The organism is Thiopseudomonas sp. SA1F2-1K (genome assembly GCF_057443035.1).
On sequence record NZ_CM172014.1, the window covers coordinates 409,296 to 466,966 of the forward strand.

The following is a 57,671-nucleotide window of genomic DNA, read 5'->3' on the forward strand; positions in this document are numbered from 1 at the left end:
TTTTATGATTGGACTTCAATAAGCCCATGCTTAATCGCCAGATGAGTTAGCTTAACATCACTGTCGATAGCGAGTTTTTCAAAGGCGCGATAGCGATAGGTATTAATCGTTTTCGGCGAGACACAAAATAAGTCAGACAGCTCTTGGGGCTTATGGCCTTGGGCAATCATCAAACAGACCTCTAGCTCGCGACCAGACAGGGTTGAAAATGGGCACTCCGGCGCATTGGTTAAATGGCTTAACGCTAGGCGCTCTGCATGCTCTGGGCTCAGGTAGTGCTCATTTTTAATCACTTTATTAATCGCAGAGATTAGCTCTTCTGGCGACGCGCCTTTAGTTAGAAAACCTTTGGCGCCAATCTCAAATAAGCGTTCGAGATAAGTTTGATCATCGCAGGCAGTGACCGCGATAATCTTGGTATCAGGTAAGCGCTCCATGATTTTACGGGTCGCTTCTAAACCGCCCATACCAGGCATACGAATATCCATCAAGATAACATGGGGCTGCAATTGACTGGCCAACGCGTAAGCCTGCTCGCCGCTGTTGGCTGTGCCAACTACGTTAAATGTTGGAATACCTTCTAGCATACTGGTAATTCCAAGACACACCAGATCATGGTCATCAACGACTAAAAATTTTATCACTAACCACCTCGCAAATAGGATAGAGATTGCTAGAAAGTGAGCGAGTTACTTAGAAAACATAACGACCTGAACGGGCTAAACTAAGATGCGCTTTTCATTACTTGGCAAGACTAACCAAATCCTTCAAAGGCAGCTCTTCAACTAAATACTAAGTCTGGAGCGACTACTATGAAGTTGGCCGTGCAGTGTAACAAAATCCTAGCTGAACGTCAGTTAGACGCGTGCGAAATCTATTGGGGCACTTTTCCGCGGGAAGAACTACGTATTTAGTTTGAGGCAGGTATAATCGGCGGCCTATTAGAGGAGTGAAATCAGTGTCTATAGATATTCAATGGGTGACTAGCGATCAAGAGCTAAGTAAGAAGTGTGCGCAATGGGCAAAATTAAGCTACTTAGCCGTCGACACTGAGTTTATTCGAGTGAGTACCTTTTATCCTATTGCTGGCTTAATTCAACTCAGTGATGGGCAGAGTGTTTTTCTGATTGACCCTTTGTTAATTACAAACTGGCAGCCTTTTAAAGAGCTATTAGAAAGCAAGCAGGTGATCAAGGTGTTACATGCTTGCGGTGAAGATTTGGAAGTCTTTGCTAGGTTAATGGAGGCAAGGCCACAGCGTCTTTTTGATACTCAGATTGCGGCTGGGTTATTAAATATTGGCTTTTCTATGGGCTACTCACGGCTGGTGCAGGCATTGTTACATATTGAGCTGCCCAAGGGAGAAACCCGTTCTGACTGGCTCCAGCGTCCACTGAGTGAGACCCAAGTGCTGTATGCAGCTCAAGATACGTTGTACTTAGCCCAGGTGTATTTGCAGTTAGCTGAGCGCTTATCAGCAGAAAAGCTACAGTGGCTATTTGAAGATGGTGATACCTTGGTGCAGCTACATACAGCCAAGCCAGAGCCCGAGCTGCGCTGGCAACTGATTAAGCAGGCTTGGAAGCTAAATCGTCAGCAGCTAGGAGTGCTGCAGCATTTAACGGCGTGGCGTGAAGAGCAGGCGATGAGCCGTGACGTGCCGCGCAGTCGCGTACTGAAAGATAGCTCGTTATATGCTTTAGCTGAACAGCAGCCGACTAGCCTCTATCAGCTAGCAGACATTGTAGATATGCATCCTAATACCATACGCCGTGAAGGGGCTAAGGTTTTAAGCTTGATTCAGCAAGCGCTAGAAAAGCCCGCCGAGCAGTGGCCAGAGTCACTGCCACAGCCGTTAACAGTGACCGAGGCTAAGCAACTGAAGAAGCTTCATCGTTGGGCAAAACTACAGGCGCAGCAGTTAGACATTGCGCCAGAAATGATGGTGAAAAAGAAATGCCTAGAGGCATTGTTAAGAAGTGGCTTGGAAACAGGACACTATCAGTTACCCGAAAGTTTATCGGGTTGGAGAAGACAGCAGCTAGGTGATTTACTCCTAGACCGTTTGCAGGAAAACCTCTGATGAAAATTATTTGTTCGATTTATCAAAGCACTAAAAAACCAGGGATGTATTTATATGTGCCCAAAGCGGATGAACTTAATAAAGTGCCGGAGGCTTTATTAAGCTTATTTGGTCGGCCAAAATTCTGCTTTAGTTTACTGCTTACGCCAGAGAAACAGTTAGCACGAGAAGACATCTCCCAAGTATTAGAAAATTTACAGCAGCAAGGTTTTCATTTACAGATGCCTCCCCCGGAAGAAGAATACATTGAGCATCTACCGGAGGAGTTATTGCGTCGCAATGACCCTATTTAGTTGAAGGAGAGTTAGAGCGATAATTTATCGCGATTTTTTTCCAGTGTGGCGTTACCGATACCTTTGACTTCTAGTAACTCATCAATGTGCTCAAAGGGCCCGTTAGCTTCTCGATAAGCAATAATGGCTTGGGCTTTGGCCATACCAATGCCAGATAAGTGTTTGGCTAAGGTTTCTGCATCAGCTTGATTTAGGTTAATAGTTTGAGTTTGTTGTTGAGTGTTAGCTACAGCAGGAGCTGGCTCATCGGCAAGTACTAATGCAGGGGTTAAACCTAGTAGAGTGCTGCAGAGCAGAGCTTGGATTAATCGTTTCATAGTTTACCGTCCTTAGATTAAATTCGAGTTGCAACAGAAGTGTAGGTGGGGAATGATCGGCCGCAAGTTTTTTGATAAAAGAGGTGCGTATGGATCAGGAGTTTTGGCTAGAGCGCTGGGAGAACAACCAAATCGGTTTTCATTTACGGGATCGAGCAAATCCTTGTCTAGATAAGTATTGGCACCTCACCAAACTAACGCCAGGGGCTACGGTATTTGTGCCGTTGTGCGGTAAGAGCTTAGATTTGCTGTGGTTCGCTGAACAAGGCTATAAAGTAATAGGGGTAGAGCTGGCGGAAAAAGCCGTGCAAGATTTTTTTAAAGAGCACCAGCTCACGCCTAGCCTAGTTGAAACGGCAGAGTTTAAGTGCTACCAAGCGGCGAATATCACGCTGTATAGCGGAGATTTTTTTGCTTTAACTAAAGCTCACTTAGCACAGTGCAGTGCAGTTTATGATCGGGCGGCTTTAGTGGCTTGGCCACCTGAGTTGCAAGCACGCTACGCTGCGCATTTGTTCAGTATTTTGCCCCAAGCATCCACTGGTTTAGTGGTGGTGATGGATTACTTGCAAAGTGAAATGGCTGGGCCCCCCTTTGCTGTAAGTGAGGCGCAATTAAATAGTTTTTTAACGAATGACTATCAGGTAGAGCGAGTCGGGCAACGCGATATTTTACGCTACGAGCCTAAATTTGTTGAACGTGGGCTTACCAGTTTAACGGAGAATGTATTTTTACTTAGTGCTCAAACACAAACTGCAGGTGCAAACTAAGCCTTGTGTTTATAACGAATAAAGGTACAATAAGCGCCGCATCAAGGTCTTTGAGGCGCGCGTTATGGTGGCCCTACCGGTCCCCTCGCAACGATTACCTGTTAACCTGGTCAGGCCCGGAAGGGAGCAGCCATAGCAGGGACATTGTGTGCCGGGGTGTGGCTGGTAGTGGTCACCTCCATTCTCTGCAGCTCTCCTTATTAGTTTATTGTGGCTTAATCTCTGGCTCAGGCAGTGCATTTTTGTCTCTGCTCCGTTAGCATACCTACGTATTTTTAATCCCTTGAAACAGTAGGTGACGATGAGTTATCAAGTGCTGGCGCGTAAATGGCGTCCTAAAAATTTTGCAGAAATGGTCGGGCAGGCCCATGTGCTCAAGGCCTTAATTAATGCACTTGATAGTCAGCGCTTACACCATGCCTATTTATTTACCGGCACCCGTGGCGTAGGAAAAACTACCATTGCGCGGATTATGGCCAAGTGCTTGAACTGTGAGCAAGGCGTCAGTTCAACGCCCTGTGGTCAGTGTTCAATTTGCCGCGAGGTCGATGAGGGGCGCTTTGTTGATTTAATCGAGGTGGATGCGGCCAGTAAAACCAAGGTCGAGGATACCCGTGAGCTACTCGATAATGTGCAGTATATGCCCAGCCGTGGGCGTTATAAGGTATACCTAATTGACGAGGTGCACATGCTATCGACCAGCTCATTTAATGCGTTGCTCAAAACCTTAGAAGAGCCACCGAGTTACGTTAAGTTTCTATTGGCTACCACTGATCCGCAGAAGCTACCCCCTACGATTTTATCGCGCTGCTTGCAGTTTTCTCTAAAAAATATGCAGCCTGAGCCTATTGTTGGGCATTTGTCTGATGTGTTAAGCGCCGAGCAAATCCCCTTTGATACCGACGCTTTATGGTTGCTTGGGCGCGCGGCTAACGGCTCTATGCGTGATGCAATGAGCCTAACTGATCAGGCGGTAGCTTTTGGTCAGGGACAGGTACGTGCTGAAGATGTGCGAGCAATGCTTGGTTCGATTGATCAGGGCCATACTTACCGCATTTTACAGGCGTTATTACAAAGTGATGGCGCGCAATTATTGCAGGCGATTGGCCAGCTGGCTGACCAAGGTCCAGATTGGGCAATGGCGCTCAGCGAGTTATTAAGTATTTTGCACCGTGCCGCGGTAGCGCAATTGGTCCCTGATGCGATTGATAATGGCCAAGGTGATCGTGAGCAAATTTTAGCGATTGCGCAAACGGTACCGGCTGAAGATTTACAGTTCTACTATCAAGTTGGGTTAATTGGGCAGCGAGATTTACCGTTAGCTCCTGATGGGCGCAGTGGTTTTGAGATGGTTTTGCTGCGTATGTTAGCGTTTCGTCCGGCTGCTCTAGCGCATCAGCCAAGTGTGACTTTAGTCACTGCTGCAGATAGGGTTGATCCCAGCGCAGAAAAAAAAACTGAAAAAAACACCCTAGGCGTTAGCCTTTCTTCGCAATCGCAATCGCAATCGCAATCGCAATCGCAATCGCAATCGCAATCGCAATCGCAATCGCAATCGCAATCGCAATCGCAATCGCAATCGCAATCGCAACCGCAACCGCAACCGCAAGCAGAAATCAGTGGGGAACCGGCGCCTTGGGAAGATGTACCTCAGCCTTCTGCAGCGCCAGCGGCTGAACCTGTAGCGGCCACTTGGGTAGCGCCTGAGCCACTCGCTCAGTTAGCGTCAGAGGACACAGAGGCTGACTCAGAAACTGATGAGATCGATGACGGCGCTCTCGATTCCTATGCCTATTTAATGGATATCCACCAGCATTATGCTGACTTACAGCAGTCTGAGGCCCAGCAAGCACCGATGGGAGCAGTGGCTGATGAAGTCTTAGCTGAAGATTTGCGGTTACAGATTCCAAGTGCCAGTGGGGTGGCTGCGGAGTGGCTCGAGATTTATCCACAACTCGAGTTAGCAGGAATGACTGCTAGCATTGCCGCTAACTGTGCGTTGATCGAAAAAACGGCAGAGCATTGGTTAATGCATATTGAACAAGGACGTAGCTCATTACTGAATGCTAATCAGCAGCAGAGAATTGAGCAGGCAATCAGCGACTGGCTAGGGCAAAAAATTCAATTGGTAATCGAAAAACAGCCAGAGCAAGAGGTGGAGACCCCGGCTTTAGCCGAGTTACGGCGTAAAGCTCAAGCTCAGCATCAAGCGCATCAAGAAATTTTAAAAGATCCTATTGTAGTGCAGCTAATGGAGCAGTTTGGCGCTACAATTGTCCCCCAAACAGTTGAGCCAATTTAACAAGCAACTCAGAGGAAAAAGTTATGTTTAAAGGTGGAATGGCGGGCTTGATGAAGCAAGCTCAAGAAATGCAGGAAAAAATGCAAAAAGCTCAAGAAGAGCTAGCCAATGCAGAAGTTACTGGTGAGTCAGGTGCTGGTTTAGTCAGTATTGTGATGACCGGTCGACATGATGTACGTCGGGTTAATATTGATGCCAGCTTACTGGAAGAAGACAAAGAGATTTTAGAAGACTTAATCGCTGCTGCAGTTAATGATGCGGTGCGTAAAGTAGAGCAAAATACCCAAGAAAGCATGGCCGGCATGACCGCAGGTATGCAATTACCGCCAGGCTTTAAAATGCCTTTCTAAGCGTTAGTTAAGGTTCACGCCTGCACCTTGCTGCAGGCTTTTTTTTGTAGATTGATTATGTCTTTTAGTCCTTTAGTTCGACAGTTGTTGGATGCATTACGTGTATTGCCCGGCGTGGGGCAAAAAACTGCCCAACGCATGGCTTTACAGCTATTAGAGCGGGATCGAGGCGGAGCCTTACGCTTGGCAGAAGCTTTGCAAGCGGCGATGCAGGGCGTCGGCTACTGCCAACAATGCCGTGCGCTCAGTGAGGCAGATATTTGTGCTATTTGTGCCGATCCGAAACGTGAACAGCAGTTGCTGTGTGTAGTGCAAAGCCCAGTGGATGTGCATTTGGTAGAGCAAACCGGTTATCGCGGCTTGTATTTTGTCCTTAAGGGGCATTTATCGCCGTTAGACGGACTGGGGCCAGATTCCGTAGGTATTCCTGATTTGCTCGAGCGTATTGAGCAAGGCCAGTTTAGTGAAGTGATTCTCGCCACCAACCCCACTGTAGAAGGGGAGGCCACCGCCCATTACATTGCTCAACTGCTGCTTGGCGAGCCGCTTGTGGTGTCGCGCTTAGCCCATGGCGTACCCCTCGGTGGCGAGTTAGAGCTGGTCGACGGCAGCACCTTAGCCCACGCCCTAGCGGGTAGAAAACCCTTACTTGGCTAGTGCTAGGGTAAGAATTTATTGCCTAGACGGCGCGTGTACAACCCAGCGCTGAGAGGTGAACTAAGGTGTTGCTAGATTTATCGCTCAAACAAGTGTTTTAATGCCAGCCTCACACTTCACATTGTTAGCAGGTTGGGTTGGGTATGCCGTATCGTTTTTCTCTTCTACTTGGGCTTATCAGTAGCATTTGGCTGGTAGGATGTCAGCAAGAGCCAGAACCAGCGGCGGTAGTGCGGCCGGTACTGGTCGCGCAACCCCAGGTAGGAGTTAGTCATAACGAAAGCTTTCCCGGTGAAGTCAGAGCCCGCTTTGAGCCTGAGCTGGCATTTCGTATCGGTGGTAAAGTCACCGAGCGCTTAGTCGATGTGGGGGCACGCGTTAAACAAGGCCAGCCGCTAGCCAAACTAGATGCGCAAGACGTTAATTTACAGTTGCAGTCAGCGCAAGCACAGGTCAGTGCCGCCCAGTCAAATCTTGCCTTAGTGAAAGCCGAGCGCGATCGTTATTTAAAGCTTAAGCAGCGTCAACTCGCTAGCCAGTCGCATTTTGACAATGCCGATACCCAGTATAAAACTGCGCTAGCCTCATTAAAGCAGGCGCAGGCACAATACGATGTGGCGAAAAACCAAAGCAGTTATAGCACCTTGTATGCACCGGCAGACGGGGTCATTAGCATGGCCCGCCTAGAGGTTGGGCAAGTGGTCGCCGCAGGGCAAACCGTCTTTGTGCTAGCAGCGGATGGTGAGCGAGAGGTGGTGATTGGTTTGCCCGAGCAGACTGCGACTCAGTTTAAAGTCGGTAATGCGGTCAAGGTTGAGCTGTGGAGTCATCCCGAGCAAAAGTATGAAGGCAGTATTCGTGAAATTTCACCGGCTGCTGATCCCCGCTCGCGCACTTTTGCAGCCCGAGTGAGTTTCGCCGCTGATAATAGCATGGCGGAAATCGGGCAAAGTGCCAGAGTCTATGCCTATAAAACTACGCGGCCGATGCTCAAACTTCCGCTCAGTGCAGTTACCGCAGAAAATAATCAGCCCTATGTGTGGCGTGTGGTGGCTCATTCAGAAGCAAATGGGCAACTGATAACCGAGCGAGTTGATATTGAAACCGGTGCTTTTAGTGAGACCGAGGTGACGGTACTTTCAGGTTTGCAGAGCAGTGACTGGGTGGTGACAGGTGGCGTGCAGCTGCTGCAAGCTGGGCAAGTGGTGACTGCGGTTGATCGAGATAACCGCCCAGTGCACCTAGGAGAGCAGGAGTCAGCAGATGCGCTTTAATCTCTCCGAGTGGTCGCTCAATAATCGCCCATTAATTTTATTTTTAATGATTATGCTGGGGTTGGCCGGTTTTTTTTCCTATAGCCAGCTTGGGCAAAGTGAAGATCCGCCGTTTACGTTTAAAGCCATGGTGATTCAAACTCTGTGGCCAGGGGCGACGGCGGAAGAAGTCTCGCAACAGGTAACCGAGCGGATTGAAAAAAAACTGATGGAAACCGGTGAGTTTGATCGAATTGTTTCGTTCTCACGCCCCGGTGAGTCGCAGATCACGTTTTTGGCCAGTGATGACTTTAAGTCCAAAGATATTCCTGAGTTGTGGTATCAGTTGCGCAAGAAAGTGGGAGATATTCAATACAGCTTACCGCAGGGCACCATAGGGCCGTTTTTTAATGATGAATTTGGCACCACCTTTGGCAATATCTACACCTTAACCGGCGCGGGCTTTGATTACGCGACCTTGAAAGACTATGCCGATCGTTTACAGCTGCAATTACAGCGGGTAAAAAATGTGGGTAAGGTCGAGATCTTGGGCTTACAAGAAGAGCGGATTTGGGTCGAAATCTCCAATACACGCTTAGCCACCATGGGTGTGCCTTGGCAAACGGTCCAGCAAGCGCTAGAAGAGCAAAACAGCGTTACTGCGACAGGTTTTTTTGAAACCGCTAGTGATCGGGTGCAAATTCGGGTCAGCGGTCAGTTTGAAAATTTTGAACAAATTCGCGCCTTTCCAATTCGTGCGGGAGATCAAACATTTCGTTTAGGCGATATCGCCACGGTGTACCGTGGCTTTCAAGATCCGGCCGCGCCTAAGGTGCGCTATCAAGGGCAAGAGGCCTTAGCGATTGCCGTGGCGATGCGTGAGGGCGGCGACATTTTAGTCTTAGGTAAAGCCTTAGAGCAGGAGTTTGCACGGCTTGAGCAAACCTTGCCGATTGGCATGACCTTAACGAAGGTCTCCGATCAACCCGCTGCGGTTAAAACCAGTGTTGGTGAATTTGTTCAGGTACTGATTGAAGCCCTAGCGATTGTTTTGCTGGTGAGTTTTTTCTCACTGGGTTTTCGTACTGGCTTAGTCGTGGCGATTTCGATTCCGATTGTATTAGCCATGACCTTTACGGTGATGCATTACCTTAACATTGGGCTGCACAAAATCTCTTTAGGCTCTTTGGTATTGGCATTGGGCTTAATGGTTGATGATGCCATTATTGCCGTGGAAATGATGGCGATTAAAATGGAGCAAGGTTATAACCGGATCAAAGCGGCGAGCTTTGCTTGGACCAGTACCGCCTTTCCGATGCTGACCGGTACCTTAATTACTGCCGCCGGATTTTTACCGATTGCCACGGCTGCTTCTAGCGTGGGGGAATATACCCGCTCGATTTTCCAGGTAGTGGGTATTTCCTTGGTGGTGTCTTGGATTGCTGCGGTTATGTTTGTGCCGTATTTAGGGTATTACCTGTTACCAGATAATAAGCATCAGCAAGCCGCAGAAACTCATGATCCCTATGACACACGCTTTTATCGTGGTGTTCGAGCGCTGGTTAATTGGTGTGTTGGCCATCGCTGGTTAGTGATTGGCGTGACCTTATTAGTTTTTAGCGGGGCAGTGGCTTTATTTAAGTTTGTACCGAAGCAGTTTTTCCCAGAATCGACTCGTTTAGAGATGATGGTTGATTTAAAACTGACTGAAGGGGCGTCACTGAGCGCCACCGAGCAACAGGTGCAACGTCTAGAAAAGCTCTTAGCCGAGCGTCAGGATATTGATAATTATGTGGCTTATGTTGGCACCGGTGCGCCACGCTTCTATTTGCCATTGGATCAACAATTACCGGCTACCAGCTTTGCCCAGTTTGTGATTGTCAGTCAAAGTTTAGCCGCACGGGCTGAACTGAGAACTTGGCTGATTGAGCGTTTACATCAGGATTTTCCTGAAGTACGGGCTAGGGTTACGTTATTAGAAAATGGGCCGCCGGTGGGCTATCCCGTGCAGTTTCGCGTCTCGGGTGAACATATCGAAGAAGTACGCGCCCAAGCACGTAAGGTGGCTGAGGTGGTGCGGAGTAATAGTCATGTATCCAATGTGCATCTCGATTGGGAAGAGCCCAGTAAGGTGGTTAAGTTAACCATTGATCAAGACCGTGCGCGGGCCTTGGGGGTGAGCACGGCTGGTGTGTCACGCTTTTTGCAAAGTGCCCTATCTGGGATTGCCGTGGCCCAGTACCGTGAAGGCGATGAGTTAATTCAAATTCAGCAGCGTGGAGTGTTGAGCGATCGCACCGATCTTGCTGGGCTGGGTAACTTGGCGATTCCGACGGAAAATGGCACCAGCATCAGTTTATCCCAGGTCGCCACCCTGAGTTACGGTTTTGAAGAGGGAGTCATCTGGCGCCGCAACCGTTTACCAACGGTAACAGTGCGCGGTGATATTTATGGCAGTGCGCAGGCAGTAGATGTGGTGCAACAAATTTTGCCGCAATTAGCCGCTGTCCGTGAGCAGCTACCTGCCGGCTATCTATTAGAAACAGGTGGCACAGTAGAAGATTCTAGTCGTGGTCAGAGCTCGGTGGTGGCAGGTTTACCATTGTTTTTAGTGGTGGTGCTGAGTTTACTGATGATCCAGTTACGCAGTTTTTCGCGCTCAGTGTTAGTGTTTTTAACGGCACCCTTAGGCATGATTGGGGTTACTACATTCTTGCTGCTCTTTGCCCAGCCCTTTGGCTTTGTCGCGATGCTGGGCACTATCGCCTTATCGGGCATGATTATGCGTAACTCGGTCATTTTGGTCGATCAAATAGAGCATGATATTGCTGCAGGGCATGGGCGCTGGCAGGCCATTGTCGATGCTACGGTGCGTCGCTTCCGACCCATAGTGCTGACTGCGATGGCTGCGGTGCTGGCGATGATTCCTTTGTCGCGCAGCGTATTTTTTGGTCCGATGGCTGTGGCTATCATGGGCGGCTTGGTATTTGCCACCGCGCTGACGTTATTATTCTTGCCGGCCCTTTACGCCGCTTGGTTTAAAGTCACAGCCGATGAGGATAAACCCAGTCCAGAGGCTACTGCTTAGCCCGCCAGTGCACTAGACAGTGTGCTTGAGTAAGGATTACTGAGGATACAGTGGCGGTAAATTATGTTGGCTAGCGTCGCTGCTTTGTTGTTGGTTTTTCAGGGCCAACAACACCTTAAGTAAGCCTGTGCCCTGCCATTCGCCGGCCTCTGGGCTATATAAACAACGATTGAGATCATCAAGGGCGCTGGCCAACTCCGGAAAGCGCTGGCTGAGCTCATGCAAGGTTTCTGGATGAAAGGTAATCCACTGATCTAATGCTTGGCGGGCCTGCTGTGGCTGATGGTTTTCACAGGCGCGCAGTACAGCTTTAAAGGCGCTTTCACTTTCGGTAGGAGTGGTTTGCACTAGCACTGCCGGTTGCCTGCGGGCCCGGCGCCAAAGGTAAAAGTTTAACGCAGCTAGCGCTAAGCTAAAGCCGCTAAGGAGTTGCCAAAACAACAACGGATTGAGCTGAGGCTGGGTGATAGCAGCGGCCTTAGTACTGGGCAAGGGCGCATGCAGCGGGCGCTCACTGACATTAACGGCTAATGCAGGTAGCTGGGTGCGCATCACCTGCTGGGTTTCGGTGTTCCACCAGGTAATGGCCGGCGTGGGAATGCTAAATTGTCCCAGCGGATTAATCACCAGCGCCGCGCGTAAACGTTTTTCACTGATTAAGCCTTGGGGCTGTTTATGTTCTAGGGTTTGTGGTGGCTCTGGATAGAGGTGAAAGCCTTCAGGGAGATTCATCGACAAATTGGGCAGTAAGCTACTGGGTAGTCCTTCTGCGGTAAATTTAACTTGATAGGTAAGTGGGCTGCCTTGCAGCACATTACCGTTAGCGGGCAGGACTTGATGCTCAACCTCTAGCTTGCGCGCTGGAATCCAAGGCGCGTCGCTGGGGTACTCGGCAGGAATAGGCAGCACTTGCAAGAGCAGCGGCTGTGAACTGGCTGCAACCCGTGTTGGTTGCTCACCGGCAGCTGTGGCAGAAAAAGCAAGTGCCGGAATTTCCAGTAAACCTGGTTGCTGAGGAAAAATGGCGTAATTTAGTTCAATCACACCAAAGCGTTGCTGATCTTGATTGACTTGGTACACTTTGGGCGGCCCAAGAGCCTCTACTCGTGCGCTACTGAGCTGTAAGGGGCTAAGTGTGGCATCTGGAAACAAGGGCATACGATGTAACAGGCGTACAGTTAAGCGGGCTTGGGCTTGTAGATACACGGTAGAACGTTCGAGCTGTGCTTGTAGCAGGAGCGGACGGTCTAACTGGGGCAGTGGTTGGTTGTTAACAACCTCAAGGGTGAGTGGCGTTGAGCTATAAGCACCGAGGGTTAATGCTGGGATAACCAAGCGGCCTAAGCGTTTAGGCCGCAGCTGTAAACGCCAGTGTTGCTGTTTAGCGCGTGTTTGTTGCTGAGTTGAAAGTAGTTCAAAGTCCTGCTGTAGGCTGGAAAAATCTGGCTGAAAAACCTGCTCAGGGCCTTGATAGCTGAGCGTTAACTCAACTTGTTCACCCAGAATCAGTCGTTGTTTATCTAGATTGACTTCAAGCTCGGCGGCGCTAACTAACTGACTGAAAAATATAGACAAGGTGATCAGTAAAGCAGATAAACGAGACATTTAGCGAGCTTCCTCAGATTGCAGTTCTAGCCGAAATTTCTTTTTTAATAGGGCGCTGGGATTATCTGGAATTTGTTCCAGCCATAGCTCTAAGGCAAAGGCTGACAGTTCAGTGGTGAGCGGTGTCTGCAGGCCCTTAACTGACGCGTTTTCGGCAGTCTGCTGGCTAAAAGGTAGTTGCTCTACAGCAATGTTTTCCACAGCAGTAGGTGCTTCTACAGCAGGTTTTGGCTTCGCTGGGGAGGGGTTTAGTTGGGCAATGGCTTGCTCGGTGAGTTGTAAGTTATGGCGTGCGGCGCTTAAGTCGGGTTGACGTTCTAAGGCCTTAGCAAAGGCTGCAGCAGCGGCTTCAAGTTCTCCGGCCATAAATAGCGCCAATCCTTGGTTATACATATCTTCAGCCAAACTGCCTGCAGCAAACAACTCTGCGGCCAGTAGATATTGGCCGGCCTGAAAGTGCGCCACCGCTTGCCAACGGCGGTCAACAAATAACTCGGCCGCTTGTGCTGGGTCTGACTCAAGCAAGCGATAGGCCTGCTGATCGGCTCGTAGCCAGAGTTGTTCTGGGTAACTGGCTTCACTATGAGGAAGGTCAATCCATAGTAACAGCACCAGCAGCCAGCCTTGGCGAGCACCCAGAGCGATTAATAAGACAATACAGAGCAATAGCCAATTAATCACTGGCAGTGGTTGTGGCTGTAGTTTCTGTTGACTGGCTTGCTTAGCTAATTGCTCAAATAGTAAGGGTAGTTGTTGTAAGTGTATCAGTTGTACGGACGGCTGCTTGGCTAGTGTTTGTAGGGAGGCAAGTTGTAACTTAGCCAGTAATATTTGATCTTCGGCATCGCGTGCCAGTTGCCCGTCTTTTAGGTAGGGAGAGCCTTGTTCGGTGCCAATCGGCACTAGATACAGTGGATTGGCTTGAATGTCTAGCCGTTGGATAATGGCTTGCTGCTCGGCAGCAGTGAGTCGGTCGGTAAAGAGAATAATGGGATTGTGTGGCGTCTTGCTCAGTAGTTGTTGAGCTGCGGCAACGCCTAAATCAGCCTGTTGTCCGGCTTTGGGCATAATGCTTGGGCTAAGGCTGCGTAGCAGGTGGCGGCTGAGGGTGAGGTCTTGCGTGGGGGGCAATAGAACATGGGCGCTGCCGGCATACACCACCCAGCCCAAACTGACTGCTGATTGGGGCAGCTGTTGGATCAGCTGTTCGCGCAGATACTGTAATCGATTGGGGCTCCAGTCGGTGGCCAGCATCGCCTCGGACAGCGGCAAGACCATGACCGCTGGAAATTCTTCGGCGGCCTCACTGGCTACCACCCGATAGGGACCGGCCAACGCGATACAGGTCAGACTTAAGGTGAGACTAATCAGCAGCCATTTGATTTTTTCATTGGCGTGCTTGGGTTGGGTCAATAATGCTTTATGTAAAGCGCTAGGCAGTTTCTTTTGCCAGTGATTGGGGGTATGTGGTTGGCGAGCAATCCAGATGATCACTGCTAATAAGAACGGCAAGAGTATCAGCCAGAGCGGTCTAACCCAGATAATCCCAACTGTTTCTAAATTCATGTTGCTGACCTCTTACGGCTGATAGGCCAGCTGTGCCGCCAATAACGACGGGAATAAAATCCAATAAATAACACCAAACCCAGGCTCAGCGGCCAGTGATATAAGGGTTGTGCCTGATACCACGAGCGATTTAGGCTCGTAGGGATAAGTTGTTCAAGGACATCTAGTAGCTGATCAAGGGAGGTTTGATCCTGCAAGTGAAAAAACTGTCCTTGGGTGCTTTGCGCCAATTGCTCTAGGACAGCAAGGTGCGCATTGGCAGCAGGCTGTTCTGCATTATTGCCAACCGCAATGGCATAAATTTTAATACCGGCTAAAGCTGCTAGCTGCGCTGCAGCTTGGGGAGCCATGACGCCAGTGGTGTTTTCTCCATCACTGATCAATAACAGCGTTTTTTCCGAGTCAAATCTGCGTAAGGTTTTAATTGATAAACCAATGGCATCGCCAATCGCGGTTTGCTCGCCTGCTAAGCCAATCTGCGCCTCGCGCAACCAGCGTTGCACAGCATGATGTTCTAAGGTGAGTGGAGCATATAAAAAGGCTTGATCGGCAAAAAATACCAAGCCAAAGCGATCGCGCGGCCGCTGAGCAATTAGTTGCTCAATCAGTTGCTGCACCAAAGCTAAGCGTGTGCTGGCTGTTTGCTCTAGCTCTACATCAACGATCTCCATGGAGCTAGATAAATCAATGGCGAGTAATAAGTCGCGCCCGGAAAAAGGCAGGGTTTGCGGTTGTTGTTTCAGTTGCGGCTGAGCGGCAGCAGTCAAAAAACAGAGCCACAGTAGGCTATAAAACAACCCACGTTTAAGGGTGGCGGGGCTAAATTTGTTGGGTTTCTGAGCTAAGGCTTGTAAGTTAGCCAGCCAAGGAACCTGTAGATAGTGAGTCGCCCTAGGGGCACTGGGTAAGAGCCAGTAGCAGAGTAAGGGCAGAGGTAATAATAGCCATACCCATGGCCAAGCAAACTCAAACATGCTTATTAATCCAGTGAGTCACTGACTGATACAAAGCCTGCTGCGCGGTGAGTGACAGCTGACAATTGGCTTTATAGGGCCCCTCTACCAGAATCATCCAGCGCGTCAGCCCTGCTGAAGGGCAGCGACTATCTAAGAAAGCCAGCCATTCACGACCAGTTAACGTGTGCGGCTGTTGTTCTGCATAGCGGGTCATGGCCACTCGCTTCAGTAATTGATTCAGTTGTTGTAACCATTGGGCGGTGGATAAGTTAGCCACCGGCGGGGCCAGTAATTGCAGTTGCTGCAAGGTGCTTAGCTTAAGGCTGTGTTGGGCATCGATGACTGTTGCTGTAGTAGGTTTTCTTTGTTGTTGACGCTGATAGAACGTATAACTAGCAACCAGCAGGCTAGCGAATAATAAACCTAATAACCACCAGCCAATGGCTAACGGCCAATAGCTGATGGGTTCTGGCAGTATTAAGGGGGCTAGGCCTTGGGGCAAAGTAACGTTGGTCATAAGCGAGCAGGTACGGTGTGGGCTAAAAAACGGGTCAATTGCGCAAGTACATCTTCAGCCGTATTAATTGGCAATAGCGGCGCGGCAGTCAAGACCGCTAGTTGCTGCCAGCGGGCTTGTTGTTGCAAATAATTGTCTTGCCAAGCCGCTTGCAGTGCACGTTGTTGCTCCAGGTCTAGCTGTAATGAGGTGGAACCTTGGCTGAGCGCTAGCAGTTCGACTTCAGGTAATTTCGCCTCAAGGGGATCGCTGAGAGGCAATAAAATTAGCTCATGCTTTTCGGCAAGGCGCAGCAATTGATAGTGGGCGGCTTGGCTGAGCGCTTGCTGATCACAGATTAAAACCAGCGTACAGCTACCGAGCAATTGTGCCTGTAAGGCGAGTAATACCTGCTCTAAACTCAATTCGGCCGTTTGGGTTGCGGGTTTGAGTGCTTGATTAAAGCTGACAATTTGCTGCAGTAAATGCAATAAACCCGAGCGTTCACGGGTTGGCTTAGTCATTTGCCAGTGCTGATCATTAAATACTATGCCGCCGACCCGATCCTGATGTTGCATCGCTGACCAGCCAAATAAACTGGCTAAAATAGCGGCCTGGCTAGATTTTAAAAAGCAGGTAGAAGAAAAAAATAATTGTGGGCTTTGCTCTACTAGCAGAAATACGGGGCGCTCACGTTCTTCTTGAAACACGCGACTATGGGTTTCACCACTGCGTGCGGTTACGCGCCAATCAATACTGCGCACATCATCGCCAGCTTGATAACGACGCACTTGATCAAAGTCCATGCCGCGACCGCGTAAGCGCGTTTGATATTTACCGGAGGTATGGTTTTTGGGCCAATGTACGTTCAGTACATCCAGCTGGGTAACGGCATGTCGTGTAGCCAGTAAATCACTTAAGCTGATGTGGGCAGTGGCTTGGCTTAACATGTTAAATAATCGGTACGATATCAATCAGGTGCTGTAATACGGCATCATGTTCAATACCCGCCGCCTCAGCTTCAAAGGACAGTAAGATACGATGCCTTAAGCAGTCGAACAGCACGGCCTGAATATCATCAGGACTGACAAAATCACGGCCGGCTAACCAGGCATGGGCCCGTGCGCAACGATCTAGGGCAATGGAGCCGCGGGGGCTGGCACCATAACGAATCCAACTGGCCAATTGCGCATCAAATTTAGCCGGAGTACGGGTCGCAACCACTAGCTGCACTAAATACTCTTCCACCGCATCGGCCATATGCAATTGCAAAATTTCCTGGCGTGCAGCAAACACGGCCGCTTCATCGACTCGCTGTAAACTCGTTAGATTGGGCTCTAAAATTTCTTGGCGGGCTTGCTGTAAGATTTTTCGCTCGACACTGGCATCGGGAAAATCCAGCTGCACATGCATTAAAAAACGGTCTAGCTGAGCTTCGGGTAAAGGGTAAGTGCCTTCTTGCTCTAAGGGGTTTTGGGTGGCCATAACCAAAAATAATTCAGGCAAGGGATAGGTTTGGTTACCAATACTGACTTGACGTTCAGCCATCGCCTCTAAGAGTGCGGACTGTACTTTAGCCGGTGCACGGTTAATTTCATCGGCCAAAATCAGGTTATGAAATACCGGCCCTGGTTGAAACTCAAAGGCTTGGTTTTCTGGGCGATAAATATCACTGCCGGTGATATCGGCAGGTAATAAATCAGGGGTGAACTGAATTCTTTGAAACTGGGTAGCTAAGCCTTTAGCTAATTCTTTAATTGAGCGAGTTTTTGCCAGGCCCGGTGCGCCTTCGACCAGTAAATGGCCATCGGCTAACAAGGCAATCAGCAGTCGATCAATTAACTGTTCTTGACCTAAAATTTGCTGCTGCAGGTGTTGGCGTAAACGAGTTAAGTCAGTGCGGTGGCCCATAGCATGTCATCACAGAATAAAAAGAGTATTTACTCTACTTGAGTTAGCGAAAAAAAGCTTTGAATTTGCACACAGCGGTAGGTACGTAAACTGCTGTGGTTTAAAAGGGTGCAGGGCAGTGAAAGTTTAGCTGTTCGCCGCTACTAGGATGGGTGAAGCCAAGATCGGTTGCATGTAAGCACAGCCGTTGATGGGCCGCGATCGCAGCGGGATTGGCATAAAGCTTGTCACCTAAAATCGGGTGGCCGAGTGCTTGCATATGCAGGCGTAATTGATGTGAGCGCCCAGTGTAAGGAATCAGTTCCATGCGACAGAAGGTTGGCTGTTGTTCTAAGCAGCGCCAGAACGTCAGCGCCCGCTTGCCTAATGTTAGATCAAGAATTTGCCGTGGTTTATTCGGTGGATCATAACGCATGGCCAGATCAATACTGCCAGCATGCGCTGTTGGTTGGCCCCAGCATAAAGCCTCGTAGCGTTTTTGTGTCTGCCGGTTTTGAAACTGCAGTGACAGTGCTCGGTGTGCTTCGGGGGTGCGCGCTAGCACCATTAAGCCAGTGGTTTCCCAGTCTAAACGGTGCACAATTAAGGCCTCGGGATAACCATTTTGTTGTAGACGTAAAATGACGCTGTCTTTATTGTCTTCGGCTCGGCCAGGAACAGATAGCAGTAAGGTCGGTTTATTAACCACCATCAGCTGGGCGTCGAGATATAAAATCGGTAGATTAGAGAGCGGCATAAGGCATAACCAGTGCCGCTAAGCAGCACTGGAAGGTTATCTTAACGATCGGGTAGGGTAACGTTTAGCTCAAGTACGGAATAGTTTTCTTGAGTATCTAAAATCACGTTCATTTGATCATCATCGATGTGCACGTATTTGCGAATCACAGTCAGCAGCTCATCGCGAAGGGCCGGTAAATAATCCGGCTGCTCACGTTGGCCCCGTTCATGGGCGACAATAATCTGCAAACGTTCTTTAGCAATACTAGCTGTAGCAGGCTTTTTTTTGGAGCGAAAGAAATTTAGAATGCTCACTCTTTACCTCCAAATAGACGCTGGAGGAAGCCTTTCTTTTCAACTTCCAAAAACCGATGGGGGACTTCTTTGCCGAGCAAACGCTCAACTGCGTCGCTATAGGCTTGGCCCGCATCGCTGTCTTCATCAAGAATAACCGGCACCCCTTGGTTAGAGGCTTTAAGTACTGCCTGAGACTCAGGGATAACACCAATCATGCGGATTGAGAGAATTTCTTCAACGTCTTCTACGCTCAGCATCTCGCCTTTAGCAACCCGCTCAGGGCTGTAGCGAGTGAGTAGTAAGTGCTCGGCAATTGGCTCTAGACCTTCTTTAGCGCGACGTGATTTGCTTGAGAGCAAACCGAGCATACGATCGGAGTCACGCACCGAAGAAACTTCAGGGTTAGTGACCACAATCGCCTCATCAGCGAGGTACATTGCCATTTCTGCGCCTTTTTCAATCCCGGCTGGCGAGTCGCAGATGACGTAATCAAACTGTTCAGCGAGTTCCGTAATAACTTTCTCTACGCCTTCAGCAGTTAACGCATCTTTATCACGGGTTTGGCTGGCTGCTAGCACAAAAAGATTTTCTAAGCGTTTATCTTTGATTAAGGCTTGGTTTAGCGTCGCGTCGCCATTAATCACGTTAATAAAGTCGTAAACTACTCGACGCTCACAGCCCATGATTAAGTCGAGGTTACGTAAACCCACATCAAAGTCGACAATAACGGTTTTGTGTCCGCGAAGCGCCAAGCCTGTGCCGATCGCTGCGCTAGTAGTAGTTTTACCTACACCGCCTTTACCAGAGGTCACAACGAGAATTTTGCCCAAGCGAGTCACCTTTTAAAAAATAAATAAAAACAAAAATAAGGACTTAAGAATAATAAATCTGTAATAGGTTCCCAGCTTTACTCTTTAGCCACCTACACCAAATCCTGCTAGTTATAGAACAGAAAACAACAAATAAGTCAAACTAGCCGCGCAAGTATGCGTTAAAGAGCCTGTATTTTCAACAAATTCTCAGCTAAAGCAATACTGCAAGACTCACCCCACAAGGGCTCATTCTTCAGGTCTTCCGCGACTTTATAGTGCCCCGCAATTGACAGCAGTTCAGCGGCCATTTGCTGACAAAAAATCATGCTACGAGTATCGCCTTTAACCCCAGCCAACGCCCGCCCGCGTAAGGGACCATAGACATGAATATGGCCATCGGCCAAAATTTCGGCTCCCGCACTGACTGCCGCCAGCACAATAAGATCCGCACCTTCAGCATAAATTTGCTGGCCGCTACGGATTGGCTGGGTAATTAGCTTGGTTGGACGACAGTTGTCACTGGTTTCTGTAGGCTCTGATTCAGCTATCGGCGCAGGGGATTCGGCTTTGGTTTCTGTCGTGTGTTCAGCGCCCGGTTGATTTATGATAGCCACGCCCAATTGTTTGGCTTGCTGTTGAACTAGTGGTTGTTGTGCTTTCACTCCGATAACTTGCAGGCCATGGCTGTGGCACAGGGTTATTAGGCTTTGCAGCCTAAAGTCGGGAGCGAGGTTTTTCAGCAGGCTTAGATTGAGCACAATGGGGGCATCAACAAAAAACTGCGGTGCTTGGCTGATATGTGCAGCCAGTTGTGTTTCCAGCTTAGTGAGATCGTACTCTGTTAGTTCAAGTACCGTAAGGGAAAGCATGCTGCCTTTCAGTTGGAATAGGGCAGGCTCTGAATGACTAGAAGACGGGCTCATGGGATGTATATCGATCCAAACAGATAGAGAGAAAACTAGGGCATCTAGTAGATAGTGGGCACATGCTACTGTATTTTCGTGACAAATTGCAGTCACCCACGGGATAAATATCGAGTCAACTATTGAGGCTAAAATGCAGCATTGGTTGCAAGTAACAGTCAGATTTAGCGTCGATAGAGATTAAAGAGAGAGTGAAAAATATGGAAACCTTAAGGTTTCAGCGGGCATTTTTGCACCCCAAGTATTGGTTGCTGTGGTTAGGCTTAGGTTTGCTCTGGCTGACGGTGCAGTTGCCTTATGCGTTGCTGCGACACTTGGCTAAAGTGGTTGGCTGGGTATTGTATTTAATAGCAGGTAAGCGGCGGCGAATTATTCAGCGCAATCTTGCGTTGTGCTTTCCGGAGTTGAGCTTTGCCGAGCGGCAGCGCTTAGTGCGGCAAAACTTTAGCGAAATGGGTATGGCCTTATTTGAAATGGCTATGAGTTGGTGGTGGCCAAAACCCCGTTTGGCTAAGTTATTGACGGTGCAAGGGCTAGAACATTTACAGCAAGCGGCAGCTAATCAGCAAGGGGTAATTTTAATGGCTGCGCATCGCACCAGTTTAGAAATAGGTGCCGCGTTATTGGGGCAGTTGCATACCATTGATGGCATGTATCGCCAGCATAAAAATCCGCTGTTTGATTATGTGCAGCGCCGAGGGCGCGAGCGGCATAATGCTGATGCCAGCGCAATTGAGCGTGATGATGTGCGCGGTATGCTCAAAGTGTTACGTAAAGGTCGTGCGATCTGGTATGCGCCGGATCAAGATTATGGCCGTAAACAAAGTCTTTTTGTGCCGTTATTTGGTATTCCCGCAGCGACTGTGACGGCTACCAGCAAGTTTGCTAAGTTAGGAAAAGCCATCGTCATTCCTATGCGTCAGGCACGTACTGAGCATGGCTACAGGATTACGATAGAACCACCGCTAACAGACTTTCCAGGAGCTGATGATTACACGGACTGCCTGCGGATTAACCAGTGGGTAGAGTCGGTGATTAAAGAGCACCCCGAGCAGTATTTATGGGCTCATCGCCGCTTTAAAACACGCCCAGCGGGAGAAGCCAAGCTGTATTAATTGAGGTTATCTAAACAAACGCTAAGGAGGCTGTGATGAACTGTACAGGAAGTACCTTACATACCAAACAAGGGGTCACTGCGCTAATTCTCTCGGGTGGGGGCGCACGGGCGGCTTATCAAGTTGGCGTATTGCAGGCGATTGCGCAGTGGTTAAGGCAACCTGAGCAGAATCCTTTTCCGGTAATTTTAGGCACCTCAGCTGGCGCGATTAATGCCTTAGGACTGGCTTGCAATGCTCAGCACTTTAGTCAGGGCGTGAGTAAGTTGACTGAGGTGTGGCAGCAACTGGCTTCGCAGCAGATTTACCGTACTGATTGGCTTGGGGTGTTGTCGCAGGCAACAAGCTTTATCTGGCAGCACCTGTTGGGCCGTGGTGATCAGCGCTGTGGTATGGCACTGCTGGATAATCGTCCGTTAATGGACTTTCTGCAGCAGCAGTTAGATTTATCCCAGCTTGATCCGGCGCTAACATCCAAGGCATTGCTAGCGGTGGGCGTAACGGCCTTTGCTTATGGCGCTGGGCAGTCGGTAACCTTTTATCAGAGCCAGCAGATCAGTAAAAGCTGGCAGCGCCATCGACGTATTGGTACTCCGCAGTCGCTTACTTATCAGCACTTAATGGCCAGTACCGCGATTCCTTTATTTTTTGCCCCAGTGGCCTTAGCTGGTGATCATTATGGCGATGGTGCACTGCGTCAGGTGGCGCCAATCAGTCCTGCATTGCATTTAGGGGCCAATCGGGTGTTAGTCATTGGGGTGGGAAATCCCGAAGAATTGAGTGATCAATTAGCCAAGCCTCCGTCGTTAGCCCAGGTGGCCGGCCAGCTACTGAACAGTACCTTTACTGACAATCTGGAAAATGACTTAGAGAGTTTGTTACGGGTTAATCAGTTTGCACAGTTGTTTTCAGGCTCAAAGGTTGCACAACAGCAAGCACCGGGCTGGGAATTGGCGGCGCAGCCGGTTGATGTGTGTGTGATTAGTCCCAGTCAAAACCTAGATGCGATTGCACTGCAATATCGTCGTCACTTGCCGGTAGCCTTGCGTCCGTTCTTAAGTGGAACAGGGGCCAGCCAGGCCGGAGGCGGAGGGATTTTAAGTTATCTATTGTTTGAAGCTGAATATTGTCGTCAGCTGATGGCATTGGGCTATGCCGATGCCCAAGCACAGCAGCAGACGATTAAGGCTTTTTTGTATTGCTAAAGCGTGCTACTCGGCAATTTGCAGCTCACGGGCTTTGGTGTATACATAGCGAATTTGCTCGTACTCAAAGGGTGAGTTGAGCTGACCGTAGCGCATATTGGTGGTGTAGCGTTTGTCCACGCCTTCTAAAACATAAATTTCTGGGTGTCGCTTGGATTCTTTGGCGACATTGAGCGCATTGACATAGTTTTCAAGGCTATAGTCAGAGACTAACCCAGTGGTATCACGCAGGTTAGAAGGGCCTAAAAATGGCAACATTAAATAAGGGCCATGGGGTACGCCATAAAAGCCAAGGGTTTGGCCAAAGTCTTCTTTTTGTTTTGGCAGTCCCATTTTGCTCGCAGGATCCCATAAGCCGCCAATCCCAAAGGTGGTATTAAATAAAAAGCGTGCGGTAGAGTTCATGGCTCGCTTGCCTTTGAACTGCAGCAAACTGTTGACTAAGGTGGGAATCTCACCCAAGTTACTAAAGAAATTACTCACCCCTGAGCGTACTGGTTTAGGGGTAATAAACACGTAACCCTTCATAATTGGCAAATAGACCCACTGATCAAAACGATAGTTAAAGTGGTAAATTCTCCGGTTAATCCCCTCCAGAGGGTCTGAGACATACTCCAGTGCAGCAAAGGTTGAGCGTTCGAACTCATCTTGCTCGGTGCTGTTGTTAAAGGTTAGATGCTGCATCGGATCAATAAAGCCATCCTCATCAACTTGTAAAGGCTGGGCATAACTTAGGTTAACACCGCAGCTGAGCGCTAGGCTGAGTGATAAGGCTAGGGTAAGTGAAGGATTACTTGGCATAGCCCAAAAACTCCAGCATATGGTTAGCATTGACTTTATAAGTGAGGTTGCCGAGGTGTCCGCCATTGGGGTACAGGTATAACCGTTGGTTAAAGGTTTGGCGTAAAAAGCCCAGATCACCTTTGGTTAAAATGGGGTCATTGGCGTTGTGCATCACGGCAATATGCGAGCTGTTGGCCAAATAATCTTGTAGCGCTGGCAAGCTGGCTTGGGCGATTAAGTCGTCAAGGTTGCTGCCATTGTGTTTAATTTGCCAAAACGGTAGTAACTGTTGGTGCAAATAACATTCAAAGTTACACACAATCGCTTTCTTCAGAAAAGGAGTCAGGCTAGTGCTGTCAGTGATGCGGGCATTCAGCGGAGTAATCAGACCACGGCGATTAATTAAATCTGAAGTAAAGCTAATATCGGCGGCAAATAAGCGAAACTGACTGCCAATGAGCATTGCCATATCGGCATTGCTGAGGCGTTGCGATGACTTTTGAAAATCATACAAAACGGCTTGGCTAAAATCTAAGTGGCCACGGTTTTGAAAGAACTGCGTCAGCTTTTCTAGCAGCAGGTCATAAAAGCTTTGGGATTGATCATTTTTCTCTAGCTTCACCTCAACCATACGGTCAAGGTTATGCACCGAGGTATACAGGTTGACTGGCGGATTAATCAGCAGAGTGCGCTTGAAGTTAAACAATTGTTTACGCTGATCTAATTTATCCACAAAGGCGGCTTCTAGCGCGCCAAGACTATAGCCAGTCAAGTAGTAGTCGGTGACCGGTAAATCTTCTTGTTGCCACTGAATATGCTGCATTACCCGATAAATATCTTTGGCGTCTAAAGGGGTGAAGCCAGGAGTGGCATATTCTGCAGCGCTAGCAATAAAGTCATAGCTAGTAGGTGATGAAATTTGTACCACATGGAAGCCAGCGCCATAGAACAGCATTTTTAAATATTCCATGGAGGTGGCACTAAAGTGTGCGCCGGTCCCTGCAATAACGAAAATCAGTGGTGCTGGATGGTCTTGTTTGGCTAGTCGATAGGTAAAGTTCTTCACAGGCCAAAAGTTTTTCGGCAGCTTGTTTTCTCGTTCAGGCTGCAAGCGGAGGGTGTAATCTTTTTGCTTAATCGACACGTAATCAGGCAATTCCGGCATTAACTGGGTCGGTGTCCCGGCGATGGTGGCGCCAAAGGGATTCATCAGCGGAAAGCCATAGCTTTGCGCATCTAATTCTTTAACCGCCGCCCATAGCGACAAGCTAGTTAAGCTGAGAACTAGGCTCAAGCAGATAGAAAGCAATTGGGGCATAACATTCCCTGATTAAGAGTCATTAAAACGTGGCTAAGCATAAGGTGCATGCAGGGTAAAACCAAGTGGCCAGCGGGGATTTTCTGAGCATAAAAGTGGTTAAGAGTTCAAAAAAATGGCGCTCTGAAAAGAGCGCCATGATTGTTCGCCTGTTGCTTACATCACCCGTTGACCAGGAATAGCACCGGCATCTGGGCTAAGTAGGTAAATTTCTTTACCACCAGGGCCGGCCGCCAGCACCATGCCTTCCGATACCCCAAACTTCATTTTGCGTGGTGCAAGGTTAGCCACATACAGCGTGAGGCGGCCTTCAAGGGCTTTAGGGTCAGGGTAGGCACTTTTGATGCCAGAGAATACATTGCGTTTAACGCCGCCTAAATCTAAGCTCAGGCGGAGCAACTTATCGGCACCTTCCACAAAGTCTGCCTGTTCAATTAAGGCAATCCGTAAGTCCACCGCGGCAAAGGCATCAAAGTTGATTTCTGCAGCTAACGGTTCTTTTTCTAGCTCGCCATTCCCGGCTACCTGTAGATCAATATCGGTGCTGGTTTCGAGCAAGTCTTCTTTGGAAGACTGAATCAAGGCATCAATATCTTTTTGCTCCATACGGGTCAGCAACGGCTTAAAGGGATTTAGCTGATGGTTAACCAAGGTGCTGGAGTAATCATTCCAGCTTAAGGGGGCTACGTTTAAGAAGGCTTCAGCATCGCTGGCTAATTGCGGCAGTACCGGTTTTAGCAGAATAATCAGCTGGCGGAACAGATTAATACCCAGCGAGCAAATCGCCTGCACTTCATCCTGTTTGCCTTCTTGCTTGTTCAGTGACCAAGGCGCTTTGTCTGCAATATAGGCGTTGGCTTGGTCAGCCAGTGCCATAATTTCCCGCATGGCTTTAGAAAAATCACGGGCTTCATAGCAGGCGGCAACAGATTCGGCCGCCTTGGCAAAATTGGCACTGAGTTCAGGCTGATCGGCGCCAAGGGATAGAACGCCTTGATTGCCTTTGTGGATAAAGCCGGCACAACGGCTGGCAATATTGACTACCTTGCCGACCAAGTCGGAGTTAACTTTTTGAATAAAGTCTTCAAGATTTAAGTCTAGATCTTCCACGCCACGGGTTAGTTTAGAGGCATAGTAGTAGCGTAAATACTCAGGTTGTAAGTGTTTAAGGTAAGTGCGTGCCTTGATAAAAGTACCGCGGGATTTAGACATTTTAGCGCCGTTCACGGTTAGGTAGCCGTGTACGTTAATTGCGGTTGGTTTACGGTATCCAGCACCTTCAAGCATCGCAGGCCAAAACAAAGCGTGGAAGTTAACAATGTCTTTACCGATAAAGTGGTACAGCTCAGCGGTTGAATCTGGATTCCAGTAGCTATCAAAGTCTAGGCTTGGCGTGCGAGCGCACAGGTTTTTAAAGCTGGCCATATAGCCAATGGGTGCATCTAGCCAAACATAGAAAAATTTATTCGGCGCACCTGGAATTTCAAAGCCAAAATACGGCGCATCGCGAGAAATATCCCACTCCTGTAAGCCACTATCTAGCCACTCGGCTAACTTGTTGGCTACTGAGTCTTGCAATGTGCCACTGCGGGTCCAACTTTTTAGCATCGCCTCAAAGTCAGGCAGCTTAAAGAAAAAGTGCTCAGAGTCTTTTAGTACCGGGGTGGCGCCAGAAATAGCTGAATACGGATCTTTTAAGTCAGTGGGGTGGTAAGTGGCGCCGCATTTTTCACAGTTATCGCCATACTGGTCAGGAGTCGCACATTTAGGGCAAGTACCTTTAATAAAGCGGTCAGCCAAAAACATGCCCTTATCGGGATCGAAATACTGGGTGACATTACGGCTGGCAATGTGGCCATTGGCTTTTAGCTTGCGGTAAATCAGCTCGGACAGCTCTTTGTTTTCAGGGCTGTGAGTGGTGTAGAAATTATCAAACTTAATTAAAAAGTCAGAAAAATCCGCTTCATGCTCGGCATGCATAGCATCGATCAGTTGTTGTGGGGTAATGCCTTCTTTTTCTGCCCGCAACATAATCGCAGAGCCATGGGCGTCATCGGCGCAAATATACATGCACTCGTGACCACGCATTTTCTGGAAACGAACCCAGATGTCAGTTTGGATATATTCCAACATGTGACCGAGGTGAATCGAACCGTTGGCGTAAGGCAGGGCACTAGTAACAAGGATTTTGCGAGTTTCGCTCATAGCTTATCTTCAATAAAAACGGTGAATGGAAACGAGTCACTATATAGTTAACCGACTGTTTTTGCATCTTTGTCGAGCACCCTGCCGTGAGAGGCTTGGCTTAAATGCCAGACTTAACAGCTAATCAAGTTCGTACAATAGCAGGCAGCTTACTGGGTTATTTGCGTTACCATAGAGCCAGTGTATTTTACCAATGAGAGGTGCTTATGAGTATTACGCGTGAACAGATCGAGCAAGCGCTCAGTCAGCTGACTGACCCTAATACCGGGCTAGATCCAATCACTAGCGGCAGTGTTAAGCAAATTGAGCTCCAGGGAGCAAGGGTAAACGTTGAGATTGAGCTTAACTACGCGGCTGATTTGTTTCGTCCCGGTTGGGCGCAAATGCTGCAAATGAGTTTAGAGGCAGTTGATGGTGTGGAGCAGGCAGAGGTGAGCGTCAACTCAGTGATTCCACGTTTTCAGGCGGCGAAAGAAAATCCTGCGTTAGCTTCGGTAAAAAATATTATTGCTGTGGCTTCTGGTAAAGGTGGTGTGGGGAAATCAACGACTGCAGCTAACTTGGCGTTAGCTTTAGCCCGTGAAGGGGCTAAGGTTGGTATCTTAGATGCCGATATTTATGGGCCAAGCTTAGGTTTAATGTTTGGGGTAAAGCCCAATACTCGACCAGAAACCATTGAACAGAAGTTTTTTGTGCCCATTACCGCCCATGGCGTAAAAGTTATGTCGATGGCATTTTTAACTACCGATGACACGCCTATGGTATGGCGAGGGCCAATGGCCTCAGGCGCATTACTGCAGCTAATTACTCAAACAGCGTGGGGTGAGCTGGATTATTTAGTGGTGGATATGCCGCCGGGTACCGGAGATATTCAGCTGACCTTAGCGCAACAGGTGCCAGTAGCCGGTGCAGTGATTGTCACTACGCCGCAAGATATTGCCTTAATTGATGCCCGCAAAGGGATTGAAATGTTTGCTAAGGTCAATATTCCAGTACTGGGTGTGGTAGAAAATATGGCCATGCATGTGTGCTCTAACTGTGGGCATATTGAGCATTTATTTGGCGAAGGGGGCGGAGTTAAGCTGGCCGAAGGGTATAACGTTGAATTGCTGGCCTCGTTACCTTTATCTGCAGCGATTCGTTTGCAAGGCGATGCAGGGCAACCGATTGCTGGCGCTGATAGCGAAAGCCAAATCGCCATGATTTATCAGCAATTAGCCCGCCGAGTTGGCGCAGAAGTGGCGCGTAAAGAGATTAAGTTTCCCGAAATTACCATTGCTTAAGCAAATTTTAGGCAAGAAAAAACCCGCTAAAAAGCGGGTTTTCTCACAGCTATCGAATTAAGCGATAACTTGTACTTCTTCAGCTTGCATGCCTTTTTGGCCGCGCGCTGCAACGAAAGAAACCTGTTGGCCTTCTTTCAGAGTTTTGAAACCATCCGCTTGAATAGCGCGGAAGTGAACGAATAAATCTTCACCACTTTCTGGAGTGATAAAGCCGAAACCTTTCTCATCGTTAAACCATTTTACAACGCCAGTTTGACGGTTAGACATGTCATGTCTCCTTGTTACAAGTAAATTTAAGCTTGGGCTCTTGCCCTAAAGTTACTGAGCGCAAGGAGTTACAAGAGTCGTTGCAATGGTTAGTTTTATATCTAAGCATTTTTGATTCACGTTACACATGCAGCAGCAGTGGTGCCTACTCTACCTGTTTTTCGCAGTTGTGCCACTCTTATTTTCGATTAAATGCGCTTTTTCATACTTTTTGATTATTTTTCACTGCTTTCATAAACTTTTAAAGAAACCTGGATATGAAGCCTAAGGCTTAGTTAGTGCGGGTTATCCTTAGGCTGCTTTAGTGTATTTAGGGGGGAGCCGCCAGTAACAGGTACCTTTGATTAAGTTTAGTTTGTTAGAATCAGTGTTAACTTTTTCAATCTTCATCAAGGCAGAGCATTCATGAGCATTAAGTCAGATAAATGGATTACCCGCATGGCCCAAGAACAGCAGATGATCGAGCCTTTTGTCCAAGGGCAGGTACGGCATCAGGGCGCTGAGCGGATTATTTCCTATGGCGTATCTAGTTACGGCTACGATGTACGCTGTGCCGATGAGTTTAAAGTGTTTACCAATATTCATTCGGCTACGGTTGATCCGAAAAATTTTGATGAGCGCAGTTTTGTCGATGTAAAAGGTCCGGTGTGCATTATCCCACCGAACTCCTTTGCCTTGGCCCGCACCGTTGAGTACTTTCGTATTCCGCGTAATGTATTAACCATTTGCTTAGGTAAAAGTACCTATGCTCGCTGTGGAATTATTGTTAACGTCACGCCTTTGGAGCCTGAGTGGGAAGGCCACGTGACCCTAGAGTTTTCTAATACCACCACTTTGCCAGCAAAAATTTACGCGAATGAAGGGGTGGCACAGATGCTGTTTTTAGAGTCAGATGAGGAGTGCGAGGTTTCTTATAAAGACCGTGGCGGAAAATACCAAGGTCAAACTGGAGTGACCTTACCGCGCACTTAGTCCAGAAAACTAAGCGAATTGCCGACTCTTTAAGTGTTTGTTAATAAAGCGCTTGACAGGTTCGTTAGTAAACACTAGTATACGCGCCGTACTGCAGGATTAGTCTTGCAGACCCAGCGCAGTGGTAGTTCAGCTGGTTAGAATACCGGCCTGTCACGCCGGGGGTCGCGGGTTCGAGTCCCGTCCACTGCGCCAGATTACGAAAACCCGTTAAGCCTTGCTTAACGGGTTTTTTCGTTTCTAGTCAATTATTTATTTTGTGCGCTTGCTCTTGGTTAGAGTCGGGCATTAACACTTTGCCTCAATGCCTCTTTACAAGGTGGATGGCATACAACAAAGGTAAGGAAAAGTTATGTGTCCACCCGTATCAGTAACTGAGGCCGAGGTGATTGACGCCGTAGCGCATTGGGTAGCCACCTGTGTGGTGGGGTTGAATCTTTGCCCCTTTGCCAAACGTGAAGTAGTGAAACAGCGTGTCCGCTATGTGGTCAGCCAAGATACTAACGAGCAGGCGCTACTAGTGAGTTTGCAGGCAGAACTGGACTATCTCACTGCCCATCCTGAAGTAGAAACCACCTTGCTGATCCCCATAGGCTTGTTACAGGATTTTTATGATTACAATGATTTTCTTGATCAAGCCGACTATTTACTGCAAGTGCTGGATTTAGAAGGGGTGTATCAAATTGCTAGCTTTCATCCGGATTACCAATTTGGCGGCACCTTAGCCGCTGATGTAGAGAACTACACCAATCGCTCGCCTTATCCGGTGTTGCATATCTTGCGCGAAGCGAGCCTTGAGCAAGCAATCGCCGACTACCCCGATGTTGAGCAAATCCCCGAGCGTAATATTGCCCTGATGCAACAGCTAGGCGTTGAGCAGTTAACGGCGTTGCTAGCCGCTTGCCGCAAGCAGGGTTAATCGACGACTGAAGGCGGCGTGCCTCGTAACTGCTCAGCATAGTCAGCAAATAACTGCAGTAACCAGCGATAAACCGTTTCAAAGCGCTGAATTTGGCCGATTTGGCGGTGACTCAGTAACCAAATTTCGCGTTGTAATACTGGCATTGGGCTGAGACGTTTCAGGCCCGCTTGCTCAGCCAACATGCAGGGCAGTAAGGCTAGCCCTAAGCCTTGCTGGCAGGCTTGGAGTAAAGTCGGCAGGTGACAACTTTTTAAGCAGATGCTGGCTTTGGGGTAATGTTGCGCTAGCCAGCGCATCTCTGGCGCATGGGCTAAAGCTTGGGTGTAACTGAGCCAGGGTTGTGCTGCCCACTGTTGGGGCGTTAAATCAGCAAATTGTGGAGCCGCGTAAACGGCTAAGCCCAGCTCGCCAACTTTACGCATGAATAGCGCAGCATCTTGTTGTGGGCGGGCAAAACGAATCGCCAGATCGGTTTCGCTATGACTAAAAGAAAGATCACGATCAGCATTAATTAGCTCGAGGCAAAGCTGCGGATGTTGCTGCTGAAAGGCGGCCAACTCTCGACCAAGCCAGCTACTAAAAATAAAGTCGACGGCAGTAATACGCACTGTGCCCTGGACCGCTTGGGCTTGTTGTTGAGTTGATTCGAGCAATTGCTGCACTTGTTGGGTAATAGGCTGCGCTTGTTGCATAAATGCTAAGCCTAATTCAGTGGCTTGATAGCCTTTGGGTGTGCGAATAAATAACGTACTGTGTAAGCGTTGTTCGGCGGCAGCTAAGCGGCGACTAATGGTCGATACATCTACCTGTAGCTGCTGCGCCGTGGCACTTAAGCTGCCCGCTTGATGCAAGGTGGTCAGTAGTTTTAAGTCGTTCCAATCAAACTCTTGGGCTGGCATAGCTAAATAAATACTCAAACAGGTGATCTAGGATTAGGGCGTATTAAGGGCTGTTTGCTGCTTTGCAAAGATGCAAACTGAGTTGGCAAGTTTAGGGCTGTTCAGCCTCTGCTGTCACTTGGACAATGGCGCTAGAAAACCACGACTTCCTTCGCCAATAAAGAGACTCAAACTATGTCCACTCAGCAACTCCCTACCTTATTTCAGCTTACCGGCAGTGAGCACGGTCCAGCCAACTGGCAAGAAGCGGTACTGATTATTATTGATGCGCAAAATGAATATCGGATCGGTGATATGCGTTTGCCTAATGTCGAGCCAGCTACTGCGCAGATTAGCCTGCTGCTGGCTAAGGCACGGGCAGAACAAACACCGGTTATTCATATTCGTCATATGGGGGTGGTGGGGTATTTGTTTGATCCAGAAGGGCCGCGGGGTCAGATTTTTGATGAGCTAGCGCCGCTAGTAGGCGAGGTAGTCATTGATAAACCATTGCCTAATGCCTTTGCCCAAAGTAATTTGCACAACGTCATTAAAAATACTCAGCGCAGCGCGTTGATTGTCTGCGGCTTTATGACTCACATGTGTGTTAGCGCCACGGTACGTGCTGCTAAAGATTTAGGGTATCGCTCTACAGTGGTTGCCGCAGCCTGTGCGACTCGCCCGTTACCGGGAGTAGATCAGCAAGTGGTGGATGCCGAAGCGCTACATAACATGGAGCTGGCGGCCTTGGCAGACTTTTTTGCCTGTGTCGTACCTACTGCTGAGGAGTTAGGCGCTTAAGCATAAAAGGCACTTGCGAATTTTTTTAGTGCTGGGCACTCTGAAGCAGTTAAGTTTGCGCCCTTCTTGTTGAAGGGCGACTCTGCTAAAGGAGTAACACATGCCAACAATTGATTCTCGGTTACGCGAACATGTGCACCTATTGGGTGACTTGCTAGGGCAAACCATTAAGCAAGCAGTGGGTGCCGAACTCTTTGATAAGGTAGAACGCATCCGGCTAGGGGCTAAATATGCACGGCGCGGACAAGCCCAAGCACGGCAACAGTTAACCGAGACCTTAGATGGACTGACCGATACTGAATTATTAGCAGTAGCACGGGGCTTTAACCAATTTTTAAACCTGGCCAATATTGCCGATCAATACCATTTAATGCGTCGTCGGCACGCCGATGAGGCACCGGCTTTTGAAGAGCAAATGCTGGGTCAATTGCTGCAACGGTTAACGGCTAAGGGGCATGATTTAGCTGAGCTAAAGCAACAGTTAGAAAACCTCAGTATTGAACTGGTGCTAACCGCGCATCCAACTGAAGTCACGCGGCGCACTATGATTGTCAAATACGACGCCATTGCCCAGCAGTTAGCTGCCTTGGATCATAGCGATCTAACGGATCAAGAGCGCAATCAAGCCCTGCACAAATTGCGGGTATTAATCAACGAAATTTGGCATACCTCAGAAATTCGTAAACAGCAGCCAACGCCGTTGGATGAGGCGCGCTGGGGCTTTGCGGTAATTGAACGTTCGCTATGGAAAGCCTTGCCCAATACCTTGCGCCATGTGGATCAGGTGTTGCAGGCGCAAGGTGCTGAGCCTTTAGCCGTGACTGCGACGCCGCTTCGTTTTGCTTCGTGGATGGGCGGCGATCGTGACGGTAACCCTAACGTCACGGCCAATATCACCCAAGAGGTTTTGCTGTGGGCGCGTTGGATTGCGGCGGACTTATTATTAAAAGACATCACTAAGCTCACGGCGGAGCTATCTATGCAGCAGGCTAACTTAACCTTGCAGCAACATGCCCAAGGCAGTGATGAGCCGTATCGCGTGGTGTTAAAAAAACTGCGCAATCAATTGCGTTATACCCGCACCACCTTACAAAAGTGCATTCAAGAGCAAAGCCCGATACCTGACGATGTGCTCAGTGATAACCAGCAGCTGCTGGAGCCTTTACTGTTGTGCTATGAGTCCTTGCATGAATCAGGGTTAGGCTTAATTGCCGATGGTGATTTATTAGACTGCATTCGTCGTGCCCAAGCCTTTGGTTTATTTTTGCTCCGCCTTGATATTCGACAAGATGCGGCGCGCCATGCTGCAGCATTAGATGAAATTACCCAGTGGTTAGGCTTGGGCAGTTATCTGGCGTGGGATGAAGAGCAAAAGCAAGCATTTTTACGTCAAGAACTGGCCAATAAACGGCCGTTACTGGCTGCTGATTTTGAGCCTTCAGCAGATACCCAAGAAGTGTTAGACACCTGTAAAGTGGTGGCTAAGACACCGGCTGCCGCCTTGGGCTCCTATGTGATTTCCATGGCCACCGCGCCGTCCGATGTGCTGGCGGTGCAGTTATTGCTCAAAGAAGCTGGACTGCGGCGCTTTATGGCTGTGGCGCCACTCTTTGAAACCGAGCAAGACCTAGATCATGCGGGGGCTGTGATTGGGCAATTACTGGCTTTACCGGATTACCGTCAGCAGTTAGCTGGGCCGCAAGAAGTGATGATCGGTTATTCAGACTCAGCCAAAGATGCCGGCACAACGGCTGCGGCTTGGGCGCAATATCGCGCCCAAGAAGAGTTGGTGGCGGTGTGTGCCAAAGCGGGAGTGGAGCTGCTGTTATTTCATGGCCGTGGCGGTACCGTGGGTCGTGGCGGTGGGCCGGCCCATGAAGCCATTTTATCGCAGCCACCAGGTTCGGTGGCAGGGCGCTTTAGAACCACCGAGCAAGGCGAAGTGATTCGCTTTAAATATGGCTTGCCTAAGGTGGCCGAGCAAAACTTAAATTTATATTTAGCTTCAGTTTTAGAGGCCACCGTGGTGCCGCCACCGGCCCCAACTCAAGCTTGGCGTGATGTGATGGAGCGGATGGCCGCTGATGGTGGCGCCGCTTATCGCGCGGTGGTGCAAGAGGCGCCAGAGTTTGTGGCGTATTTTCGTCAAGCCACACCAGAGCAAGAACTAGGCCGCTTGCCCTTAGGCAGTCGTCCGGCGAAGCGTCGTTCGGGTGGGATTGAAAGTTTACGCGCTATTCCATGGATCTTTGCCTGGACCCAAACACGTTTAATGTTGCCGGCATGGCTCGGTTGGGAGGAGGCTTTAGCCAAAGCGCTGGAGCGTGGTGAAGCCGCCACTTTAGAAGAAATGCGTGATCACTGGCCGTTCTTTCGCGCGCGGATTGATATGCTGGAAATGGTGCTGCTAAAAGCGGATCAAGGGATCGCCAGACTATATGACGCCCGTTTAGTCGAGCCCGCGTTGCAAGGCTTTGGTGAAGCACTGTATGCCAAACTTGAGCAAGCCGTGCAGCAAGTATTGGCTTTGACCGGCGAGGAGCATTTGCTTGAGCGCCACCCCTTGGTCCGCGCCTCAATTAGCATTCGCGATACATACTTAGATCCGCTGCATTTACTGCAGGTTGAGTTACTGGATCGCTCGCGCCGGGAGCACAGTATTGAGCACCCTGAAGTAGAGCAAGCGATGTTAGTCACCGTAGCAGGGATTGCCGCAGGGCTGCGTAACACAGGTTAAGCCAGCAACGGTTGAGGCTAATGAAGGTGGGCTATTAGTCCACCTTCTTGGTTTTTAGCGATGGGTTTCAATGGATCAAACAGAGTATTTTTATGCAGAGTTTAATAGCCGCTGGTTGGTTACCTGAGTATTTATCGTTATACACGCTGCTTGGATTAGTGGCATTAGCCGGGTTGACCTCGTTTATCACTGCGTTTATCGGGATTGGCGGCGGAGCTATTTTACTGGCAGGACTTAGTTTGTTGATTCCCACTGCCGCGATTATTCCAGTACATGGCTTGGTGCAATTAGGCTCAAATGCTAATCGTGCCGCCATGACTTGGCGCTGGATAAATTGGCAAACCATTGCTTGGTTTGCCCCAGGTGTGCTGCTAGGCGCTGGATTAGCCAGTATGTTATTGGTTGAACTATCGGTTGCTGTACTGCAAACGGCCATTGCGCTCTTTATTTTGTATCTGTGCTGGGGTCCATCTTTATCTGCACTTATTTTAGGTAAGGCGGGTACTTTAGTCGCCGCCGCGCTGACCACCTTATTGAGTCATTTGGTTGGTGCGACCGGGCCTTTGGTGGGGGCTTTTGTTAAGCAGCAGCAAACTAATCGGCAAGCTACCGTGGCGACCTTTGCCGCTGCCATGACATTGCAACATGCGCCAAAAGCCATGGTATTTGGCATGGCAGGCTTTGCTTTTAAGCAATGGATTGTGCTGGTGTTGGCAATGATTGCAGCTGGCGCGCTGGGCACTAAGCTAGGATTAGGGCGTTTACAAAAAATCAGTGATCAGCGCTTTAATGGGTTATTTAATCTCCTGCTGACCCTAATTGCAGCACGCTTATTGTGGCAGGCGTTGCTGCGGTAATTAACCAGTGCTGGCGCGAAATGTTTACTGAGTAGCTGAGCCGATTAGTGGGCCCGCAAATAATCCCGGCGATGGGGATGCTCAATCCACTGCAGCTGGAGTTTAGGGCCTAACGCGGCGAATAAATAATCGGCTAAATGGTTAGCGTAATAGTGAATAGAATCAAAGGCATCTTGCCCCGCTGAATGGATATAAAACTGTAATGAATCAGTGGCAGGCCAATGGAACCACGCACCCCCTGCATAGAAAATCGTTGCGGTTTGTTGATCTAGCACTTGCTGATCGCGCTGTTTCGAGTGCAACCATTGCTCAAGCAGTGGGGCTATTTGTGTGGGCGATACACCGCTGAATTGTGCTTCTAGCATGACATCGCGGTCTTCATTCCAGTGTTTAATATCCCACGCGTAGTTCAGTAAATAATGCTCAGTGCTTGACATCAAAGTGGCCTAAATAAGAAAAACAGGCGCCATTATAAAGCTAAGCCCAGCGCCGTAGTAATAGATTGCAACCAGGTATAGCCTAGGCCACACAAGGGGACTAGCAACCAGGCGGGTAATCGCCACACCGCCAATGCCAGCCAAGCGAGCAAGGCCAGCGCTAAGTCAGTGGGTTGATAAATACTGCTCAGCCACAGTGGTTGATAGAGCGCGGCTAACAGTAGGCCGACCACCGCAGCATTGGCTCCGGCTAAGGCGCGGCGAACTGCAGCTTGTTGTTTTAGTTGCTGCCAAACGGGTAACACCGCTAACACCAGTAAACCCGAGGGTAGAAAAATAGCCACTAAACCGAGCAGGCCGCTGAGCCAAGGCCAAGGATGCGAGGGTAATAACGTACCCAAGAAAGCCGCAAAGCTAAACAGTGGTCCAGGTAAGACTTGGGCCGCGGCATAACCAGCGAGAAACTGCTCGCTGCTGATTAATCCTGGGGTTACCACCTGGGCCTCTAAAATGGGCAGCACCACATGACCGCCGCCAAAGACTAAAGCACCTGCCTGATAAAAGCCGGCGATTGCTTGTAGTAATGGCCATTGGCTGAGGTGGGCTAAGAGGGGCAATAAAAGCAATAACAGTAAAAAAAATCGTTAGCCAATACTTGGCCTTGCGCCGCTGGATACGGGTTGTGGTGGGCTGAGGCGTACTCTGAAGCCCAAATCACTCGATGGTGTATCGAGAACTTGCAGGTACACAACATGTTCAACTCAATAGCAGGCAGCATCGAAAGTTAGGAGAAACGTTCGGGCTAAGTCCTGCCTGAGCAAGTTTATGCTTGAATCAAGGCTAGTTCGAGTTCCGCAGGCAGCTGTTGGTGAGCTCCAGTGCCATCACTGAGGACTTTTATAAAGCCTTTTTACGCAAAAATGCCTCCCAGCGTGAATTAGTTTGGGTGGGACGGTTAATGGTCTTGGGGGTGGCATTTGGTCCGGTAATTTTACTGTCGGTCACTTGGCCACGGATGACGCGCAATGGTGCGGTAGCGGGTATTTTAGTGGGGGCTTTAACTGTGGTGCTGTGGAAGCAGTTCATTGATCTAGGCCTGTATGAAATTATTCCTGGCTTTGCCTTAGCCAGTGTGGCAATTATTGTTGTCAGTTTGCTCGGTAAGCCGCCGACCAGCAGTATTCAGCAACGCTTTGCCCAAGCTGATCAGGTGTTTAAGCAAGGCTAAATCAATAGCGCCCAAGCACTCATTGGCTTGGGCGTTGCGGGTTATTGAGTCGGCGCTTGAGTTGTCATATCGCTGTAACTTCAACCACCTAAGCTGTGGCTCATTCCAAGAACCTATTGAGCTAGGAACCCTGTATGAGCCAGTTTGAATTGCAAGATGAGCGTAACCATCCACGTCCCGAAACCCCAGAATTTACTCAGATGGTTGAACGGGGTTTATCCCGTCGCCGCTTTTTAGGTGGGGCAGGTGCTGCTTTAGGTGCTGCGGCCTTTTTTAGTATGACCCCGGTCACCAAAGCGGTTGCGGCAGCCCTAGCGCCTAGCGGCAGCCCGTTATTAGGTTTTAAAGCAGTGGCCGCCAGTACTGCCGATACCGTGACCGTGCCTGAAGGTTACCAAGTGGAACGTTTGATTTCTTGGGGCGATCCACTGTTTTCTAAGGTGGCCGCTTTTAGTGATCAGGTGAAAAATAATACCGCTGCCGATCAAGCAGGCCAGTTTGGTGATAACACCGATGGCATGAGCTTATTTCCGTTAACCGCTGACAGCGCTATTTTGGCGGTGAATAACGAGTACACCAACTATGAGTTGATGTTTGAGCACCAAGGGAAAAATATGAGCGCCGCCGATGTGCGCTATGCTCAAGCGGCCCATGGGGTTTCAGTGCTGACCTTAGTTAAGCAAGAAGCTGGCTGGCGGGTACAACAAGACGGTAAATACAATCGCCGGATTGATGCCAACACACCGATGCGCATCAGTGGGCCATCCAAAGGCCATGCCTTATTGCAAACTAAGGCTGACCCTAAAGGCGAGTTAGTTCTAGGTACCTTTAATAACTGCGCCAATGGGCAAACCCCTTGGGGCACTTATCTGACCTGTGAAGAAAACTTTAATGGTTATTTTGGCAGTGATCAGCCGCTAGAACTTTCCGAGAGTTTTAAACGCTATGGAATTGCCGCCGAAGATGCCGGCTACAGCTGGTATAAGTTTGATCAGCGGTTTGATTTAGCTAAAGAACCCAACGAGCCCAATCGTTTTGGCTGGGTAGTGGAGATTGATCCCCATAACCCCGAATCACAGCCGGTTAAGCGCACGGCTTTAGGCCGCTTTAAGCACGAAAATGCTGAGTTAGTTATCGCCGAAGATGGCCATGTGGTGGTTTATCTAGGGGATGACGAGCGTGGTGAGCATATTTACCGTTTTGTTAGCCGCGATAAATACAATCCCCAGGATCAGGCCGCCAACCGTGACTTGTTAGATGCCGGTACTTTATCGGTGGCTAAATTTAACGAAGATGGCAGTGGTCAATGGATTAGCCTAGAGCATGGGCAAAATGGTTTAACCGCAGCTAATGGTTTTGCCAGCCAAGCCGACATCTTAATTAATACCCGTTTAGCCGCTACCCAAGTGGGAGCTACCACCATGGATCGTCCGGAGTGGGTTGCAGCGCACCCCCACGAGCCGATGGTGTTCTGTACTCTGACCAACAATAAAAACCGTGGCCTGAAAGACAATCAGCCAGTGGATGGCCCTAATCCACGTGCCGAAAACCACTACGGGCAAATTGTGCGTTGGGTGCCACGTGCAGGGCAACATACGGCCGAGCAGTTTGACTGGGATTTATTCTTAATTGCGGGTAACCCGACCGTGCATGCGGGCACGCCCTATGCCGGGTCGAGCAATATTACCGCCGACAACATGTTTAACAGCCCCGATGGCATTACCTTTGATCAGGGTGGGCGGCTGTGGATCCAGTCCGATGGGAACTATTCCAATGAAGGCGATTTTGCTGGCCAAGGCAATAACCAAATGCTCTGTGCGGATCCTAAAACCGGAGAGGTGCGCCGTTTCTTAACTGGACCGGTTGCCTGTGAAATTACTGGATTGGCCTTTAGCCCTGATCAAAAAACGATGTTTGTTGGGGTGCAACATCCGGGTGAGGAGTTAGCGCCTTCGCATTTCCCGTTCGGCGGCAATAGCGTGCCACGCTCGAGCATTATGCTGGTGACCCGTAAGGATGGCGGGGTAATTGGTGCTTAATTTGGATTGAATAGGGAGTTAAGCGCAGGGAATAAGCACTAGGGAAATAACCTAAGGGTATAGGTAGTGGCATCGGTTAGGGAAGAAGGATGCAAGCGGGCAAGGAAGCCCGCTTCAGGTAGCTGACAAACCCCGCCTTTTTGGTGGGGTTTGTTGTTTTATGCACTTCAATGCCGCTTTTTCTTTTGGGATAAGCACTCAAATGGGATAAGCGTTCAAAGAGCGGAAGTTTTTGCTCCAAGATTTTTTAAAGTAAATTGGGCGTATCTGAGCTTAAGTAGGCGTGTAAACAGGCACTCATGAGGGCAAGAGGTTTACAAAAGCGGGATTATCCTGCCAATAGTGCGATTTTCTTGATGTTTTGTGCCACGGCAGTCATCAGGCATTGCGCCTGCACTTTGTGACGACCACGATACCGCGCGTAGCGGTATTGATGCAGCTCTTTGGCATCAGCAAAGCTTCGCTCTACTGTTTCTTTGCGCCTCTGATAGATCGCCTTGCCCCAAGGCGTCAGCCGGTTGGCATCCTGCCGTTCTCTGCTGCCTTCCCACACATGACGGGTGACCGTTTTTTGTTGTTTGGCGTTCTGATTACAGCGTGAAAGCAGCGGGCATTGTCGGCACACAGCCGGATCAGATACATAGTGGCGATACCCTTCCCGGTTAGTTGTACTGTAAATCAAGGCCTGTCCTTGTGGGCACACATACTGGTCTGTTTCGGCGATATAGATAAACTCACGTTTACGCAAGTACCCTTGGCGATGGATCGGTCGCCGATAGCCAAACACCGCTTTTACCCCCTTATCTTCCAGACCTTTGCTGATGGCTGTGGTGTGATAGCCTGCATCCAGGCCAACATGCTGGACGTTAAAGCCAAAACGCTGTGTCTGCCGTTCCAATCGGGCCAAATAGGGCACTGCGTCGTGGACGTTACCCGCCGTGACATGCACATCGGTAATGATATTGGCTTTGGTATCCACCGTACGATGGTCAAGATAAAAGAAGCCTTTGGGCTTGTTATCCCGAGTCATAAAGCCGCTTTCAGGATCGGTCTTACTTTGTTTGATTTCCCGCACCTGAGGTTCGCTCGATGGCGGCGGCAAGGGCTTTTTTCCGTGGGCTAGGCGATCCTCCTCGATCGCCTGATCCAACTTATCCATATAGGCTTGCCGTTCTGAAACGGCGTGTGCTTTGACCCATTTCCCCTTGTTAGCATTGGCTTTCAGGTGGGTTGAATCGGTATACAGTACCGTGCCGGATACCAACTTACGCTGCATCGCCTGCAAGACGATTTCATCAAAAATTTGCTGGTAGATATCCGAGTCATTAAAGCGGCGGCGACGGTTCTGACTAAGGGTGCTGGCATCAGGGACTTTGTCAGTCAAGTTCAAGCCTAGGAACCAGCGGTAGGCTACATTGACCTGAACCTCACGGATCAACTGACGTTCACTACGAATACCGAATAAATAGCCTATAAGCAGCAGTTTAAACAGTAGAGTTGGATCCAGCGCTGGGCGACCATTGTTCGCGCAGTACAAGTCTTTGACTAGATCATGAATAAACGAGAAATCGATATGACGATCTACTTTGCGTAGTAAATGGTCTGAAGGAACCAGCTCGTCAATACAGACAAATTCGAGTTCGGACTGGGTCTGGGGGCGATCACGTAGCACTGTACAACTCCTGCAGCAGATGTGTGCCCAGTATAAAAAACAAACCCCTCGATGGGAACGAGGGGTTTGTCAGCAGTCTGAAGCGGGCAAGGAAGCCCGCTTTTTTGTGCCTGGGTAAAACTAAATGAGTGTACTTTCTCTCCTTTGGGCTGCTTGAGTCCTGTTGCTCTTGGCTGTGGTTTAGAAACATTGAAAACAAGAAAAAAACCAGATTCAGTGGCATAATCGAGCCTTTCTTTGGATTACTACCCTTTGAGTACAGACAAGCGGCCGATGAATATTCTTATTGTTGGACCAAGCTGGGTTGGCGATATGGTCATGGCGCAAACCCTATTCATAGCCTTAAAACAGCAGCATCCAGACTGTCAGATCGATGTGTTAGCGCCTAATTGGAGCCGTCCGCTGCTAGAGCGGATGCCCGAAGTGCGTCAAGCCCTTAGTTTTCCTTTAGGGCATGGGGTGTTGGACTTGAAAACCCGGCGCCAACTGGGCCAGCAGCTGAAAAATCAATACGATCAGGCGATTTTGCTGCCTAACTCGTTAAAGTCTGCGCTGACGCCATTTTTTGCTCGTATTCCTAAGCGCACTGGCTGGAAGGGTGAAATGCGCTACGGTTTATTGAATGATTTGCGCCATCTGGATAAAGATCGCTACCCCTTAATGATTGAGCGTTTTATGGCGCTGGCTTACGCACCAGGTACCGAGCTAGCTAAACCTTATCCGCGTCCGAGCTTACATATTGATCCGGCCCAGCGGCAGCAGGCATTAACAGAACTTAATCTGGTGCTGGATCGTCCCGTGCTGGCGCTGTGTCCTGGGGCCGAGTTTGGTGAGGCCAAGCGTTGGCCTGCGTCAGCCTATGCGGAAGTGGCCGAGGCTAAAATTCGCCAAGGCTGGCAGGTGTGGATCTTTGGTTCAGAAAAAGATCACCTCAGTGGTGAGCATATTCAACAGCTGTTGATTCCTGGGTTGCGTGAAGAAGTGACGAATATTGCCGGTCAAACCTCCCTCGCCCAAGCGATTGATTTAATGTCCTGTGCTGAGGCAGTGGTAAGTAATGACTCGGGATTAATGCACGTGGCCGCGGCCCTGAATCGTCCTTTGGTGGCGGTATACGGCTCAACTTCACCGGACTTTACTCCGCCCTTAGCCGATCAAGTCGAAATTGTTCGTTTAGGCTTAGATTGCAGTCCTTGTTTTCAGCGTACCTGTCGCTTTGGTCATTATGACTGCTTGAAAAATCTACCAGCGAGTTTGGTGATTGCTGCTTTAGAGCGTTTAACAGTGACGCCGATTCAATTGCAAGAGAGCGAACTGTAGTGCGTGTGTTATTAATTAAAACCTCGTCGTTGGGCGATGTGATTCATACCTTGCCCGCATTAACCGATGCCCAGCGAGCCATACCTGGGATTCAGTTTGATTGGGTAGTGGAAGAAGGCTTTGCCGAAATCCCCAGTTGGCACCCCGCAGTGGCAGAAGTGATTCCCGTAGCGATTCGACGCTGGCGCAAACACCTGTGGCAAACCTACAAAAGTGGTGAGTGGCGGGCCCTAAAGCAGCGGATTAAACAGCAGTCTTATGATTTAACCATTGATGCCCAAGGGTTACTCAAAAGTGCTTGGCTGACGCGTTTTAACTTAGCGCCAGTGGCCGGCTTTGATAAACAGTCGGCGCGCGAAGCTGTGGCCAGTTATTTTTATGATGCTAAATATCAGGTGGCAACGGATCTCCACGCAGTTGAGCGAACGCGGCGTCTATTTGCTTTGGCACTGGGTTATTCGATTACCGGCAAGGCCGCCGAGTATGGGTTGCAAAGGCGGCATAAAGCGCTTGCCCAGCCTTACGTGATGTTCTTACATGGCACCACTTGGCCAAGCAAACACTGGCCAGAGCAGTATTGGCGACACCTAGCTGAGCAGCTGAATAGCCAAGGGATCGCCGTGCACCTCGCTTGGGGGAATGCTGCCGAGCAGCAGCGGGCCGAGCGGATTGCCCACGAACTGGAGCAGGTAACCGTGCTGCCACAATTAAACTTGGCCGGGGTGGCCGATGAAATTGCCAATGCTACCGCCTGTGTAGCCGTTGATACCGGGCTTGGGCATTTAGCCGCAGCGTTAGATGTACCAACCATCTCATTGTATGGTCCCACCTTACCGGGACGAGTTGGCGCCTATGGCAAGGGGCAAATTCATTTATGTGCCGAGCATCCGTTAGCCGGTAAAGGTGATCGCCAATTACCGTGCTTTGATGACCTTACCCCCGATAAGGTGCTGCAGCATTTACAGCCCTTACTCCAGCCCACCACCGGGAGCGCTGCTCCCACCGCTAGTGAGTAATTCATGCAGCTCGCCTTTATTTTATATAAGTACTTTCCCTTTGGTGGTTTGCAGCGCGACTTTATGCGCATCGCCTTAGAGTGCCAGCGCCGCGGCCATCACATACGGGTCTATACCTTAATTTGGGAAGGCGAAATTCCTCCAGGGTTTGATGTGCGGATTCCGCAAGTTAAAGCGTGGGCTAATCATCGGCGTAATCAGAAGTTTTATCAGTGGCTGCAGGCCGATATGGCTCAGTCGCCGGTGGATCGGGTGATAGGTTTTAATAAAATGCCCGGACTCGATTGGTATTACGCTGCCGATGGCTGCTATGAAGACAAAGCCCAAACTCTGCGTAATCCTTGGTACAAATACAGCGGCCGTTATAAGCACTTTGCCGCCTATGAGCGGGCGGTATTTGCCCCAGAGCACGCCACCGAGATCTTAATGATTTCTGAAGTGCAGCAGCCGTTATTTATCAAGCATTACCAAACCCAAGCTGAGCGTTTTCATCTATTGCCACCGGGGATTGCCACCGATCGTCAGGCTCCCGCCAATGCTGCCGAGCTACGTGCAGCTTTTCGCCAAGAGTTTCAGCTAGCCGATGATCAGTTATTACTCCTGCAGGTAGGTTCTGGCTTTAAAACCAAAGGTTTGGACCGCAGTTTAAAGGCCTTGGCCAGTTTGCCAGCAGCGCTTAAGGCTAAAACTCGGTTTATTGTGATTGGGCAAGATGACCCCAAACCTTTTTTACTGCAGATTAAGGCGCTGGGATTATCCCAGCAGGTGCAGATTTTAAAAGGGCGCAGCGATATTCCGCGGTTTTTATTGGGTGCTGATTTATTGATTCACCCAGCCTATAACGAAAATACCGGTACCGTGTTATTAGAGGCCTTAGTCGCTGGGCTGCCGGTATTGGTCACCGATATTTGTGGCTATGCCCACTACATTAGCGAAGCCGATGCCGGACGGGTATTGCCTAGTCCATTTCAGCAGGCTGCACTGAATCAGACCCTAGCTGAAATGTTGGAAAATGACTCGGCGCGGCTGCGTTGGTCACAGAATGGGGTAAACTACGGGCAAACGGCTGACTTATATTCGATGCCCGAATACGCAGCTGACCTTATTCTTGCGGAGCCAGCATGAGTTTATTGTTACAGGCACCTTTTAACCAATTATGGCAGGGACAAGATCCTTTTACTGCGGTTGAGCAGCTGCAAGGTGAGGTGTACCGTGAACTAGAAGGGCGGCGAACCCTACGCACCGAAGTGGCCGGTGCCGGTTACTTTGTGAAAATTCACCGTGGTATTGGCTGGGGTGAAATTATTAAAAACTTGCTAACGGCTAAGTTACCGGTCTTAGGTGCCGAGCAAGAATTGCAAGCAATCAAGCGCCTGACCCAAGCCCAAGTGCCGACCATGACCGCCGTGGCCTATGGTAAGCGCGGGCTTAATCCAGCTCGCCAGCACTCATTTATCATTACCGAAGAGTTGGCGCCAACCATTAGTTTGGAAGACTACTCTCTCAACTGGCAGGCTCAGCCACCGCCGCCGGCATTAAAGCGTGCGCTGATTCAGCGAGTCGCTGAGATGGTGGGGGCGATGCACCGGGCCGGAGTGAATCACCGCGATTGCTATATTTGCCATTTTTTATTGCATACCGATCAGCCAATTCGTGCCGAGCAGTTTCGCTTATCCGTGATTGATTTGCATCGCGCGCAAACCCGTGCGCGCACGCCAGTGCGCTGGCGCAACAAAGACCTTGCCGCGCTGTATTTTTCGGCCTTAGAGATTGGCTTAACCGAGCGCGATAAATTGCGCTTTTTGCGCCATTACTTTCAGCTGCCATTACGTCAGGTCTTGGCTCAAGAAGCTAAGCTGTTGGCTTGGTTACAAGTAAAGGCCGATAAACTGTATCAGCGTAAACAGCGTTATGGAGATGCGCTCTAATGCTGTGGCAGTTAAGCGCGGAGTATCAGTCGCTGGCAGCAGAGTTTGGCAGCTTAGAGGCGGTGTTTGCCCTTGAGGGTGAGCGCATTACCCATGATCCTATTTCTGAGCTAATAAAAGTCACTCGCCAAGGGGTCGATTTTTATGTCAAACGCTACCGCAATAATGGCAAAGGGTTAAGGGCTTGGTTGCCGACCACGCGGATTCAGGCCGAGTGGCAGAACTTACAACGCTTTAAACAGTGGGGGATTGCCACCGCCGAGGTGATTGCCTATGGCCAAGAGCGGCGTTATGGCAAGTTTATCCGCGGCGCGATGATTACCCGCGGCTTACCTAATACTGCAGACTTAGCGCATTTGGCCAATCAGCAAGATCCACGCCTACAAGACCCGCAGTGGGTAGCACAGGTCAGTCAGCAGGTAGCTGAAATGACCCGCATTTTGCATCAGCAGCGTTTTGCCCACAATGATTTAAAGTGGCGTAACTTATTGGTTAATCAACAGGGCAAAGTATTTTTAATTGATTGTCCCACTGGACGTTTTTGGTGCTGGCCATTTTTACAGCGGCGCTTGATTAAAGATTTAGCCTGCCTTGATAAAGTGGCCAGTGAGCAATTATCGCGCACCCAGCGCTTGCGTTTTTATTTGGCTTATCGTCAGCAGTCGCGCTTAACCCAGCGCGATAAAAGCGCCATTCAACAAATTGTGCATTACTTTAAGGGGCGCGAATGAACGCTTATATCAATCCCAGCGCACAGCCGTTATTGGCTAAGCATCAGTTAGATAGCTTCGATAAGCTCTGGAATCTATCCCTTGAGGCGGTTGATCAGCCCAATACTGAGCGCGGAGGCTATAGCACTGTCTCGCGTTTAGAGTTAGATGGCCAAGCCTTTTATTTAAAGCGTCAGCGTAATCATTTAACCCGCAGCTTGTGCCATCCCTTAGGCGAGCCGACCTTTGCTCGTGAAATGCGCAATATTTTGCACTATAAAAAGTTGGGGATTCCCGCTTTAGAGGCGGCTTTTTTTGCTCAGCGCCAACATAACGGCGAGCATCAAGCAATCCTATTAACCTATGCCCTCGATGGCTGGCAGGATCTAAGCTACTGGCTGAATCAGTGGTCAGAGTTAACGTCTCAGCAGCAAACAGAGATTATTGTTGCCTGCGCGACACTGGCTAAAACCTTGCATCAGGCAAAGCAAGTGCATGGCTGTTTTTATCCCAAACATATTTTTTTGCAGGCAGCCAATCAGGGATTTACGGCGAAACTGATTGATTTAGAAAAAACGCGCTATCTGTGGTTAGGCGTTAAAGATCAAGTCAAAGATCTGGACCCTTTATTTAGACGCTCGAGCTACGCTTGGGGTGAGGCCGAGATGCGCATTTTCTTGCAGCATTATTTAACCAAGCCTTACAACTTAGAGCAGTGGATGTTGCGTTTAGCTAAGCGCCGAGTGGATAAGGATAGCCGCCCATGAGTTTTGCCTTACTTAAAGGTCGAGCCCCCCAATTACCCTTGGTATTAACCTTGGCCGATCAGTCGCAGCTAAGCATTCAGCGCTGGTTACGGGTGCTGCCTAATCGCCGCTATGTGGGGCTAGCGAAGTGGCAAGGGCAAGCGGTGGTCATCAAGATTTTTACTGGCCGTAAAGCCGCTGCTGCTTACCAAGCTGAGGTTGCTGGTTTTAGCGCCTTACAGGCACAAGCCATTAACTGCCCTGAAGTACTACAGCATCAGCAAGCCGGGCCAGAGTTAGCCTGGGTTATCAGTGCTTACCTGGATCAAACCCAAAGCTTAGCCGAGGCCTGGCAACAGGTAGGTAGTCAGCCGTATTTAACTGAAGCGCAAGAGTGTGTGCTGGGCCGCGCCTTAGTGAACATTGCCCAGATGCACCTGAAGGGTCTATGGCAGGCAGACTTGCACCTGGATAATTTTTTAACCAATGGCCGGCAGCTGTGGGTGATTGATGCGGGCAGTATTCAGCAGCAAGAGTTAGGTCAGCCGATCACCCGTGAGGCTGCGCTGGCTAATCTGGCGGTGTTTTTTGCCCAGTTACCCAATGGCTTAGCGCCCTATTTAGAGCAATTGCTGGTGCACTATATTTTAGTTAATAGCAGTCATGCCTTGCCGATTGAGCGCCTAGAAGCGGAAATTGCCAAAATTAAGCGGTGGCGGTTAAAGGATTATTTACATAAAACCGCCCGCGATTGCAGCCTGTTCAGTGTCCAGCGTTCGTTATGTAAGCTGCAGGCAGTGTGGCGTCAGGCCTTGCCTGAGTTACAGCCGGTGTTGGCCAATCCTGATCAGTTGATTGCCCAAGGCCATATTTATAAAACCGGTGGCGCGGCGACCGTGGCTAAGGTTGAATATTCTGCCGGTGGGCGGGTAACACCACTGGTGATTAAGCGTTACAACATTAAGCACTTAGCCCATTGGTTAAAGCGTTTTTGGCGGCCGAGTCGGGCTTGGCATAGTTGGCAGGCGGCCAATCGCTTAGAGTTTTTAGGTATTCCCACGCCAAAAGCATTGGCGGTGATTGAGCAGCGTTGGCTGGGGCTACGTGGGCCGGCGTGGTTTATTACTGAATATTGCGCCGGACAGGATATAATCGCCCACTTTGCGCCTTATCTGCAGCCAGCGGCGGGAACTGAGAGTACGCCGCCAGAAGCGATGTTACAGGCGCTAGATCAACTGTTTGCGCTGTTAATCCGTGAGAGAATTAGTCACGGAGATTTAAAAGGGCACAATATTTTTTGGCAGCACAATCAATGGTGTTTGATTGATTTAGATGCCATGCAGCAGCATCAGCGTTTGGCCAGTTTTCAGCGGGCGTATGCCAAAGATCGGGCGCGCTTCTTACGCAACTGGCCGGCAGAGAGTACACTTTACCAATTATTAGATCAGCGTTTGCCGCAGGCAGAAACGCTTAGCGAAGAACACTAAGAGGCAATTTCATGGCACTAACTATTCTCGGCTTATCCGGTGCATTGAGCCACGACCCATCAGCAGCACTCTATATCGACGGTAAATTAATTGCCGCGGTGGAAGAAGAGCGCTTGGTGCGGGATAAACACGCGAAAAATCGTATGCCCTATGAGTCTGCCAAGTTCTGCTTAGAGCAAGCAGGTATCAAACCGGCTGATGTGGATGTGGTGGCGATTCCCTTTGCCCCAATCAGTATTACTGAAAAAGCCCGTTGGCATTATGCCAAGCGCTACTGGTACGCCCCTGATCGCGCGTTAGATGCGTTGTTAATGGGTAATCGCCGGTTTAAGCGTTATTACAAGAAAATTCAGTGGTGTTTAGAGCAGCTGGGTTTTGATTTAAAGAAAATTAAAATCGAACCGGTCGAGCACCACCTCGCCCACGCTGCCAGTGCTTATTTGTGCTCGGGGTTTAAAGAAAAAACCGCAATTTTAGGGATTGATGGTAAGGGTGAATACGCCACCACCTTCTTTGGTTACGGCGAAAACGGCAAGATTCATAAAATTAAAGAGTTTTATGATCCCGATTCCCTCGGTGGCTTATACGGTGCCATGACCGAGTTTCTTGGCTTTGAAATGCTCGATGGCGAGTTCAAAGTGATGGGCATGGCGCCTTACGGTAATCCGGATCTGTATGATTTATCGCGTTTAGCCAAGTTTGAAAATGGTGAGCTGGTAATTAACACCGAGTACGCCAACGTGATTGGACTGCGCCGTTATAAAGAAAAAGGCAAAGGTTTTTACTTTTCACCCAAACTTATTGAATGGCTTGGGCCTAAGCGCGAAGGCGATATTGCCGATGATCCGTATATTCATTACGCCGCCAGTGTGCAGGCGCTATTTGAAAAGCTGGCGTTGGAGATGATGGATTATTACCTGGGCGATATTATTAAAGAAACCGGTAAGTTAGCCTTTGCCGGCGGCAGTGCGCTAAACGTTAAGCTCAACCAAAAAATTATTGCCCGCGAAGAAGTGAAAGAGTTGTTTGTGCAGCCAGCGGCCGGTGATGCCGGTACCGCGGTGGGCGCTGCGGCGTTTATTTCGCAAAAGCGTGGGGTGCCGGTAGAGAAGATGGAGCATGTGTATTTAGGCCCGTCTTACACCAACGAAGAAATTATTGCGGCCTGCGCCAAGCACCCTAGCCAACCCCAGTGGCAACAAATCACTGAGGTGCCAGCAAAAATCGCCCAGTTGATGGTAGAAGGTAACCCCGTGGCTTGGTTTCAAGGCCGCATGGAGTTTGGTCCGCGGGCGCTCGGTGGCCGTTCGATTATTGGTTGCCCAAGTATTCCGGGAGTGGCGGATCGAATTAATGAGCAAATTAAATTCCGTGAGCGCTGGCGTCCATTTTGTCCGTCAATGATTGATACCGTGGCACCACAAATGCTGAAAGTGGATCATCCATCACCCTTTATGACCTTTACCTTTGAAGTGAATGATGAGTGGAAGAGTCGTGTGCCTGAAGTAGTGCACGAAGACGGTACTTCACGGGCCCAAGTGCTAGAGCGGCAATATAATCCGCGCTGGTATGACTTAATGCTGGAGTTAGAAAAACTTACCGGCAATGGGGTGTCGTTAAATACCTCCCTTAACCGCCGTGGCGAGGCGATGGTCTGCTCACCGAAAGATGCCTTAGATATGTTTTTTGGCTCGGACTTACAGTATTTAATTATGGAAGATATTTTAGTGGTGAAGCAGGGGGCAGCGCCTCTTGAATCTGCACCAAGTGAGCCAGCTGATGCACAGTCAGTCTAAGGTTGATTCTGCTGCGCCTTGGGTTTTGCAGTTTTGCCATGGCTATGATGGCCCTTTTTTAGATTGTGCGCGGCAGTATGCGGTGTTGTTTAAAGACACGCCGTATAAGGTGTGCACGGTGTATTTAACCGGTGAGCCAAGTGCTGAAGTGGTGGCGGGTAGCGCCTCGGATGAGGTGTTGTTTTTTAATTTTAGCAGCAAGCAAGTGCGCGGCTTAAAACTGGCGGCGATTAAGCAGTTTAAGCAGTTGGTGGCCAGCCGTAATTTTGCTTTTTGTATCGCCCATCGCTTTAAGCCAATTTATATTGCGTTATTGGGTTCTAAGTTGCCGGTGATTGGTGTGCACCATGCTTTTGGTGATTATCAGCGCCGTTCGCGGCAGTTGATGGCGAATATTTTTCATCGTCGTTTACGTTTGTTGGGAGTCTCCGATGCGGTGCGGGATGACATGCGTAACTGTTTGCCAAAGTTTGCCGAGTCCGAAATTCAAACCCTGTATAACCGCATTGATGTCGCTGCGGTGCAGGCCGAGCAGGTTAGCCGTGCTGATGCCCGTTTAGCTTTGCAGTTACCGGTAGATGCCTATGTGGTGGGTAATGTGGGGCGCTTGCACCCGGATAAAGACCAAGCCACGTTAATTAAAGGCTTTGCCCAAGCCTTGCCGCAGTTACCTGAGGGCAGTTTGCTGGCGATTATGGGCAGTGGCCGTTTAGAGCAATCCCTTAAAACCCTGGCCCAGGAGTTGGGGATAGCAAGCAGCGTGCGCTTTTTAGGCCAAGTGCCTAATGGCCGGCGTTACTTTAAAGCCTTTGATTTGTTTGCCTTAAGTTCTGATCACGAGCCCTTTGGCATGGTGCTACTAGAGGCGATGGCCGCTGGGGTACCGGTAATTGCGACCAACTGTGGTGGGGCCAAAGAAGTAGTCGAGAATCCTGACTATTTATTTGAGTTAGGGGATGTAGCGGGGCTGGCGCAGTTGCTGGTAAAACTTAAGATTTCAAGCATAAGCAATAATGTGCCTGGTTATTTTGAGGATGCTGAAGCAAGACAAAGGTTTTGGCAGTGGTTTAAAGGGAATTAGTTGTATGAAACAAAAAAAATGGCAGAACAAAAAGGTCTTAATTTTACCTTTAGCTGCCTTAGGTGACTTGACCATTTATATACGAATTGCTTGGAATTTTTATACTGAGGGAGCAAAGGTTACCCTAAAAAGCAATCTATTAAACACGGCGAAAGAAAAGTTTCCATGGTTAATCATTGAGTTAGAGGATGGCAAGGAAGAATTTAAATATTACTCTGAATGCTATGATCTTGTAATAGCCTGTTATGAGAAATATTATAAAGAGTCATTATTAGAGTATACAAATGTAGCATTTGTCACTGCTAAAAAAATTAAAAGTACTTCATTAGCTTATCAACGTTCAGTCATGGTTGATGATCAAGAGTATCAACGTGCAAGTAGAGCGCTTTGCTTAGATACTAGCAAAGGGTTAACTATGGTTGATTGGGCGGATGAGTACACTCACTCAGTGTACGATATAAAACCAAAAGAAAAACAGCCTTTAATTGTAAGCGAAAGCCGTGTTAAAAATCGAATTTTAATTTTCCCATTAAGTCCGCAGCCGAAGAAAAATTATTATTTGAAAGGTTTTATTAAACTGGCTGATAAGCTATCTAAGCTAGGTTGGGATGTGGAGTTCATATGCTCACCTAGCGAGTATTTGGAGCTTGAACAGCCATTGTTGAAGTATAAGTTAAAGACTTTTAAAGATATAGGGCTGTTACTTGACCATATATCTAATAGCGAGGTTGTCATCAGTAATGACTCTGGAGGAGGGCACTTTGCTTCATTGTGTGACTTGAAAACATTTACGATAACAAGAAGAGGCAAAAAGTTTTCTTGGCGGCCTGGCTTTAATGAAAAGAATACGGTAGTTTCACCTTTGTTTAAGTTTAAGATTCTGGGACGATATATTTGGCGGCCATTAATTAGTATTAAAGTTATTATATCTAAGCTTGGAGAATATCAATGAGTAGGGAACGATTAAGCTTAAAGTTTTTTGCTGGTGTATTATTATTAGTCTTTTTTTTGTTGTATTACTTTACTCCATATTATTCATTTTTAACAAATAATATGGATAAAGCGTTGATGAGGTTGACCCTTGGTTTAGGCAATGTCATAAAGTTAAGCAATTTTTCCTGAAATATCATATAATTACCGGACCATCTGGTACACAAAAGGATCGTATTTTGGCTACAAAACACACATCTCTTGACACCGCCTACTCAACTTTGGCAGAAAATTGTACAAAAATTAACCAATCTGCTTGATTGTCCCGATTTTGTCGCAGCCCACCGCAGCCGGCCCCAGGATTTTACCCGTCGCCGCCATCTGACTTTCAAAAACACCGTTCTTTTTCTTCTCAATCATCCCCGCACGGCTTTGCAAACTGAGCTGGATCCGTTTTTTCAGGCACTCAACGGCTCGGACTTTGAGCAGCGCGTGGTCACCGCTCAAGCTTTCAGCCAGGCACGCAACAAGCTCAAACACTCCGCGCTCGAAAGCTTGAACCAAGCCTTGCAGCAGCAGATTGACCAGCTGGGTTTACGCCAGCGTTGGCAAGGGCTGCAGGTGCTGGCCATCGATGGTTCCAGCGTCCATCTGCCCCTGGAATCCGGCATGCACCGTGCTTTTGGTACACATTGTGGACACCCCGTAGCCCGCCTGTCCGAGCTTTACGATGTGAGTGACCAGCAAAGCCTGCATAGCCTGATGGTGTCGCCTGGACTGTCTGAGCGGGACTGTGCTCACCTGCATCTTTTCCACACACCGGCTGACAGCGTCACCCTGTTTGACCGGGGCTATCCGGCCCAGTGGTTGATGGCGCTGTATGTCCAGCAGAACCGGCACTTTGTCATGCGCCTGCCGCGTGATTACACCACGGAGGTCAAACAGTTTTTGGCCTCTGGAAAACCAGAAGAAACACGCGAATTTGCTGCAAAAAGCAGCCATTCACGTCTGATGTGCAGCGAATCGGGCACAGATCCCAACCTGGCCCTGCGTTTGCGCATCATCCGGGTTGAGCTGGAAACCGGTGAAACAGAACTGTTGCTGACCTCGTTGCTGGATGCGCAAGCCTACCCGATTGAGCAGTTTGCCGGGCTCTACAACCGCCGCTGGGGCATCGAAACCGACTTTCGGCGTACCAAAATCACCCTTGGGCTGGACAATTTTAGCGGGCGTACTCCGCTGGCTGTAAAACAGGATTTCCATGCCGCCCAGCTGGTAAAGAATCTGGCCTTGTTAATGCAGCATTTGCTGCAACCGGTGGTCGATCAGAGGCAAAAAGGCAGCAAGTGGCGCTGGAAAGTCAATTTCACACAGGCCGTGTCCCGCATGAAAAACAGCCTTGTGAAGCTGCTCAACCAGCCGTGTGCGCTGGGCTGGCACAACCTGTTGACGCTGATGACGGGTTGCTTGTCAGTCGTAAGGCCCGGTAGACGTTACCCGCGACACCGCAAACGTCCGGCCAGCCGTGGTTGCGAGGGCTACAAACCAACCCGCTAACACGCCTCAAAGCAAAGAAGCACCCAGAAAAAAGCTGGCCATAGGCGGTCGGCCTGCGCACGCCTGAACATCAGGGAACCGGAGAAAACAGAGGCAATACGCGCCTGAATGTCGTCAGAAATAAGGCTGCGGCCTGATTTTCTGCTCAGATCTGCTTTGCTATGCCGTGACAAAATCAGCCGGCTGAGCGCGTGATGCTGGAGCAGCGCTTAACTTGATGACATTGTTGGTTTAGGAGGGCTGCTTGTTTTATTAGATATGGTTATATGCAATAAAAGAATTCCTACATTAAATGTTATGTCACCGCTGGCTATTTTTTTTATATATATAGTTTTAAATGGTTTATTTTTGGCGGAAGAATTAAAATCTATAAGACGGGCTGTTTTTTTAATGGCGTTAATTTTAATTATAGTTAATGTGTCTTTTTCGCGTCAATTTTGGATAAATTGTTTAAGGGGTTTTACTGTTTTTTCTAGTGCTATGGCTTTCTTTTCATTAGTAAACTTAAGTTTAAATGGGATGATGCCTACTGGTTACAGAGAGCTAGGCTTAGAAGGATCAGGGCTCGAAGGGGTGGCTGATTTTGGTAATACAATTGTTGCGGGCATGCATTATGGGATGGCATTTTCAGCAGCTTTGTTTTTATATTTTACAGAACGAAGTAAAAAAACGTTGTTGTTATGGTGTGTCTTATCAATAATTTTATCTTGTTACATATTACTAACATTTGCAAGAACTGCTTGGGTGGCATGTTTCTTGGTTTTCTGTGTGCTATCTGTTTTTCTTTATCGTGAAGAAAATAAAGTTAGGTATATTGCACCTGTTTTATCCGTGGTTAGTATTTTTGTTTTTTTTATATATAACTATGCAGGTTATGAAGTAAGCGGACGTGGTTTGACTCGGCGAGATGAGATTTGGGCTAATGCTTGGAGTAAATCATTGGAGCACCTCTGGTTTGGCCATGGAGCTGATAGTGCTTTAGAACCATTGCTAATAAGCTCGGGAGAAATAATAAACAATACTCATAGCGTCTATTTAGAAGTGATATATAATTATGGGATTGTGGGGTTAGGCCTGTTTTTGTTTTTGATCTCTTACACTCTAGTTAGCCTTTTTAAAGCAAGAAAGTTGACGGAGTATGGAGAAGTTGCAGTGTTTTGGATGGCAACTTTAATAGCTTGTATAGTGGTTATGTTAGTTGAGCTAAATGAGCTTATCCATACTCCAAATATGTTGTGGCATTGGTTATGGATGCCTGTAGCTTTTTCTGCTTTTTGTGCAAAGAAAATTAACAGTATAGCCACTGGCAGTAACTTGCGAGATGTTAAGTTATGAAACTTAAAAAATTAGCTGACCTAACTCCTGGCGAATATAGTAAAGTGTTCCTTGTGGCTTCAGGACCTTCGGTTAATGAATTTGACTTGACTAAAAAAGCATGTGCTGATTTTTGGGCGATGAATGGATCTATATATCTGTTTTCAGATGTAAATGTTCAACCTGATCTTTATTTATGTGATGACCCTAACTTTGCATTGGCTAAGCTTGATGCCATTATCCTAGCGCTTAAACTGTGCAAAAGAGTTGCTTTAAGCTATGAGGTGATTAAAGCAGTTTTAGATCAAGCAGAGGATCTACTTAAAGGTCAAACTATTTATTTATTAGAAAAGGTGAATAGGATAAATGGTGTTAAACAATTAAGTGATAGAAAGTTTGCATGGAAGGTAAGAAAAGATAAGGATTTGGTAAGCGATTACTCTCTTTTGAAGTCGAGGCCTAACACTTGGGGTTTTAGTAAGAATCTGGTGAAAGGGTATTACTCGGCAAGAACTATACCATATGTAGGATTGCAAATTGCTTACTGTTTAGGATATCAATGTGTGTTTTTGGTTGGCGTTGACTTAACAAATACTCATTCACGCTTTTATGAATCAGGTGAAAAAGCGCAGCCAAGTAGTTTAGATGAGCATTATAATAGACATATTTATCCGAATTTTCGGTTAATGTCTGAAAAAATTATGAGTGATAAATTTAAAGTATATAATCTATCTAGCAATAGTCGTTTGCCAAATAGTTTGATTCCTAAAATAACTAACTTACAACTATTGGAGCTCTTGGATAGTTAAGTATATAGTATCGCTTTATTATTCTGCTTTGCATACTTCTGCTCTAGCTGTTGCTTCAGCGCCTGCTTAGCCTCTGGGGTACCGTGTACTAGCCTGATGGTGCTTGGCCAAATACGCATGCCAGTGATAAAGCGCACTAAGCCCGCTTGGTCGGCATGGGCCGAGTAGCCGCCTAGGGTTTCTATTCCGGCTTTAATTTCAATTCGCTGTCGATCAATAGTTACGTAACCTTGTTTGGGGCCGTATTGTTGTATTTGTCGCCCTAAGGTGCCTTCCGCTTGGTAACCAACAAACAACACGTTGTGCTCTGGGCTACCCAGCATGGCTTTTAAGTAATCCACTATGCGTCCGCCGCTACACATACCGCTGGCCGCAATGACAATAGCGGGGCGTTTAGTTTGTTGCAGGTGTTGCACCATTTGTAGGTGATCGTGGTGCGAGTCAATGCTAATCAGTTGTTCAAACGCTAAGGGGCTGCGTCCAGCTTTTAATCGTTGCTGGGCTTCCTGATCCCAAAAGGGTTGTAGTTGGCGATAGGTTTCACTAAAGCGACTGGCTAAGGGCGAGTCTAAAATAATGGGTAGTTGCGCCCAGCGTATCGGGCACTGGGATTGGCTTAGGGATGGTGGTTGGCTGGTTGTTAAGGGGTGTGGCTGTTTTTTGCAGCGGTAAATAATGTCTTCTAGCTCATACAGCAGTTCTTGGGTGCGGCCAATGCTAAAGGCTGGAATGAGCACGGTGCCACCATCAGCTAGGGCTTGTTCAATCACTTGCTGTAGGCGCTGCCGTCGGTTTTTACGTGAATCATGTAGGCGATCACCGTAGGTGCTTTCTATCACTATCGTATCGGCGCGATAAGCAGGCTTGGGCGCGGTTAAGATGGGGGCATAGGGCGCACCTAAGTCACCGCTAAAAATGACCCGTTGCTTGTTTTGTGTTTTAGGGTAGTGGATATCTAGCTCTACATAGGCTGAGCCTAGAATATGGCCGGCACGCTGTAAGCGAATTTTAACCTGTAAATCATCTCGATTAAGCATGGGTAACCAACGGTTGTAGGGCAGGTCAATAATACGTTTTTCAATTAGTTTTAAATATTGCTCAACGGTGGCTTGATCGCGGCTTACCCCTAGTTTAAAGGCATCTTCTAGTACTAGGGGCAGTAGTTTGGCTGAGGGTTCGCTGCAAATAATCGGGCCTTGGTAGCCGGCAGCTAATAAATAGGGAATCCGCCCCACATGATCAATATGCACATGGGTAACAATCAGTGCTTGCACGCTAGCAATGGCAAAGTTAATCGCTAGCTGTTGGGCGCTAGCTTGTTGATCTGGGCTAAGTTCAGCGCCCTGAAATAAGCCACAATCAACTAGCAAGCTGGTGTGCTCATCAAGCACTAGCTGATGGCACGAACCAGTTACCCCATCTTTTGCGCCGTGGTGGATGAATTGCGGGAATTGGGTAGGCATAGTGGACTCCTTGTCGGGGCGTTGGTTGGCTTATGTGGTAGCGCAAACCAAATAATAGAGGAGATATTAAATTGGTAGGCAATAAGTCCTTTTAAAACAAAGGGTTAATAGGCATATAGATTGAAAAAAAGTAAGGCTAGAGTCTTGGTCTGCTACCCATTAGCAATATTTTGTAGCAAAATGGTGTCCTTTGCCAGATTGGTTAGCCTAAAAGCTAGGTAAATAGATGGAGTAGTATTTTTATCTACATATTTCCAAAAAAACTATTGCGGTCATGAATAGTGAAAAGTAATTTAATCATCGGGGCATGTATTGTACTTTCAATCCAAGTAAACCCGATACTGAGATGTGCAAAATGATTAGTAGGTATATGCTAGATTATATTGGTGTAGATAA

52 protein-coding genes, 1 tRNA gene, 1 other RNA gene and 1 pseudogene (1 of these 55 only partly in view) are annotated in these 57,671 nt (G+C 48.6%); 33 read left to right on the forward strand and 22 right to left on the reverse strand.

Annotated elements, in window-relative coordinates:
- Nucleotide 1, reverse strand: a 1-nt sliver of a protein-coding gene (uvrC, locus tag AC2T15_RS01955) for an excinuclease ABC subunit UvrC (protein ID WP_486778999.1). Its footprint begins 1,826 nt before the window's first position; a 1-nt sliver of its 1,827-nt coding sequence is all that appears in the window; the start codon is cut by the window's left edge — 1 of its three bases falls inside, at nt 1; its stop codon lies beyond the left edge, outside the window.
- Nucleotide 2: 1 nt separating this feature from the next.
- Nucleotides 3-644: a response regulator gene (locus tag AC2T15_RS01960; RefSeq protein WP_486778596.1), complete on the reverse strand. Its 642-nt coding sequence runs from the start codon at nt 642-644 to the stop codon at nt 3-5.
- A gap of 314 nt (nt 645-958) precedes the next feature.
- On the opposite strand from AC2T15_RS01960, the gene rnd reads away from it, so the two are divergent.
- Both rnd and AC2T15_RS01970 read left to right on the forward strand, forming a co-directional pair.
- Nucleotides 959-2,083 carry a ribonuclease D gene (rnd, locus tag AC2T15_RS01965; RefSeq protein ID WP_486778597.1) on the forward strand — a complete coding sequence of 375 codons (1,125 nt, stop codon included), beginning with the start codon at nt 959-961 and terminating at the stop codon, nt 2,081-2,083.
- Nucleotides 2,083-2,376: a YcgL domain-containing protein gene (locus AC2T15_RS01970; protein ID WP_053101173.1), complete on the forward strand. Its 294-nt coding sequence runs from the start codon at nt 2,083-2,085 to the stop codon at nt 2,374-2,376. The genes rnd and AC2T15_RS01970 overlap by 1 nt, the downstream gene beginning before the upstream one ends.
- Before the next feature lie 11 nt (nt 2,377-2,387).
- Here the strand turns inward: AC2T15_RS01970 and AC2T15_RS01975 are convergent, their stop codons facing one another.
- Nucleotides 2,388-2,693, reverse strand: a complete 306-nt coding sequence (locus AC2T15_RS01975; protein ID WP_486778598.1) for a ComEA family DNA-binding protein — start codon at nt 2,691-2,693, stop codon at nt 2,388-2,390.
- Nucleotides 2,694-2,782: 89 nt separating this feature from the next.
- Between AC2T15_RS01975 and AC2T15_RS01980 the strand changes: the two genes are divergently transcribed.
- From AC2T15_RS01980 to AC2T15_RS02010, 7 genes are all read left to right on the forward strand, one after another.
- The gene (locus tag AC2T15_RS01980) at nt 2,783-3,463 is read left to right on the forward strand and encodes a thiopurine S-methyltransferase (protein ID WP_053105123.1); all 681 of its coding nucleotides are present in this window, start codon (nt 2,783-2,785) and stop codon (nt 3,461-3,463) included.
- 74 nt (nt 3,464-3,537) lie between these two features.
- An RNA gene (ffs, locus tag AC2T15_RS01985) (signal recognition particle sRNA small type) lies at nt 3,538-3,634 on the forward strand.
- A gap of 130 nt (nt 3,635-3,764) precedes the next feature.
- A complete protein-coding gene (gene dnaX / locus AC2T15_RS01990) occupies nt 3,765-5,765 on the forward strand; it encodes a DNA polymerase III subunit gamma/tau (protein ID WP_486778599.1) in 2,001 nt (666 codons plus the stop codon).
- Nucleotides 5,766-5,788: 23 nt separating this feature from the next.
- The gene (locus AC2T15_RS01995; protein ID WP_053101181.1) at nt 5,789-6,115 is read left to right on the forward strand and encodes a YbaB/EbfC family nucleoid-associated protein; all 327 of its coding nucleotides are present in this window, start codon (nt 5,789-5,791) and stop codon (nt 6,113-6,115) included.
- A 57-nt stretch (nt 6,116-6,172) separates the two neighbouring features.
- Nucleotides 6,173-6,772 (forward strand): recombination mediator RecR, encoded by a 600-nt coding sequence (gene recR / locus AC2T15_RS02000; RefSeq protein ID WP_286637922.1) that lies wholly within the window; start codon nt 6,173-6,175, stop codon nt 6,770-6,772.
- A gap of 143 nt (nt 6,773-6,915) precedes the next feature.
- Nucleotides 6,916-8,046: an efflux RND transporter periplasmic adaptor subunit gene (locus tag AC2T15_RS02005; RefSeq protein WP_486778600.1), complete on the forward strand. Its 1,131-nt coding sequence runs from the start codon at nt 6,916-6,918 to the stop codon at nt 8,044-8,046.
- Nucleotides 8,036-11,113, forward strand: a complete 3,078-nt coding sequence (locus AC2T15_RS02010; RefSeq protein ID WP_486778601.1) for an efflux RND transporter permease subunit — start codon at nt 8,036-8,038, stop codon at nt 11,111-11,113. The genes AC2T15_RS02005 and AC2T15_RS02010 overlap by 11 nt, the downstream gene beginning before the upstream one ends.
- Nucleotides 11,114-11,149: 36 nt before the next feature.
- On the opposite strand, the gene AC2T15_RS02015 is transcribed toward AC2T15_RS02010, so the two are convergent.
- The 10 genes from AC2T15_RS02015 to minC all read right to left on the reverse strand — a co-directional run bounded on the left by AC2T15_RS02015 (nt 11,150) and on the right by minC (nt 20,396).
- The gene (locus AC2T15_RS02015; protein WP_486778602.1) at nt 11,150-12,718 is read right to left on the reverse strand and encodes a BatD family protein; all 1,569 of its coding nucleotides are present in this window, start codon (nt 12,716-12,718) and stop codon (nt 11,150-11,152) included.
- The gene (locus AC2T15_RS02020) at nt 12,719-14,284 is read right to left on the reverse strand and encodes a vWA domain-containing protein (protein WP_486778603.1); all 1,566 of its coding nucleotides are present in this window, start codon (nt 14,282-14,284) and stop codon (nt 12,719-12,721) included.
- On the reverse strand, nt 14,281-15,258 hold the full coding sequence (locus tag AC2T15_RS02025) for a VWA domain-containing protein (RefSeq protein ID WP_486778604.1): 978 nt from the start codon (nt 15,256-15,258) through the stop codon (nt 14,281-14,283). The genes AC2T15_RS02020 and AC2T15_RS02025 overlap by 4 nt, the downstream gene beginning before the upstream one ends.
- Nucleotides 15,251-15,757, reverse strand: a complete 507-nt coding sequence (locus AC2T15_RS02030; RefSeq protein ID WP_053101195.1) for a DUF4381 domain-containing protein — start codon at nt 15,755-15,757, stop codon at nt 15,251-15,253. The genes AC2T15_RS02025 and AC2T15_RS02030 overlap by 8 nt, the downstream gene beginning before the upstream one ends.
- Nucleotides 15,754-16,686, reverse strand: coding sequence for a DUF58 domain-containing protein (locus AC2T15_RS02035; protein ID WP_486778605.1), 933 nt, complete (start codon nt 16,684-16,686; stop codon nt 15,754-15,756). Before AC2T15_RS02035 ends, AC2T15_RS02030 begins: the two co-directional genes overlap by 4 nt.
- Nucleotide 16,687: 1 nt before the next feature.
- Nucleotides 16,688-17,647 (reverse strand): AAA family ATPase, encoded by a 960-nt coding sequence (locus AC2T15_RS02040; RefSeq protein ID WP_053101199.1) that lies wholly within the window; start codon nt 17,645-17,647, stop codon nt 16,688-16,690.
- A 100-nt stretch (nt 17,648-17,747) separates the two neighbouring features.
- Nucleotides 17,748-18,383, reverse strand: a complete 636-nt coding sequence (locus tag AC2T15_RS02045; RefSeq protein WP_486778606.1) for an RluA family pseudouridine synthase — start codon at nt 18,381-18,383, stop codon at nt 17,748-17,750.
- A 41-nt stretch (nt 18,384-18,424) separates the two neighbouring features.
- Nucleotides 18,425-18,679: a cell division topological specificity factor MinE gene (gene minE, locus AC2T15_RS02050; RefSeq protein ID WP_053108049.1), complete on the reverse strand. Its 255-nt coding sequence runs from the start codon at nt 18,677-18,679 to the stop codon at nt 18,425-18,427.
- Entirely contained in the window at nt 18,676-19,491 is an 816-nt protein-coding gene (minD, locus tag AC2T15_RS02055) for a septum site-determining protein MinD (RefSeq protein WP_286592992.1), read from the reverse strand. Before minD ends, minE begins: the two co-directional genes overlap by 4 nt.
- Nucleotides 19,492-19,652: 161 nt before the next feature.
- Entirely contained in the window at nt 19,653-20,396 is a 744-nt protein-coding gene (minC, locus tag AC2T15_RS02060; protein ID WP_486778607.1) for a septum site-determining protein MinC, read from the reverse strand.
- Nucleotides 20,397-20,596: 200 nt separating this feature from the next.
- Between minC and AC2T15_RS02065 the strand changes: the two genes are divergently transcribed.
- Nucleotides 20,597-21,511, forward strand: a complete 915-nt coding sequence (locus AC2T15_RS02065; protein ID WP_486778608.1) for a lipid A biosynthesis lauroyl acyltransferase — start codon at nt 20,597-20,599, stop codon at nt 21,509-21,511.
- A gap of 35 nt (nt 21,512-21,546) precedes the next feature.
- A complete protein-coding gene (locus tag AC2T15_RS02070; protein ID WP_486778609.1) occupies nt 21,547-22,716 on the forward strand; it encodes a patatin-like phospholipase family protein in 1,170 nt (389 codons plus the stop codon).
- Nucleotides 22,717-22,722: 6 nt separating this feature from the next.
- Here the strand turns inward: AC2T15_RS02070 and AC2T15_RS02075 are convergent, their stop codons facing one another.
- The 3 genes from AC2T15_RS02075 to metG all read right to left on the reverse strand — a co-directional run bounded on the left by AC2T15_RS02075 (nt 22,723) and on the right by metG (nt 27,022).
- Nucleotides 22,723-23,517: an MlaA family lipoprotein gene (locus tag AC2T15_RS02075; RefSeq protein ID WP_486778610.1), complete on the reverse strand. Its 795-nt coding sequence runs from the start codon at nt 23,515-23,517 to the stop codon at nt 22,723-22,725.
- Nucleotides 23,507-24,817, reverse strand: coding sequence for a serine/threonine protein kinase (locus AC2T15_RS02080; protein WP_486778611.1), 1,311 nt, complete (start codon nt 24,815-24,817; stop codon nt 23,507-23,509). Before AC2T15_RS02080 ends, AC2T15_RS02075 begins: the two co-directional genes overlap by 11 nt.
- A gap of 156 nt (nt 24,818-24,973) precedes the next feature.
- Nucleotides 24,974-27,022, reverse strand: coding sequence for a methionine--tRNA ligase (gene metG, locus AC2T15_RS02085; protein WP_486778612.1), 2,049 nt, complete (start codon nt 27,020-27,022; stop codon nt 24,974-24,976).
- 206 nt (nt 27,023-27,228) lie between these two features.
- Between metG and apbC the strand changes: the two genes are divergently transcribed.
- Entirely contained in the window at nt 27,229-28,305 is a 1,077-nt protein-coding gene (apbC, locus tag AC2T15_RS02090; RefSeq protein WP_053103456.1) for an iron-sulfur cluster carrier protein ApbC, read from the forward strand.
- A gap of 57 nt (nt 28,306-28,362) precedes the next feature.
- On the opposite strand, the gene AC2T15_RS02095 is transcribed toward apbC, so the two are convergent.
- On the reverse strand, nt 28,363-28,575 hold the full coding sequence (locus AC2T15_RS02095; RefSeq protein ID WP_053101221.1) for a cold-shock protein: 213 nt from the start codon (nt 28,573-28,575) through the stop codon (nt 28,363-28,365).
- Nucleotides 28,576-28,980: 405 nt separating this feature from the next.
- Here AC2T15_RS02095 and dcd point away from each other — a divergent pair, with 405 nt between their 5' ends.
- The 3 genes from dcd (at nt 28,981) to AC2T15_RS02110 (ending at nt 30,466) form a co-directional block, all read left to right on the forward strand.
- Nucleotides 28,981-29,547 (forward strand): dCTP deaminase, encoded by a 567-nt coding sequence (gene dcd / locus AC2T15_RS02100; protein ID WP_053101222.1) that lies wholly within the window; start codon nt 28,981-28,983, stop codon nt 29,545-29,547.
- Between the two features lie 118 nt (nt 29,548-29,665).
- A tRNA-Asp gene (locus AC2T15_RS02105) sits at nt 29,666-29,742 on the forward strand.
- Between the two features lie 157 nt (nt 29,743-29,899).
- Nucleotides 29,900-30,466 carry a DUF1415 domain-containing protein gene (locus AC2T15_RS02110; protein WP_053101224.1) on the forward strand — a complete coding sequence of 189 codons (567 nt, stop codon included), beginning with the start codon at nt 29,900-29,902 and terminating at the stop codon, nt 30,464-30,466.
- On the opposite strand, the gene AC2T15_RS02115 is transcribed toward AC2T15_RS02110, so the two are convergent.
- Nucleotides 30,463-31,386, reverse strand: a complete 924-nt coding sequence (locus tag AC2T15_RS02115) for a LysR family transcriptional regulator (protein WP_486778613.1) — start codon at nt 31,384-31,386, stop codon at nt 30,463-30,465. The two genes, AC2T15_RS02110 and AC2T15_RS02115, sit on opposite strands and share 4 nt — an antisense overlap.
- 156 nt (nt 31,387-31,542) lie before the next feature.
- Between AC2T15_RS02115 and AC2T15_RS02120 the strand changes: the two genes are divergently transcribed.
- From AC2T15_RS02120 to AC2T15_RS02130, 3 genes are all read left to right on the forward strand, one after another.
- Nucleotides 31,543-32,148, forward strand: a complete 606-nt coding sequence (locus AC2T15_RS02120) for a cysteine hydrolase family protein (protein ID WP_286592986.1) — start codon at nt 31,543-31,545, stop codon at nt 32,146-32,148.
- Nucleotides 32,149-32,248: 100 nt separating this feature from the next.
- Nucleotides 32,249-34,885, forward strand: a complete 2,637-nt coding sequence (gene ppc / locus AC2T15_RS02125) for a phosphoenolpyruvate carboxylase (protein WP_053101230.1) — start codon at nt 32,249-32,251, stop codon at nt 34,883-34,885.
- Nucleotides 34,886-34,977: 92 nt separating this feature from the next.
- Nucleotides 34,978-35,742: a sulfite exporter TauE/SafE family protein gene (locus AC2T15_RS02130; protein WP_486778614.1), complete on the forward strand. Its 765-nt coding sequence runs from the start codon at nt 34,978-34,980 to the stop codon at nt 35,740-35,742.
- A gap of 44 nt (nt 35,743-35,786) precedes the next feature.
- On the opposite strand, the gene AC2T15_RS02135 is transcribed toward AC2T15_RS02130, so the two are convergent.
- Both AC2T15_RS02135 and AC2T15_RS02140 read right to left on the reverse strand, forming a co-directional pair.
- Nucleotides 35,787-36,179, reverse strand: coding sequence for a hypothetical protein (locus AC2T15_RS02135; protein WP_486778615.1), 393 nt, complete (start codon nt 36,177-36,179; stop codon nt 35,787-35,789).
- Nucleotides 36,180-36,211: 32 nt separating this feature from the next.
- Entirely contained in the window at nt 36,212-36,805 is a 594-nt protein-coding gene (locus AC2T15_RS02140; protein ID WP_486778616.1) for a chromate transporter, read from the reverse strand.
- Nucleotides 36,806-37,038: 233 nt separating this feature from the next.
- On the opposite strand from AC2T15_RS02140, the pseudogene AC2T15_RS02145 reads away from it, so the two are divergent.
- Both AC2T15_RS02145 and AC2T15_RS02150 read left to right on the forward strand, forming a co-directional pair.
- Nucleotides 37,039-37,407: pseudogene (locus AC2T15_RS02145) on the forward strand (sodium:solute symporter family transporter); the annotation flags it as partial.
- 200 nt (nt 37,408-37,607) lie between these two features.
- A complete protein-coding gene (locus tag AC2T15_RS02150) occupies nt 37,608-39,446 on the forward strand; it encodes a PhoX family protein (RefSeq protein ID WP_486779000.1) in 1,839 nt (612 codons plus the stop codon).
- Between the two features lie 328 nt (nt 39,447-39,774).
- Here AC2T15_RS02150 and AC2T15_RS02155 read toward each other — a convergent pair whose 3' ends face one another.
- Nucleotides 39,775-41,118, reverse strand: a complete 1,344-nt coding sequence (locus AC2T15_RS02155) for an IS1182 family transposase (RefSeq protein WP_486778617.1) — start codon at nt 41,116-41,118, stop codon at nt 39,775-39,777.
- 273 nt (nt 41,119-41,391) lie between these two features.
- Between AC2T15_RS02155 and waaF the strand changes: the two genes are divergently transcribed.
- The 13 genes from waaF (at nt 41,392) to AC2T15_RS02220 (ending at nt 55,812) form a co-directional block, all read left to right on the forward strand.
- Nucleotides 41,392-42,438, forward strand: a complete 1,047-nt coding sequence (gene waaF, locus AC2T15_RS02160) for a lipopolysaccharide heptosyltransferase II (RefSeq protein ID WP_053105949.1) — start codon at nt 41,392-41,394, stop codon at nt 42,436-42,438.
- Nucleotides 42,438-43,454 (forward strand): lipopolysaccharide heptosyltransferase I, encoded by a 1,017-nt coding sequence (gene waaC, locus AC2T15_RS02165; protein WP_373332367.1) that lies wholly within the window; start codon nt 42,438-42,440, stop codon nt 43,452-43,454. The genes waaF and waaC overlap by 1 nt, the downstream gene beginning before the upstream one ends.
- A gap of 3 nt (nt 43,455-43,457) precedes the next feature.
- A complete protein-coding gene (locus tag AC2T15_RS02170) occupies nt 43,458-44,579 on the forward strand; it encodes a glycosyltransferase family 4 protein (RefSeq protein ID WP_486778618.1) in 1,122 nt (373 codons plus the stop codon).
- On the forward strand, nt 44,576-45,382 hold the full coding sequence (gene rfaP, locus AC2T15_RS02175) for a lipopolysaccharide core heptose(I) kinase RfaP (protein WP_053101254.1): 807 nt from the start codon (nt 44,576-44,578) through the stop codon (nt 45,380-45,382). The genes AC2T15_RS02170 and rfaP overlap by 4 nt, the downstream gene beginning before the upstream one ends.
- Nucleotides 45,382-46,113: a lipopolysaccharide kinase InaA family protein gene (locus AC2T15_RS02180; protein ID WP_486778619.1), complete on the forward strand. Its 732-nt coding sequence runs from the start codon at nt 45,382-45,384 to the stop codon at nt 46,111-46,113. The genes rfaP and AC2T15_RS02180 overlap by 1 nt, the downstream gene beginning before the upstream one ends.
- Nucleotides 46,110-46,859 carry a lipopolysaccharide kinase InaA family protein gene (locus tag AC2T15_RS02185; RefSeq protein ID WP_486778620.1) on the forward strand — a complete coding sequence of 250 codons (750 nt, stop codon included), beginning with the start codon at nt 46,110-46,112 and terminating at the stop codon, nt 46,857-46,859. The genes AC2T15_RS02180 and AC2T15_RS02185 overlap by 4 nt, the downstream gene beginning before the upstream one ends.
- Nucleotides 46,856-48,325, forward strand: a complete 1,470-nt coding sequence (locus tag AC2T15_RS02190) for a lipopolysaccharide kinase InaA family protein (RefSeq protein WP_486778621.1) — start codon at nt 46,856-46,858, stop codon at nt 48,323-48,325. Before AC2T15_RS02185 ends, AC2T15_RS02190 begins: the two co-directional genes overlap by 4 nt.
- Nucleotides 48,326-48,336: 11 nt before the next feature.
- Nucleotides 48,337-50,121, forward strand: coding sequence for a carbamoyltransferase family protein (locus tag AC2T15_RS02195; RefSeq protein WP_486778622.1), 1,785 nt, complete (start codon nt 48,337-48,339; stop codon nt 50,119-50,121).
- Nucleotides 50,105-51,202, forward strand: a complete 1,098-nt coding sequence (locus tag AC2T15_RS02200; RefSeq protein WP_486778623.1) for a glycosyltransferase — start codon at nt 50,105-50,107, stop codon at nt 51,200-51,202. The genes AC2T15_RS02195 and AC2T15_RS02200 overlap by 17 nt, the downstream gene beginning before the upstream one ends.
- A gap of 4 nt (nt 51,203-51,206) precedes the next feature.
- A complete protein-coding gene (locus AC2T15_RS02205; protein ID WP_486778624.1) occupies nt 51,207-52,154 on the forward strand; it encodes a glycosyltransferase family 9 protein in 948 nt (315 codons plus the stop codon).
- A 239-nt stretch (nt 52,155-52,393) separates the two neighbouring features.
- Nucleotides 52,394-53,689 carry an IS4 family transposase gene (locus AC2T15_RS02210; protein WP_486778625.1) on the forward strand — a complete coding sequence of 432 codons (1,296 nt, stop codon included), beginning with the start codon at nt 52,394-52,396 and terminating at the stop codon, nt 53,687-53,689.
- Between the two features lie 297 nt (nt 53,690-53,986).
- Complete coding sequence (locus AC2T15_RS02215; protein WP_486778626.1) at nt 53,987-55,024, forward strand: O-antigen ligase family protein; 1,038 nt, start codon at nt 53,987-53,989, stop codon at nt 55,022-55,024.
- Nucleotides 55,021-55,812, forward strand: coding sequence for a lipopolysaccharide core biosynthesis protein (locus tag AC2T15_RS02220; RefSeq protein ID WP_486778627.1), 792 nt, complete (start codon nt 55,021-55,023; stop codon nt 55,810-55,812). Before AC2T15_RS02215 ends, AC2T15_RS02220 begins: the two co-directional genes overlap by 4 nt.
- Here AC2T15_RS02220 and AC2T15_RS02225 read toward each other — a convergent pair.
- A complete protein-coding gene (locus AC2T15_RS02225; RefSeq protein WP_486778628.1) occupies nt 55,809-57,275 on the reverse strand; it encodes an MBL fold metallo-hydrolase RNA specificity domain-containing protein in 1,467 nt (488 codons plus the stop codon). The genes AC2T15_RS02220 and AC2T15_RS02225 overlap by 4 nt on opposite strands.
- Between the last annotated feature and the right edge of the window lie 396 nt (nt 57,276-57,671).

Bases quoted from the DNA above. Each gene is read 5' to 3' on its own strand.
- AC2T15_RS01970 (WP_053101173.1), top strand. From the start codon at position 2,083: ATGAAAATTATTTGTTCGATTTATCAAAGCACTAAAAAACCAGGGATG.
- AC2T15_RS01975 (WP_486778598.1), bottom strand. From the start codon at position 2,693: ATGAAACGATTAATCCAAGCTCTGCTCTGCAGCACTCTACTAGGTTTA.
- AC2T15_RS01980 (WP_053105123.1), top strand. From the start codon at position 2,783: ATGGATCAGGAGTTTTGGCTAGAGCGCTGGGAGAACAACCAAATCGGT.
- dnaX (WP_486778599.1), top strand. From the start codon at position 3,765: ATGAGTTATCAAGTGCTGGCGCGTAAATGGCGTCCTAAAAATTTTGCA.
- AC2T15_RS01995 (WP_053101181.1), top strand. From the start codon at position 5,789: ATGTTTAAAGGTGGAATGGCGGGCTTGATGAAGCAAGCTCAAGAAATG.
- recR (WP_286637922.1), top strand. From the start codon at position 6,173: ATGTCTTTTAGTCCTTTAGTTCGACAGTTGTTGGATGCATTACGTGTA.
- AC2T15_RS02005 (WP_486778600.1), top strand. From the start codon at position 6,916: ATGCCGTATCGTTTTTCTCTTCTACTTGGGCTTATCAGTAGCATTTGG.
- AC2T15_RS02010 (WP_486778601.1), top strand. From the start codon at position 8,036: ATGCGCTTTAATCTCTCCGAGTGGTCGCTCAATAATCGCCCATTAATT.
- AC2T15_RS02015 (WP_486778602.1), bottom strand. From the start codon at position 12,718: ATGTCTCGTTTATCTGCTTTACTGATCACCTTGTCTATATTTTTCAGT.
- AC2T15_RS02020 (WP_486778603.1), bottom strand. From the start codon at position 14,284: ATGAATTTAGAAACAGTTGGGATTATCTGGGTTAGACCGCTCTGGCTG.
- AC2T15_RS02025 (WP_486778604.1), bottom strand. From the start codon at position 15,258: ATGTTTGAGTTTGCTTGGCCATGGGTATGGCTATTATTACCTCTGCCC.
- AC2T15_RS02030 (WP_053101195.1), bottom strand. From the start codon at position 15,757: ATGACCAACGTTACTTTGCCCCAAGGCCTAGCCCCCTTAATACTGCCA.
- AC2T15_RS02035 (WP_486778605.1), bottom strand. From the start codon at position 16,686: ATGTTAAGCCAAGCCACTGCCCACATCAGCTTAAGTGATTTACTGGCT.
- AC2T15_RS02040 (WP_053101199.1), bottom strand. From the start codon at position 17,647: ATGGGCCACCGCACTGACTTAACTCGTTTACGCCAACACCTGCAGCAG.
- AC2T15_RS02045 (WP_486778606.1), bottom strand. From the start codon at position 18,383: ATGCCGCTCTCTAATCTACCGATTTTATATCTCGACGCCCAGCTGATG.
- minC (WP_486778607.1), bottom strand. From the start codon at position 20,396: ATGAGCCCGTCTTCTAGTCATTCAGAGCCTGCCCTATTCCAACTGAAA.
- AC2T15_RS02065 (WP_486778608.1), top strand. From the start codon at position 20,597: ATGGAAACCTTAAGGTTTCAGCGGGCATTTTTGCACCCCAAGTATTGG.
- AC2T15_RS02070 (WP_486778609.1), top strand. From the start codon at position 21,547: ATGAACTGTACAGGAAGTACCTTACATACCAAACAAGGGGTCACTGCG.
- AC2T15_RS02075 (WP_486778610.1), bottom strand. From the start codon at position 23,517: ATGCCAAGTAATCCTTCACTTACCCTAGCCTTATCACTCAGCCTAGCG.
- AC2T15_RS02080 (WP_486778611.1), bottom strand. From the start codon at position 24,817: ATGCCCCAATTGCTTTCTATCTGCTTGAGCCTAGTTCTCAGCTTAACT.
- metG (WP_486778612.1), bottom strand. From the start codon at position 27,022: ATGAGCGAAACTCGCAAAATCCTTGTTACTAGTGCCCTGCCTTACGCC.
- apbC (WP_053103456.1), top strand. From the start codon at position 27,229: ATGAGTATTACGCGTGAACAGATCGAGCAAGCGCTCAGTCAGCTGACT.
- AC2T15_RS02095 (WP_053101221.1), bottom strand. From the start codon at position 28,575: ATGTCTAACCGTCAAACTGGCGTTGTAAAATGGTTTAACGATGAGAAA.
- dcd (WP_053101222.1), top strand. From the start codon at position 28,981: ATGAGCATTAAGTCAGATAAATGGATTACCCGCATGGCCCAAGAACAG.
- AC2T15_RS02110 (WP_053101224.1), top strand. From the start codon at position 29,900: ATGTGTCCACCCGTATCAGTAACTGAGGCCGAGGTGATTGACGCCGTA.
- AC2T15_RS02120 (WP_286592986.1), top strand. From the start codon at position 31,543: ATGTCCACTCAGCAACTCCCTACCTTATTTCAGCTTACCGGCAGTGAG.
- ppc (WP_053101230.1), top strand. From the start codon at position 32,249: ATGCCAACAATTGATTCTCGGTTACGCGAACATGTGCACCTATTGGGT.
- AC2T15_RS02130 (WP_486778614.1), top strand. From the start codon at position 34,978: ATGCAGAGTTTAATAGCCGCTGGTTGGTTACCTGAGTATTTATCGTTA.
- AC2T15_RS02135 (WP_486778615.1), bottom strand. From the start codon at position 36,179: ATGTCAAGCACTGAGCATTATTTACTGAACTACGCGTGGGATATTAAA.
- AC2T15_RS02150 (WP_486779000.1), top strand. From the start codon at position 37,608: ATGGTTGAACGGGGTTTATCCCGTCGCCGCTTTTTAGGTGGGGCAGGT.
- waaF (WP_053105949.1), top strand. From the start codon at position 41,392: ATGAATATTCTTATTGTTGGACCAAGCTGGGTTGGCGATATGGTCATG.
- AC2T15_RS02170 (WP_486778618.1), top strand. From the start codon at position 43,458: ATGCAGCTCGCCTTTATTTTATATAAGTACTTTCCCTTTGGTGGTTTG.
- rfaP (WP_053101254.1), top strand. From the start codon at position 44,576: ATGAGTTTATTGTTACAGGCACCTTTTAACCAATTATGGCAGGGACAA.
- AC2T15_RS02180 (WP_486778619.1), top strand. From the start codon at position 45,382: ATGCTGTGGCAGTTAAGCGCGGAGTATCAGTCGCTGGCAGCAGAGTTT.
- AC2T15_RS02185 (WP_486778620.1), top strand. From the start codon at position 46,110: ATGAACGCTTATATCAATCCCAGCGCACAGCCGTTATTGGCTAAGCAT.
- AC2T15_RS02190 (WP_486778621.1), top strand. From the start codon at position 46,856: ATGAGTTTTGCCTTACTTAAAGGTCGAGCCCCCCAATTACCCTTGGTA.
- AC2T15_RS02195 (WP_486778622.1), top strand. From the start codon at position 48,337: ATGGCACTAACTATTCTCGGCTTATCCGGTGCATTGAGCCACGACCCA.
- AC2T15_RS02200 (WP_486778623.1), top strand. From the start codon at position 50,105: ATGCACAGTCAGTCTAAGGTTGATTCTGCTGCGCCTTGGGTTTTGCAG.
- AC2T15_RS02205 (WP_486778624.1), top strand. From the start codon at position 51,207: ATGAAACAAAAAAAATGGCAGAACAAAAAGGTCTTAATTTTACCTTTA.
- AC2T15_RS02215 (WP_486778626.1), top strand. From the start codon at position 53,987: ATGTCACCGCTGGCTATTTTTTTTATATATATAGTTTTAAATGGTTTA.
- AC2T15_RS02220 (WP_486778627.1), top strand. From the start codon at position 55,021: ATGAAACTTAAAAAATTAGCTGACCTAACTCCTGGCGAATATAGTAAA.
- AC2T15_RS02225 (WP_486778628.1), bottom strand. From the start codon at position 57,275: ATGCCTACCCAATTCCCGCAATTCATCCACCACGGCGCAAAAGATGGG.